The following is a 57,671-nucleotide window of genomic DNA, read 5'->3' as shown; positions in this document are numbered from 1 at the left end:
AGCGGTATTGGCCGTTTAGTTGCATATCGAGTGTGTCTTGTGGCTTTAGCTCCGCCACCCCTTTGGGCGTGCCCGTTAGCACAATGTCACCTGGGTTAAGGGTAAAGCTGCGGCTCATTTCGGCCAATAACTGCGCAAACGTCCACATCATATCGGCGGTGTTACCCCGCTGGCGCGTCACGCCATTCACCTGCAAGCTAAAATCCAGTTGCTGCAAATCACCCAGCATATCCGGCACCGCAAAGGGGCTCATGGGGCAACTGCCGTCAAAGGCTTTGGCGCGCTCCCAGGGGTGACCTTTGGCTTTAAGATCGTTTTGCAGATCACGTAAGGTAAGATCAAGCGCCAGCCCCACCCCCACAATGGCGTCCTGGGTATGCCCAGGTTCGGCATGACATAAACGCCGACCAATTAATAACGCCACTTCCAGCTCGTGGTGCACAGCCCCTAATCCTTGCGGCAGCAGTAACGGCTCATTTAAGCCTGCTAAACTACTAGCAGGTTTAATAAACAACAAAGGCTGGCTGGGAATCGGGTTGTTTAGCTCAGTGGCATGATCTTGATAGCTGCGGCCAACACACACCACCTTGCCAACCGCATAGGGCAATGGTTGGCCTTGCAAGTCTAAATGTTGATACATGAGTCGCTCCTGTTGATCACTATTCAGTTGGCTTGGCCTAAACAGCACAAAAGCGGCTACACTTGATCCGCACGAAACTGTTTTAGCAGATTTTCTGGCGGAGGCGGCAGTTGTAAATAATACCCTTGGGTAGTTAACGCCGCCTTCACCTTGGCTAAATCAGCTTGCCCAAGGTGAGTTTTAGTGGCCAGATTTATAATCATAGCCAACTTTGGCGTACCAAAGGTATTAAGTAATGCAGAAGGCACGCGAGAGAAGTCGTCGCGTCTTTCCACAAAAAGATAAGTTTGGTCCATTTTAGGACTTTTATATACTACAGATAACATGAATATTGCTATAATCCGTCGGCTTTATTGCCAGTTAGGTCGCCAAACTATAACATCAGTGCGACTAATAATAAAAAGGATTATATCCTCGGGGGGACAGCCGCTTATGGCGGAGCATGGTATTGAATTAAAAGGCAGTAGTTTTACGCTTTCTGTGGTGCATATTGCCAGTCACGACATTACAGAAGTAAAACGCCTATTAGCAGAGAAAATTGCCGTGGCCCCGGATTTTTTTCGGGCCGCACCCTTGGTGATTAATATTGAAAAATTACAACAAACACCTGATTTTATCTCATTAGCTGATGCCTTTAAAGAGCTCAACTTAGTACCTGTGGGCGTGACAGGGGCACAAAACGATGAAATTCGCGCTGCGGCACGAGCTGCAGGGCTTGCCATTGTGAGCACCGGCAAAGCCGCCGTCACCCAAGTGCAAGTTGAAGCAAAAGAGCCGCCGCCTGAGTTACTTAACTCACCCGGTACTAAAGTACACAGAGGCCAAGTACGCTCAGGTCAGCAAGTCTACGCCCCTAATGGTTCATTAGTGGTTTTAGGCGCGGTGAGTAATGGGGCAGAGGTGATTGCTGATGACAGCATTCATATCTATGGCGCTTTACGCGGCCGAGCCGTAGCAGGCGCAAAGGGCAACGAATCGGCAAGAATTTATTGCCAGCAGTTAATGGCCGAGCTGATTTCAGTGGCAGGTCACTATCAGCTTAGCGCAGGCTTACAAGGTGAACATTGGGAACAAGCCGTCACCATTTCTTTGGCAGACGAGCAATTAACGCTCGACCGCCTCTAATCTTTTACGACTTTAGGAATATAATATGGCACGAGTTATCGTCGTCACATCAGGTAAAGGTGGTGTGGGTAAAACAACCTCTAGCGCTGCTATTAGTACTGGCCTAGCAAACCTAGGTCATAAAACAGTGGTTATCGACTTTGATATTGGCTTACGTAACCTAGATTTAATTATGGGTTGCGAGCGCCGCGTAGTTTATGACTTTGTGAATGTCATTAATGGCGACGCCAATTTAAATCAGGCACTTATTCGCGATAAACGCATTGATAATCTCTATATATTGCCCGCCTCACAAACCCGTGATAAAGATGCCCTCACTCGTGATGGCGTGAAAAAGATTTTAGATGATTTAGCCGATATGGATTTTGAGTACATTATTTGTGACTCCCCCGCCGGCATTGAATCGGGTGCGCTTATCGCCTTGTATTTTGCCGATGAAGCCATTATTACCACCAACCCAGAAGTGTCTTCGGTAAGAGACTCCGATCGCGTATTAGGTATCTTGTCTTCTAAGTCTTGGCGTGCAGAGCAAAATATGGAGCCCGTTAAAGAGCACCTATTACTGACTCGCTACGCCCCTGATCGTGTGACCCGTGGCGATATGCTGGCCGTACAAGACGTACAAGAAATTCTGGCGATTCCACTATTAGGGGTCATCCCTGAATCTCAGGCCGTACTAAAAGCCTCTAACGCTGGCGAGCCAGTGATTTTAGATGGCGAGTCAGACGCTTGCTTGGCCTACGGTGATGCCGTGGCGCGTTTGCTTGGCGAAGAACGCCCTTTCCGCTTCATTGATGAAGAGAAAAAGGGATTTTTCAGCAGAATCTTTGGGGGGTAAGTCACTATGTCTTTATTGGGCTATTTTCGCTCTAAAAAAAATAAAAACAGTGCTCAGCTTGCCAAAGAGCGCTTACAAATTATTGTTGCCCACGAACGAAGCCAGCGGGATACACCTGATTATCTGCCGCAAATGCAGCAAGATATTTTAACGGTTATTCGTAAGTACGTGGATATTGATATTGATCAGATCTCAGTACAACTCGATCAAAAAGGTGACAACCTGTCGGTATTAGAGCTGAATATTATGTTTCCCGAAGGGGAAGAGAAGTAGCGTAAGGGCAGCGCCGAACTGAAAGCTGTCAGCCGTCAGCCGTCAGCTTTCAGTTTAAACCAACCCTAAACATACATGTAGAGGCCGCGCCAAGCTTAAACAAGGCGGTACGCCTCATGTTTCCGTACAGCACTTCTTTAAAGCTTGGTGCCTAGTAGCTCTTTGCGCCAGCCTGTTAATAAGGTCGGGGTCATGTGCTCACTTTCGTTAAAGCGCCACTTCCAACTTAAATATTGGTGGATCATCCGCTTAGAGGCGATCACGTCGCCGGGGATCCCTGCTTGCTCTCCTGTTGCATTAATCAAAGAGCGAATGCGAGACAGCTCGGCTTTATAATCAGGGTAATCAATCAGCCTTGTAACGGGCTGCGGCCAGCGCTCTGGATCCGCTAATGCAGCTTGTACCAGCTTCAGCAAGGTCGTGCCGTGGCGGCGTATTTCCATGGGTGCCAGCTCAAGTTTAGCCAAATCATCCATCGTCTTGGGTGCCCGCTCGGCAATGCGCAACAAATGGGCTTCTTTTACCACAAAGTTAATGGCCAAGTCGCGACGGCGCGCTTCGGTTAATCGCCACGCACACAGCGCTTGTAAAATGGCCAGCCCTTGTCTGTCTAGCGTCCACGCGTATTTCATATCTTGATAGACAAGATTGGGGTCAACCGCCTGCACTCGCTTATGAGCCACACGGGTACACTCTTGTTCAAACCACTCCGTCAGGCCTTTTTCTGCTAATTGCTCCATTAATTTTTGATAGAGCGGATATAGGTAAATGACATCATCAGCGGCATAATTGAGCTGCTCATTCGACAAAGGCCGCGCCAGCCAATCGGTACGGCTATGGGCTTTATCTAAACTCACTCCCAGTAACTTTTCTACTAAAGGGGCAAAACCCAATTGACTGCCTAAGCCTAAAAAGGCAGCCGCCAATTGCGTGTCATGCACTTGTGCTGGTATGGCGCCACTTTGCTGATGTAATAGCTCAATGTCTTCACTGCCAGAATGCAAAATGGACACCCTTTTTGGATCATGGAGTAAGCGCCATAAAGGAGATAAGTCAGACACAGCAATAGGGTCAATTAATAGCGTATTTTGGCCATCAAATAACTGGTATAAACCGGGTTTGGCATAAAAAGTGCGCGTGCGAATAAACTCGGTATCAAGCGCCAGCACGGTGGCATCGGTATGACAGGCTTCAATAAGGTGTTGATTATCGGTGATCAGTGTATAAGTCATGAGTACTCAGTGTGAGCGGTAAAATAAAAACCCCGAGCAAATAGCCCAGGATTTTAGCCGCTTGCTAACAGAGTCAGTCTACTGGGCTGAGTCTCTTAGCTCTCGGCGTAATATTTTACCGACATTCGTTTTAGGCAATTCGTCCCTAAATTCTATCACTTTAGGTACCTTATAGGCAGTAAGATATTGACGGCAATGGGCCTTAATCTCTTGCTCAGTCAGCGATTTATTGGGCTTTACCACCACCACCAACTTCACCAGCTCACCGTCATCTTGCTCAACCCCTACGGCGGCGGCTTCTAATACCGCATCATGCTGCATGGCCACGCCTTCTACTTCATTTGGGAACACATTAAAGCCCGAGACTAAAATCATGTCCTTTTTGCGATCCACTATGGTTAAAAAGCCTTGCTCATCTATGGTGGCAATATCACCGGTGCGCAACCAACCCTCATGAAAAGGACTGTCGGGGGTATCCCCTTCTGTTTCTTCATTTTGCCAATAACCACTCATCACTTGCGGGCCTTTCACTTCCATTTCGCCAGGAGTATGAGTAAGCGTTATTTCTTGGTCATTATCATCGACCAAACGCACATCGGTTGAGCACACCGGCAAGCCAATGGAGCCGTTATAACCGTCCATATCATAGGGGCAAACAGTTACCAGCGGTGAGCACTCGGTTAAGCCATAGCCTTCTAATAATCGACTGCCAGTAATGGATTGCCAGCGTTCTGCCACCACCCGTTGTACCGACATACCGCCACCTATGGTCAGCTTTAAACTTTTAAAGTCATGTTGCTGAAAATCATCGTTGTTTACCAACGCATTAAATAAGGTATTCACCCCAGTAATACAGCTAAAGTCATAACCTTTCAGCTCTTTAACAAAGCCGGGTATATCTCTGGGGTTGGTTACCAGCAAGTTTTGTGCACCAATGCGAAAAAATAGCAAACCATTAACCGTCAGTGCAAACACATGGTATAGCGGCAGTGCCGTTACCACTTTTTCTTTACCCATGCTGAGCACTGGCCCATATACACCTAAGGCTTGTTCAACGTTCGCCAACATATTGCGATGACTTAACATGGCACCTTTAGAGCGCCCAGTGGTGCCCCCGGTATATTGCAAAAATGCCAAATCATCGCCGTTAAGCTTAGGTCGGTTATAACGCAGCCCCTGCCCTTTTTTTAATACCGTTTTATAGCGAATATGTCTAGGTAGGTGGTAATCGGGCACCAGCTTTTTAACATGCTTCACCACAAAATTAAGTAAGGCGCCTTTAAGCACTCCTAAATGGTCGCCCATGCGAGTTAAAATCACATTGTTGACGGGCGTGTCTTTAAGCACTTCGGTTAAGGTACTAGCAAAGTTCTCCACTATCACTATGGTGTCAACTTTGGCATCTCTCAGTTGGTACCTAAGCTCGCGCGCCGTATACAAAGGATTAACGTTTACCACCACTAACCCGGCACGCAAGGCCCCAAATAAACACACGGGATATTGCAACAGGTTCGGCATCATTAAGGCGATGCGGTCCCCAGTTTTGAGTTTTAACGCTTGTTGCAGGTAGGCCGCAAAGTCGCGAGACAAGCTATCTAACTCACCATAGCTCAGGCTCTGGCCAAAGTTATGGTAAGCCGGCTGTTCAGAGTAGTCTTTTATTCCTTGCTCAAACATATCAAGCAAAGAGGTAAACGCATCAGTATCAATGTCGGCGGGCACATCTTTTGGATAACGCTGTAGCCAAGGCTTATCCACAAAGGGAGTCGGTGTGGGACCAGATTGGATGTTTTCCATATCAATCTCCTGAAATAAGACAAAAAGGCTTAGCATGTTCAACCGTCATTAACATGCCCTACTTATTCGCTAGCCCATACATTAAAGCTTTTACTCTAAAAATAAATACAAATCCACAGTATAATGCATTAAATTTAACATAGATCGGTGATTTTTGTACTATTTTCGGCGATGCCACAACCTTAGGTGCCGCTGATTATTACGCCTGCGTCGGCGACGATAGTGCAAACTACGGTGGTAGGGTCGCTGCATATAAAACAGCGGCTTATCGTTTTCTTGACGCCGCCTCATAGAAAATATAACCACATCGGCTCCTATTCTCGGCCCGGCAGCTTCTGCCAAGTCACTGTATCTCTTAAATATACGGGCTGAGCATCCGCGGCATCCACGCCAAGTCCTGCTTGGTATAATGCCAAGGCTTGCGGTAATAAATCTTGTGCATCAGGATATGGGTGCGCCTCACAAACAGTGTTAACGCGTGTGGCCAGTGCAGGATAGGTCACAAACCCTGATCCCACCCCATCATTCCAGTGATCTTGTTGAGTTTGTTCTAAAAATCGCTCAGGTGTTAACACTTGCTCTGGCCAATGCTCTACCATCAGCCCTTGCTTGAATGCAAAACCGCCAACGTAAATTTCCCCCATGCGCGCATCAATGGCACTTAATGCTTGTTCGGCGCCACACACTCGGTGCGCCCCTTGTGCCAGCGCCTGCAAGTTAGACACGCCTAACAAAGGTAAATTAGCGCCAAAGGCCAAGCCCTGTGCCACCCCTAGGGTAATGCGCACCCCAGTAAAGGAGCCAGGCCCTCGGCCAAAGGCTAAGCCATCCAAATCTTGTAAGCTTAATTCACTTTCGGCTAACAGCTCGGCCACCATGGGTAAGATTAAATCGGTATGTCCCCGAGGCGCCACCTGATAACGGCTTAATACAGCGCCGTCTTGCCACAATGCAGCAGAGCAGGCTTCAGTGGCAGTATCAATGGCCAGTATTCGACTCATGGGTATTACTCCAAGGTAGATAAAAATTCGGCCACCTGCTGCAAGCTACGCGTACGCGGCATAGCAGGTAGGCTACTAATAAAATCGGCGCCATAGGCGCGATTAACTAAGCGGTCGTCGGTGATCACTAATACGCCATTATCGGCTACATCTCGGATCAAACGCCCCACGCCCTGCTTTAAGGTAATAATGGCTTTGGGGAGCTGCACCTTAGCAAAACCGTCTTCGCCTTTACGGCGACAATCATCAAGGCGCGCGCTTAATAGTGGATCGTCTGGGGTACTAAAGGGCAACTTATCGATGATCACACACTGCAATGCATGCCCTCGCACATCTATACCTTCCCAAAAGCTGCTGGTGGCCACTAATACCGCCCGACCATCTTGGCTAAACCTTTCTAATAATCGTACTTTATTATCTTCGCCCTGCACTAATACGGTGCGAGCTAAACTTAGGCGCAACACCTCGGCCACCTCATTCATCACCTTATAGCTGGTGCACAAAAAGAAACTGCCTCCGGGTACGGCGGCTAAGGTATCGGTGAGCGTTTCAGCAAGCCAACGCCCCCTTTGCCGAGCATGAGTGGGCGGTAAATAGCGTGGCACGCATAAACGCGACTGGCGAGAATAATCAAAAGGGCTGTCTAATTGCAAGGTACGGGCGTGAGCGAGCCCCATGTCGGTACAAAAGTGATGAAAACTGTTGCCTACCGCTAAGGTGGCGGAGGTAAATATCCAGCTTACCGATTCTTTGGCAAGCTCAGTTGAAAAGCGCTCTGCGACTGACAAAGGCGTTTTATGAAAGCTAATATGTAAACGCGTGCTTTCAAACCAATATGAATAGCCGTCTTCTTCAACCTTGGTGACCGCCTCTAATTGCGTGCGCAAACTTACCAAGCGCTCAAAGCATTGATCAAGTTGCTCACCACGCCCAAGCGCCAGCTTCAGCACCTCATAACAAAAAGCTAAACTCTCATTTAATCGCTCAAGGGCATGTTTCACTTCGGGCTTAGCGAGCATGGGGCGTAATTGCCCTCGCTGGCTGTCGTAACCAAAGGTCAGCCTTAAGTCTTGGGCATAGCGCTCGATTTGATCGGCCACTTTACTAATTTGTGCCATGTCTTTGGCTTCAACTTTTTGCGCTACTCGCAAGTCTCGCGCCAAATCCAATAACTGACGGCTAGACTGGCTTTGCCCAAAGTATTGACCGGCAATATCTGGCAGTTGATGGGCCTCATCCAAAATATAGGCATCGGCATCGGGAATAAGCTGACCAAAGCCCGTATCCCGCACCGCCATATCGGCAAAAAACAAATGATGGTTGACCACAACCACCTGCGCCTCTAGCGCATTGGCTCGGGCTTTGACCAAGTAACAGTCTTGATAATGGCTGCATTCTCGCCCCAAACAGTTATCGTTGGTGCTGGTGACTAAGGGCAAGACTTCGCTACGCTCAGATAGCCCCGGAATATCACCAATATCGCCACTGTGCGTCATGGGCTTAAAACGGCGTACCCGCTGCAAGTCCGCCAAACCAGCTTCTGATAGAGGCGGCACACTGTCGTTTAGCAGATTTAAGCGCTCGATGCACAAATAGTTAGCTCGCCCTTTTAATAAGGCCACCGGATGATGATAGGCCATGGCGTTAACCAAGGTGGGTAAGTCACGGTGAAACAGCTGCTCTTGCAGGTTACGAGAACCAGTACTCAGCACTACCTTTTTGCCCGCCGCCAATACAGGGGCCAAATAGGCATAGGTTTTACCCGTCCCTGTGCCCGCTTCTACCACTAACGGCTGCTTGTCATGCAGCGCTTGAGTGACGGCGGCGGCCATATCCACTTGTGCTTGGCGGGGCTTAAAGCCATCAATGGCCTTTGCCAAGGGGCCTTGTTCGGTAAAAAGACTGGCCAATGGGGTGCTTGCTTGCTCAACAACGGGGGTTGATGGCAGATCAGAAAGCGTGCTGTCGTCGTCCAAGCCTATCAGCCTCATCAATAAAAAAACCTATTTTGACATTCTACCTGCGCTAAAGAAAGCATAAGACAGCGTAAGAGCTTTCAGCGATAAGCTTTCAACCGTCAGACAAACGCTGTTTATATCGTATTCCTTTTTTTACAGCCGCGTGCGACACTCTAAATAACCGTTAGTTATCGCCTTATCCCTAGGAGTGATCATGTCTGAGACCGGTGGCTTACTTCATGCCAGCGTTATATTTTTGCTGACCGCCGTACTCATGGTACCACTGGCCAAGCGCCTAAAATTAGGTGCCGTTTTAGGCTACTTATTAGGTGGCGTACTCATTGGCCCCTCAGTATTAGGCCTTATCCACGAGCCAGAAAGTATTTCTCAGCTTTCGGAGCTGGGGGTGGTGATGCTGATGTTTATTATCGGCCTTGAGCTCTCACCTCGCCGACTTTGGGTGATGCGCCGCGCAGTATTTGGCGCAGGCTTAGCCCAAGTGATGCTCACCGGGACATTACTGGCACTGGGCGCTTGGCAGCTTTTCAACCAATCGTGGCAGGCAGCACTGATTTTGGGCTTTGGCTTAGCCTTATCCTCCACCGCTATGGGGCTGCAACTGCTGGCGGAGCGCAAAGAAATGAGCAGCGCCCATGGTCGCCAAGCCTTTGCTATTTTACTGTTTCAAGATATTGCCGCCATTCCTTTAATTGCCTTAGTGCCTGCCTTAGGCAGTGCGCAAGTGAGCACTGGCGAGGGCGGATCACACCTATTACAAATTGCTGCCAGCATTGGCGTGGTCGTATTAGGTGGGCGTTACTTATTACGACCAGTGTTTCGCATTGTGGCCAAAACCGGCCTACAAGAAGTGTCAACAGCCACCGCTCTCTTAGTGGTCATGGGCACAGCCTGGTTAATGGAATGGGCGCATGTGTCTATGGCTTTGGGGGCGTTTTTAGCCGGTATGCTGTTAGCCGACTCCGAATATCGCCACGAATTAGAATCACAGTTAGAGCCCTTTAAAGGCTTACTATTGGGCTTGTTCTTTATTGGTGTAGGTATGAGTGCCGACTTAAGCCTATTGGTAGAGCACCCCATTGTTATCGTAGGCTTAGCATTGCTTTTATTGGCACTTAAATTTCCGCTGTTTTTCTTTGTCGGTCGACTTATTGGCAAATTAGACACCCTTAGCGCCCTTAAACTGGGGTTATTACTGGCCGCTGGCGGTGAGTTTGCCTTTGTATTATTTGGCTTAGCCAAAGACAACGCCCTGTTTAATGCACAGCTGCACGATATGCTGGTAATGGCCATTACCTTGTCGATGGCGCTAACGCCGCTGATTTTATTATTGTTATCACGCCATTTAACACACCCACAGGTTACGCCTAAAGTTCCACCCGAATATGAAGAGGTTGACGATCATCACCCTCGCGCCGTGATTGTGGGAATGGGCCGCATGGGACAAATTATCACTCGGGTATTACGTGCCCAGCGGGTGCCTTTTGTGGCCTTTGAAACCGAAGTCGACACCATTAGCATTACCCGCAGTCTCGACAATATTGCCATTTATTATGGTGATCCACTGCGCCCAGGCGTGCTGCGCAGTGCCGGAGCCGAGCAAGCCGAATTTTTTATTATTGCCACCGACGACCCTGATATAAACCTGCATACGGCACAAGCCATTCGTAAGCGCTACCCAAAAATGAAAGTGATAGCCCGAGCACGCAACCGTCAACATGTCCATAAACTATGGGATTTAGGCGTAAACCCGATACGCGAAACCTTTCACTCAAGCTTAGAGATGAGTCGTCAGGTGCTACAAGGCTTAGGGCTAAAAGAGACGCAGATAGAAGCACGGTTACAGCGCTTTCGTGAACATGACGAACGGGTACTTCAGCAACAACATGAATTTTACAATGACGAAACGGCACTTTTTCAAACCGCTCGCCAAGCGCGTACCGAGTTAGAAACCCTATTTGAGACCGATCACCTAGAAACCATGCCCGAGGTACTCAACCATAGAGAACAAGCCTCGGGCGTTAAGTGTAAAAATCGGTAAAGATGTAACACCAATCTAAGTAAAAATATGATCTGATTTAAAGCTGGATCATAGAGGAAACAGACTTACCTTCCACGACACGCCATAAACCCATCCATGGGGGCTCGGGAAATGCCATCCCTGGCATTTCACGGTCGCGGAAGCCAAGCTCCGTTACCTCTCTTGAAGCACCGAGCTGCCTGCTAACCCCGTTCACAGGCGGCATAGGGGAGGATAAAGGGAGCACCATTTCGCAGCTAAAGCAGCGACTACATGACTTGCGACCTTCTTATTAAACTAGCATGTGTCCGGCTACCCCGAGTACAAAACCCAGTACCGCCCCCATGGGCGGTGCCCAATGCTTGTCTAACACGGCTTGCGGCGCGATATCTTGAAATACCGAATATAAAATACCTCCCGCGGCAAACAACATAATGCCTGATACCCACAGCTGGGCATCCGCCAGCCACACATATCCCGATAGCCCTGCAACTGGGCCTAGCAACGCCATCACCGCAAAGATAATAATAATTTTGCTGCCTTTAAAGCGCCCCGACACGCCCAACTCGCGATAGGCATTAAAGCCCTCAGGCATATTCTGCAGTGCCATTAACATGGCCAGTAATAACGCATTGCCCATACCACCTAAAGCAAAAGCCGCCCCTAGCGCCAGCGATTCAGGAATAAAATCGGCCAACATGGCCGCTAGCTGACTAGCAGGCGTGTTTAGCTTATACAGCACAATATCAAGCAACATAAATGCCGCGCCTCCGGCTACAAAGCACAACACAGCACTCATTAAAGACAACTTAGCCGTGCCCTCAGACACCAACACCAAGGCCACCGCCGACAATAAAGCTCCACCCCCAAAGGCGGCCACCCCATGACGAAATTCATCCTCTAACCAGTTTGGCCACACATGGTCTTTACTGGCAACAAAAGCCCCCAAGGGCATCGCCATGCCCGCTAATAAGGTCAGCCCTAAGATCACTATGATATCCATCACCAATATTGCTCCTTATGTTTTGATTTCGCTAAAATAATACCGATAAGCCTCATTATTGCATAACGGCAAGGCGAAGCGGCTAATCGCGTTACGCGGTACGGAACAATGGTAAGGAGTGAGGTGTAAGGCGTACAAGAGCAAGCTTCTTGCTCCGCAAGACGACAGAGCTTGGTATTTGCCCTTATTGCGTCTTTGCGAGCGTAGCGCGGCAATCCATTTCAAAAGAAAGCGCTACATCTAATGCTGACCGCTTTATGTTAAAGAAAAACTGCGGTTTTGTTTATTCGTCAGGCGCTCAGCGTGAAGCGTACGGCTGCTTGTTAAATGGATTGCCGCGTCGTTGCACTCCTCGCAATGACGGCCGAAATGAAAGCTCTCAGCCGGAAGCTGTCAGCTTTCAGTTTAAAAACCAACCCTAAACATCCATGTAGAGGCCGCTTCAGCTGGCCGATGGCGCGTAGCGGCATTAAAGTTCATCAAAAAAGCACTGTGCAAAACAGGTACACCATCAACAGCGTCGTACTTAAAATTAATATGGTCGATGTATTCTTGTTTTGCTTCACAAAACCGGCCAGCTAAAGCGGCCTCTACCAGCTTACGGCTGAAAACCAACGCCTGACGTCAAAAAAATTGCGATTTGATTTTTCGTACAGCGCTCAGCGTATAACGTACAGCTGCTTGTTAGATGGCTTAAAGCTGTCTTTTAACTGGTTTACACTTGGTAAATATAAATGAGCTAGCTAGAGTAGAAGGAGACACATTTTGTTTATGGCTCATTGTTAATTAAAGGATTATCACGCTATGGCTTTAAATCTTTCTTTATCTGCTGATGATATTCGTACACTTTTTTCCGATGCCATGTCACAGATGTACCAACAAGAAGTGCCCCAATATGCCACGCTCGTGCAGCTAGTGGAGGATATTAATCAAGAGACCCTGCGTACCCAGCACGCACTAGCTCAACAACTGAGCCAAAGTAATGAACAAGCACGCCTACACCTTGAGCGCCACGGTGCCATTAGAGTGGGCAGTGCCGAAGAGCTGAATATGTTAGGCCGTGTGTTTGCTTTAATGGGCATGTACCCCGTTGGCTACTATGATTTATCCTCTGCAGGCGTGCCTGTGCACTCCACTGCATTTCGCCCCATAGACGACGCGTCTTTACAAAAAAATCCCTTTCGTATTTTCACCTCTTTGCTCAGGCTCGATCTTATTGAAGACCCCGATTTACGCCAGCAAGCCAGTACCCTTTTAGATAAGCGCGATATTTTCACGGCCAAGGCACGATTACTGCTTAGCCAAGCCGAAGCCATGGGCCGCTTAAATACCGCACAAGCACATCAGTTTGTTAGTGAAATACTCGAAACCTTTCGCTGGCAACAACACGCCAACGTGTCTTTAGAAACGTATCAAGCACTCAACAAGGTGCACCCACTTATTGCGGATGTGGTGTGCTTTAATGGGCCTCATATCAATCACTTAACGCCCAGAGCCCTAGATATAGATGCCGTACAACAAAAAATGCCCACTTATGGCATCACTTCAAAAGCTACAGTTGAAGGTCCCCCTCGCCGCCGCTGCCCTATTCTATTGCGCCAAACCAGCTTTAAAGCACTAGAAGAGCCAGTGTTATTTATAGGGGAAGATACTAAAAATGCACACACAGAAGCAGGCACTCACAGCGCACGTTTTGGTGAGGTAGAACAAAGAGGAATGGCATTAACGCCTAAGGGGAGAGCTTTGTATGATGAACTACTCAATCGTGCTCGCCACACCTTGGCCGCCACTGAACATAACAATCAACAATATCAGCAACAACTGGTCGATATTTTTTCTGAATTTCCCGATGATGAACAGAGTCTGCGTAGCCAACAGTTGGGCTATTTTCGTTATCAGGTCACTCAAGAGGGATTAGAAAAAACAGGAGCTATCAGTGTGACTGACTCGCTAGAGTCGCTGATAGAGCAAGGCTGGGTAAGTGGGATGCCGATTATTTACGAAGATTTTTTACCGGTCAGTGCCGCAGGTATTTTTCAATCCAATTTAGGGGACAGCCTGCAATCTGTGTACCACAAAAGTGCAGATCAGGCGAGCTTTGAACAAGCGCTCGGCTGCCCCGTATTAGACGAGTTTGAGCTCTATGCCAAACAACAGCAAGATTCTATTGACGAAGTTTACCGTATATTGGGGGACAATCATTAGCGTCAATGACTAAACGCTAGGCAATGGCCGCTACATTATCTATGCTACTCGTCTCTTTTTTAGGCACTTGGTTATTCTCATCAGCGAGTGCCTCTTTATTTACTTTTTTAGTCGCCTTCTTTTTCGGCCCGCTTAACAAAGCCTGATTTTGCGCTAAATACAGCGCTAAAGATTCGCGATCGGTTTCATTTAAACTAATAGGTGCCTCTGCTAACACTTCATCTAAGTGTTCGGCCAAATCAAGCAGACGATCATAAGCATCGGCTTCTTTTTTATTAGTAAATGTCATTTTCTCGATTCCATTTCTTACCACAAGGTACTGTATTGCTACGGCCATAATCACTCCTTACATGTATGTACATACAGTAATATTATCCCGTGCTGGTTGCAAGTTTGACGCAGAGTAAAAAGTGCATTTAAAAAGCATAACCTAGACACAAACTGATACGTATCGTTTATACTTATGGCTCAGTGCTTAATCAACAAAGCAGTGCTTCAATTTGCGCACAAGGATGGCGCCTTTCTCTAGAGGATCCCGTTGCGCCATGTCATCTCAACCTGCAGCCAATGCCACACTACCATTAATTATTTTACTGGGCGCAATATCTGGCTTAACTCCCCTTGCCATTGATATGTACCTGCCAGCCATGCCAGCCATTGCCGAAACGCTGGGCAGCAACTCTCACCGAGTACAAGCCACCCTAGCCGCTTACACCGGCGGTTTTGCATTAGGGCAATTATTATTTGGCCCCCTATCAGACGCCAAAGGCCGACGCCCTGTATTATTAGGGGGCATGCTGGTGTTTGCGATTGCCGCCACGCTATGTGCTATGGCCACCAGTGTAGAAAGCCTCACCTGGCTGCGCGGCGCCCAAGGCTTTGCTGGCGCGGCGTCTGCGGTAGTAGTACAAGCCCTAGTGCGAGATTTATTTAACCGAGAAGACTTTGCTCGCACCATGGCCTATATCACACTGGTGATGACACTTGCGCCATTAGTTGCCCCTATGCTGGGTGGGCATTTAGCCCATTGGTTTGGCTGGCGAGCTATTTTTTGGGTGCTCACAGGCGTCACTATTATAGTCGCAATATTTAGCAGCTTTAAACTACCCGAAACCTTACCCCTAGCTCGGCGCCAGCCTTTGCATTTAGCTTCTATTTTACGCAGTTACCTGCGCTTACTGTCCAGCCCAATCGCACTGGGTTATATGCTATGCGGGGCTTTTTCGTTTGCCGGTATGTTTGCTTTTTTAACCGGCGCTTCCTTTATTTATATCGATATTTATGGCGTATCGCCTCAACATACCGGCTATTTATTTGGCCTTAACGTCATCAGCCTAATGCTATTCACCACCCTTAATGGCAAATGGGTTCGACGGTTAGGCTCGCGCACCATGTTGCGCTTAGCCTTAAGTTTACAATTACTGGCAGGCTTACTTATGCCTTTAGGTCCTTTATTAGGTTGGGGACTTTGGTCAGTCGTTATGCCTATTATGTTGTATGTAGGGGTTATCTCGACCATTGGCAGCAATAGCATGGCAAGTTTACTCAGTAACTTACCTAATCTGGCAGGAACAGCGTCTTCACTTGCTGGCACACTACGTTTTGGCATTGCCGCCCTTGCCGCGGCTTTTGTTTCTGCACTACCCGACTCATCCCCCTTATATATGCTGTTCACCATGAGTGGATGCGCCCTACTATCCGCGTTCGCTTACTGGTTTTTGTGTGAAATAAAAGCCAAAGCGCAATAACATACATGCCTACTCTGCAAGCAAAGATTCACACTTCGCCACGGCAAACATTATGTTAAATTTAATGCCAGAAAACCTACTGTTATAGACAAACGATGCTGGCAATCTAATAACCGCTAACGCTTACCCGAGCGAACAGCGTTAGCGATTTACTCTGTCGCGTAGGGGGTTACGCGTTTTTGTGTTTCTTCACTAAAAAGCTGAAATTGCTCATCACTCAAAATACCATATTGCTTTAAAAAACCTATTTTAAACAATACATTATTACGCGTTGGGTTATTAAACATCTGTGCTATTTTTTCGTCTTCCTCTTTAATCAGGCAATATAAGTCCAAATACGATTGATGCTCTTTGCCAGCACGATCTTGGGATAGCCGCTCCACTTTTTTAAAGACTAAATCAGACGCTGTCGCAAGTAACTCTGCTTGTAACCTTCGAAATAACTTCCAATTCCGCTCTGGTACAGATCGCATATTAAGCTCTCATTGTTGATTCTCACACTGCTTTGCAGCCTAGCTTACTTCATCCAACCTTTAAACGTCCATCCAAAGATAGACATACTATTTAACCATTTCTCTATCCTGTCTTGCCTGTGCTCTAAGCTCTGGCCAGAATGATGGCCAGTTGTACATAAAAAACGCCCTTCTCACTGTACAACTTACGTAGTGATAAAGGGCGTGTATAACAAGCTAACTTGAGTGGCTTATTCGGCTACGAATTAAACTCAGACTATCTCGATGAAATATTGATATCTGTCTTACTAAAGTCGAAGTAGCTTCCAAACTCATCCAGTTTATCGATACCTCCCTCAATCGTGCCACTGCCGTCGGAAATTGACTGCTTGATACCTTTTTTTCCCAAAACATAGTCATAAATAACTTGGCTAGGGATATTGAGAGTAACTTGGGCATCATCTGGAACATACTCATAAAATGCCGCTATGCCATTACGAATATGAAACCCATACTGCTCATCTCGGTCAGTAATATTGAAACCAATTTTGAAGTCAGCATTCACAGCCTTATCAGCATCAATTTTGACCCGCAAGTTTTCGAGCAAAGTACCGATGCTTAACTGAGAAACAATAGCCGGACTTCCAAAGTCAACCGGAGGCAAATCTTTTTTGGTGTTATCCAGTTCAGCAGCACCGCTCAGCGCAAACTGTCTGAAATAGGGGTTTGATTGATCATAGCCCCACTCTCTAAGCGCATGGGCCTTTAGATCCTTCGCTGTTTGATTCTCAGGCTCCGCACGAACAAGGTGGGTAAGCACTTCTGCCGCCCAACCATAATCTTGCGCTTCAACGGCTTGATTGGCAATTGTCATGACACTACTCGCGCCACCCATGGCTTCAACGTATAGCTTAGCTTTGCGATGAAATGAAGGTGTGGCCAATTCAGTCGCATCGCCTTGAAACCAGCCCATATAATCAACGTAAATATTGCGAACTGAGTGTTCAACGCTTCCGTAAAACTCTTGCAACCAAGGATCATCAGCCAGCTGTGGAGGCAACTCGACTAGGTCAACCAGCTCTTCGCGAATCGCGCCTTTGTTCATATGACGGATGGTTTGATCATGAACATACTGAATAGCATCACGATAGTTTTGAATACGCTCAACTATAAAGTCATTACCCAGCCATGCACGTCCATGAGAATGACTATAGCTGTCAGCCTTCTGCGCAGATTCAAGTAATCTATCAATACCCTTGTACCACTTAACTGGGTCCCGAAATTTCGTTCCACGTAGAGAATAAATATTAGGAAACGATTCACCTTGAATAGTCTCAGCGCCATTAAGGTGATTGAAGTCAGGGAAAAAGACGGATATTTCGTCTTCGGCATCCCCGTAGGCTTCAAAAATCACCATATTAACGCCAGCCACTTCCACTTCTAGTTTGTCTGTGACGAGTTCCGTTGGACGATACAAGGATTGAGTACCGAATGTAAACGCAGGCCCAAGTCCACCATGCACAAAACCATCTTCGCCAACCCCTAAATAAGAAGCCGCAGCATAGGCAGAACGCTGAGTCAGGATATCACTGACCACACTGGCATCGTTCGCCAAATAATCCATAAATTCATGGTGAGCGAAGATTCGCACCTCTTCGTTATCTACCATGTCTTGGGTCACACCAACACCCGCTACACCAAAGGGATGGTCAATGTGACGGTGAGTATAAATTACCCCTTTTACTGGCGTGGTGTTACCGGTTTCATCACGAAAAGCCTTCATCAAAGCACTGGCAGCGTCATCGTTTTCACCCGGATCGATAACAATTAAGCCGTCATCGCCCACAACAATAAGTGTAGCTGTCAACTGCCATCCGCTCATTAGGAAGACTCTGTCTTTAACAGGCTCATACATGGTTTTTTCCATGTGTTTTGCAAACGCAGTCATTCGTGGGTTCACTTTCTCAGATGACTCCGTATAAGCTAGGTTTCCGAACGTTTTTCTGATTGGAGCCAGATGCTTAAGGAAATCAGGGCTTTCAAACGATTCAACCTCTCTTGGAGAATTTTGATTGAGTAATTCAGGCTTTAACAGGCTGGAATCAAATTTACTCTGTTCAGGTTCATTTGCAAAAGAAGTCATGACCACAACCATTCCACAGGGCGGGATCAAACTTTGTTAATGACAGGGCGAGAGCATACTTTGTTGGCAATTTAACCAAAAAATAATTGAGCCCGGTAATCGTCGTTCCAGCTTGCCCGTTTCAGCTTGTTGCGCTGACTCGGGGAGCCGCACTGGCTTTGCTTGAGAATGTTCATGATAAACCGCCGGAACAAGGCCATATTTTCGACAGCACCTTCCGTGGCAATCCGTGAGGCATCTTCGTTAAACACCACATCCAGAATGTAGTGTTGGCTGTTCTCGATACGCCAGTGCTGACGAATATTGTGCCCCAGCAGCTTGTGTTTAGGTGACAGTGAACTGACATAGTAAGAAGTATCCACTGTCCCTTTACCATTGATGGTACGGTGGCGTTCAACGGCGATAATACTGCGAATAGTCGGCCATTTTTCTGCCAGTCCCTCAGGAAGTTTCGCTTTTAATTGAAAGACATAGCGATCTTCCTTACGGCCATGACCGGCTTCTTTGTGCTCGACAACGATCTTCTCTTTACCAGCATCGAAGACAGCCTGGAACTGAGATTGGACCCCTTCGCGCAGCTTGCGTTGATTATGTTTTACCTGTACCACCACGTGCGCTTTCTTGTCCTGAACTTGCTCCAGTGTTTCCCGCTGACAGTGTAGAGCATCAAGCGTGACCACAGAACCTTTGAGGTTGAGGACTTCCAGCATTTCTCGGACGGTGGCGATTTCTCCCTTCTTTGAAGGCGTCGCTTTTTGGCTTAACACCAAGCCATTTTCGGTATCGTAAGCAGTCACCAGCTGCACCGCTTTAGAGGCATTTTTTCGATATGAGCCACGTAGCACTTTGCCGTCAAAAGCAATGATAGGTTTGCCATAATGGGTTCGGTGCTCATTAACCCAGCCCAGCAAGGCTTCCATCAAGGACTCAACAACGACGCACCGCATGATGCGTGCAATGGTATGCCGACGAGGAATACCGTGTGCAAATGGACGGTACTTTCGTAACCAGTCCGCTTTGGAATCACCATAGGTTTCAATATCTTGCCAACCTTCAGCACCAGCCATGATGGCGCTGACAACCAAGAACATGACATCGACTAAATCATGTTTTTGGTTAATATCTGAGCGAGTTTCTTCAACAAGGGTGAGGTGTTCAATCAAGGTCATGGCTGGGCTCCTTTATCAAGAAGCGCTAATTAGATCACAGACGATCTGGCCGTTCAAATTTCATTAACAAAGTTTGATCCCGCCCTGCAATCATAACGGCCTCTCATTATTGTTGAAAATATCGTTTTTATTACTGCATGACTCACGTTCAGCTTAACATCTTATATAGAGGTGTAAATTGTCACTTTTAGTATAAATAATGGCTGACTGCTCTAGCATAAACAGAGTACTGCACAACGCGTTTATTGTTGGGCTATAAAAAAGGCCTAGATAAAAATCTAGGCCTTTTTGAGTTTAAAGCGGTAATGTCGTTTAGCTATAAAAAGCTTCTACTGTGCCTTTTACTTTAATAAGTAACGGCTGACCACGGCGATCTAGCGCTTTAGGCGAAGAGATTTTTACCCAGCCTTCACTAATGCAATATTCATCAACGTCAAAACGCTCTTTTCCATTGAGTCGAATACCAATGTTGTGCTCAAACACCTCAGCTACATGAAAAGGGCTGCGTGGGTTAATCGACAGGCGATCGGGTAATGGGGGTAGCGATTTAGTCTCGTTCATTATTATGACCTAACGTAAATGAAAAGTGCGCCATTGTAGACAATGTCGGGCGCTCGCTCAACAAAAGTCCATTTAGAGCACTTTATATAACCACTCTGCGGTAGAGAATTTGCTGGCTACTAATGCTCTAGCGCCAGCCAACTCTTGAGGTAAATATTGCCCTGCTTGGCTGGGGTAACATTGTGCAAAGTGGCTGCTAAAGGCTTCAATAATGGTTGCTCGCGTAAGACCAGTTTGGCTACGCATAGGATCTACGCGTTTATTGGCGCTAGTAATGCCTTTGTCGGAAATTTTCTCTTTACCAGTGCGTAAAATTTGTGACATTTTACTGGCATCAATATCAAAGGCTAAGGTGGCATGGTGCACTAACACGCCATTGGCAAAACGCTTTTGTGCCGCGCCGCCAATTTTACCTTGAGCAGAGGCAATGTCGTTAAGCGGCACATAATGCGCTTTAATGCCCATGTCGTTGAGTGCGCCTAATACCCAAGCATCTAAAAACTGGTAAGACTGCTCTATGCTCATACCATCTACCAGTGAAGTGGGCACGGTGAGTGAGTAGGTAATGCAATTGCCTGGCTCCATAAACATAGCACCGCCACCGGTAACGCGGCGCACCACTTTAACTTGCGCTTGATTGGCGGCGTCTATGTCCACTTCATTTTTAACCGATTGAAATGAACCAATCACCACCACTGAGTCGTCCCAGTCCCAAAACCGCAATGTAGGGCCGCGCAAGCCTTTGGCAACAGAGTCAACGAGCACTTCATCTAATGCAGCATGCTCTATGGCCGGTAAGGTAACAGGGGGAATAATGCTAAATTGGTGATCTTGCCAACTGCTGGCCATGCCCAATGCCCGACGTACTGCGGTGGCAACGGCGGCAGCCGAGAAGCCAAACATAACCACATCGTCGTCTAATGCCGCTAAAATGGCGTTAGTAAGCGTTGAATGACTTGCCGTGCGAGGTAGGCCAATTAAGGCTTGGTTAATGTGATTTAAGGCGGTATCTGGCTCTAAGAAAAAGTCACCTGAGATACTCACTTGGCTTAAACAGTCTTGCTCTAGCGCCAGATCTGCCACCACCAGTTTGCCGCCGGGCACTTTGTATTCACCGTGCATAATTAAACCTCCAAGATGAGAGTAAGTCTCATGTTAAGAGGGGCAAGATAGCTAAGCAAGCATCAGCGTTAATTTTGCTTGTGGCATGGCTCAGCTCTGTTAACAATATCTAAAATTTCGTGCAAAGCTGGCCATTATCGTTATTGATGCTGATAATAACGAGCGCGCTCTAGTCGACTTTCTAGATAACGCCTGTCGTGTCGAACCCGTTGTAGTTCTCTGTTCATACCGCGAAGCTTTTGTCGTAAATATCGGCGTTGCGCTTTATCAGACTCGTTGCTTAAGCTGTGCTCTATCTCTTTAATATCGTTTGCAACGTCTGTTATGCGCTGTTTGGCATCATACAGCTGCTTGCCATCGGTAAAGGCGCGTAAAAAAGTCGGTGCCAAATCGGTGGGGCAAACTTGGCGATAAGCCTGCCCCTGTTGCCCTTGTAAGAAGCCATTTTCTGGCGTGCAATAATGCTTAAGCCCCTGCTCTCGTCCTTGTTTATATTGCTGCATATTGGGTGTTACGCCAACATTTGCACAGGCTTTATAGTGACTATCTAGTCGCGTGAGTCCATAGCCGGCCCGCCCATCACTGTTGCCTTTGTCTTCCCAATTTGCGGTTAGGCATTCTTGCTCTGTCATGCTGGCGCAACCACTTAGCATCACCACAGCAACCGCTAACCAAGGCATTTTTGCCTGTTGTATAACCCTATTGATTACGGAGAAAAAATAACTCCTTTTTACTAATCGCATTATTTCTCCTACCAAGCTCACACAGTCGTTGGATGAACAATCACAAAACGCGCCTGCCTCTATTAAACCAAGGGGTGGCTGACTTATGCGTTGGCAAGCCAAGGTAGCACGATTTGATTTAAAAATGTGCGACCGGTTTCGGTAAATAAAAACACAATACCGGCCACATTTAGTGCCACTGTCACTTTATAAAAAGACTGAAACTCGTGTTTACTCGATTTATGCCGTAATAAACGTTGTGCCACAAAAGCCCCTGGCCAACCACACAAAAAAGCAAACACATGTAAGGTACTTTCTTTGGTACGCCAGCGGCCACTTTCAGCGGCCGATTTATCAATACCGTAGGCCACAAACGTCACTGTGCTCATCACAATAAAGGCGCCCGCTAATATAAGAGGTAAGCTACCTATCAGTGAAAATATCAGTATAAATGCACAAAAAAGTCCAGTGAGTAGCGCTTCTAGCGTACGCTTTGAGTGTGTTTTTTGGGCATGATGATTGTTGCTAAGATAACGCTGTGGTTTAGCGGTTTGCACGTCATCCGCAAACTGAATACATTCGGCTTTATAACGATGATGGCTTTCTTGTACCAGCTCATAATGAATAACATCGCCGTTGACCGGCCTTCGTGCACGAGAGATAAAAGATTTAATGTGCACAAAGGCACGTTGGCCGCCCGTTAGGGGGTCAACAAAGCCAAACCCTTTATCATCATGCCAATTTAATATTTTACCTTGCATCCTCATGGGCATTCTCTAATGGTTTAGCCGTTTACAGCCACTATGTGGTTACATTTAATTATAGGGTGATTACGGCAAGCAAAAATGCTGCCTTTTAGCGTCATTAATGCCGGTATTATAGGTAAGTTATGGGCAGAATTGAACATTGAAAATAAGATCTTAGCAACAACTCTTAATTGCGAAAAGTGTAATAAGTTGCAAGCTATTTGATTTAGCTCACAGTACCGCTCACCATACTGACTCGCGAGCTTTACAATGGCGATAACAAAGATAAACACTTTTGGTGTCAGGTTTATCAATTTTAGCCGAAAAACCCCGTCCTTCAGGTCGGGGATGTAAGGCGTAATACTAACTAGGTCTGTTTTGCCGCTCAATATAGTTAGCAATAATTTCAAGTGAAGCGCCTTTGCAAGAGCCAGCGAAGTAGCTGGGAGACCACAGTGCACCCTTCCATAAATATTGATGAATAGCGGAATATTCCTTTCGTAAAAGTCGTGAACTAACGCCCTTTAGAGAATTAATTAGCTTGCTAATTTGAACTTTAGGAGGGTACTCAATTAATAAGTGAATATGATCTTCCTCCCCGTTAAACTCGGTCAGCTCAACCTCAAAATCGACACATACCTCTCTTAATATTGCCTCTAACCTCTCCAAAATAGCGCCATTAAACACTTTTGCTCGGTATTTTGTGACAAACACTAGGTGCGCATGTAATGCACTTACGCAGTGCCTGCCCTTTCTGACAGAAAACTCCCCATTCATGAGATTGGACCAACTATTGATTAGTAAGTTAAGGTCTGTATAGTAAAGTACAGCAAAGAGGAAGACCAAGTGAAATTAGTCGCATACAAATACAGGCTCTACCCAAACAAAGAGCAAGCTACTTTGTTAGCTCAGACCTTTGGCTGTGTTCGTTTTGCGTATAATTCTGCCCTTAGCTTTTCCAAAGAACAGTATGAGTTAGGTAATAAAACCCAGTATAACGACTGGAGCAAAAACCTCACTTTAATGAAGAAAAACCCCGATTACGTTTGGTTAAAAGACGTATCAAGTGTGCCATTGCAGCAAGCCTTAAAGCATTTAGATAAAGGATTTAAAGCCTTCTTTACGTCTGGATTTGGCTATCCTAAGTTTAAAAATAAACACGCCAGACAGTCCGCTACCTACATGAGCAACGCCTTTAAGTGGGATGCAGAGCATAAGCGCATTACGCTTGCTAAAATGAAACAGCCTTTGAAAATCAGGTGGTCGCGCGTGTTTACAGGCAAGCCCAGCTCTCTCACCATTTCAAAGAATAAAGCAGGTCAGTATTTTGTGTCTATTTTAGTGAAAGAAGACACTCAAACGCTCCCTACTGTCAGTAAAACCATTGGAGTAGATGTGGGCATTACTGACTTAGCCGTGTGCTCTGATGGCCAGCGCTTTAATAACCCCAGAATGACGAAGAAGTACGCTAAGAAGCTGGCCAAAGCGCAGCGTCAGTTAGCCAAGAAGAAAAAAGGCTCGAATAATTTTAATAAGCAAAAGCTCATTATTGCTAAAATCCACGAAAAGATAGCAAGTTCTCGTAAAGACGTTACCCATAAAATGACCAAAGCGCTGATAAACGAAAACCAAGTGATAAGCGTTGAATCGTTACGAGTAAAAAATATGGTTAAGAATCGTAAGCTGGCGAAGCATCTTCATGATGCTAATTTTGGTGAGATTTTAAGGCAATTAGAATATAAGGCCGATTGGTACGGCAGGAAAATATCTGCTGTTAATCAATGGTTCCCATCGAGCAAGATGTGCAACGTTTGTGGGGCTTTGTATTCTGGAAAATGGACATTAGCCATTAGAGCGTGGTCGTGCTCTTGCGGAGCAGAGCACGATAGAGATCATAATGCAGCTATCAATATCCACAAAGAAGGATTAAGGATAGCTGCTTAAAGAGCATGTGGCGGTAGGAAGTACCGACACATAAAACGCTTGTAAGAGGCTTCAGAAGACTAACGTGATTTAATATCACTATGCAGAAACCGATGACGACAAGAATCACCTTGCTTTAGCTGGGTGAGCTTCAACAACAAAGTAGCCGAACGTTTTGGCCCATTAAGCACACAAGAGACACAAGACTTAACCACTTGGTATCACCGTGATCCTGCTTATGCCCAACAAGGGGGCGAACTGCAACGCTGGGCACTATTAAGCTGGTCGCCCCCTGTGTAGTGCCATAAAAAAGAGCTTAAGCATCAGATAACAGGTATTCAATGGCAGCACATATGGCACTAACCTGAGCAGCATTACATTGCTCGGGGGTGGCGCTGGGGCTGTCGGGATACACCTCTGTGGTGGTTTTATAACGTGCGTTGGTTAACCCTGCACACAAGCCCAGTTTTGTCAGCGGATACTGAATAACGCCTTTCGCCACCACCGCCGAGCCAATAATCTCGCCCTTTTCATCCGCAGGCGCAATATGGGTAACTTTTTCTACCGCACGAATAATGGCAGCTTGAAACTCAGGCTGCGGTTGCTCAGTATCATCCACTAAGTAAAACCCATCCGGAATGCTGCCCGGCACAAAGGGAACGCCATCGCGTGCAGCCAGTGCTGGGCGATATTCGCTTTCATCGGTATCCGTGGTTTCGTGCAAATCAATATGCAGCATCACCTGATCACGTATGGGGGCAATCAGGCGCATCAGTGCCGCAGACTCTGCAGCAGGGCTGGGTTCAAAAAATGAGCGGTTAGGGTCAATGGCCTCGGCATTCCAACGGTGAATACGCTCATAGGCCCAGGGGCTAACACAGGGCACCACTAGCAGATTCACTTTATTAGTATAACGCTGGGCATCTTGTGCCAAAAACTGCAACGCGCCTTGTACCCCACTGGTTTCATAGCCATGCACACCGCCGGTAACTAGCACAACCGGCAACGCAGGCTGCCAAGGGCGACTGTATAGCGCCATTAAAGGCAACACCTGTTGCTCATCATTAAGCTCACCGTATTGCACCACATCAAAATCTGTTGCTAAGTGCTCAATGGCGCTTAACACTTCACTATGATAACTGCGCTGCTGTGTTTGCTGGGCACGCCACTGAGCACGCTCAGCCTCACCCCAAGGCAAGCCTGGTGTACCAATTGGATAAGTGTTCATTATATTCTCCCGTTAATAATCAATGGCTGGGCTCTAGCACTCAGTGTAAGCGAGCATTACCCTAAGTCAGATAGAGATAACTTGTATACCCCACTTAGCTAAACCTGTAACTTCCCCGAGTTCAGCTTCAACCATTCCCGACACTCTTGGTAATCGGGCATGACGCGGGCTAGCTCTCGCCAGAAGGCGGGTGAGTGGTCGTGGTGGATCAAATGGCACAGCTCATGAGCAACCACGTAATCCACCATGCGGTTGGGTGCCAGCAAAATCCGCCAATTAAATTCCAGCTTGCCATCGGCAGTGCAACTCCCCCAACGAGACTTAAAGCTTTTGATGGTGACGCTGACTGGCTCTACCCCCACTAGTGGCGCGTAACGGCGTACCTTTTGGCGGATCTTTACCCCAGCCTGATGTTTATACCAGCGTACGAGGGCATTGCGGATCATGTGCGGTTGTTGGCGGCCTTCTGGCACTTGTAGCACTAACCGGCCTTGCAGTAGCTTTACCGGTTGAAAGACGCCGGTGGTGACTTTAAGCCGATAATTACGGCCTAAGTAAGGGAGCGCCTCACCGGACACAAACTGTTTATTGCTGATAGGTGCCACTTCTCGTTGCCGAGTCAGCTTTTCGATAATCCACTCGCGCTTAGCCAGTAGCAGTTGGTCGATGCGTTCAACTGTGGTGGCTTCTGGCACCACCACTGATACTGCGCCCTCTTCTACTCGTATGTCGGCAGACTTGCGCCTCGCGGTGCGGATCACTTCAACAATAAAGCCATTGCCGTCGCGATACTCTGGTTTGGTTAAGTCGGCTTCATTAAGCTTATTTATTTTCATTTACGCATCACTGACTGTTAGCGCCAAAGCGAGTTTCGGCCAGCTCCATAAAACGGTCTTGCACCATGTTCACAATCGACTTGTCACTAAACGAACAGCCTATGATGGTGCGCTTAATGGCTTTCTTCATGCGTTTTACTTCGTCGGGCTTAGCGAAAAAATCAACAATTTGTGTGGCTTCATCAAACATACTCACTAAGCTTTGACTGCTGGCTTTAATCTCGTCGTGCACGGCTTCGCTTATCGTGTCTTCACCGCCGTCACCTTCTCCTAAATATTTCACCACTTCTGCCATTAGGATATTGTAAAAGGCGAACTCGGTATCGCTTAAGCCTAAGTCGCTGGCGGCCTGAGTGCGCTCTGTGTTGATTTGGCTACGAAAGCTCATTAACAACTGAACTTGCTCGTCCCATTTGCCGTTGGTCTTTTCAATAATGTCTTGCAGGCGCAAGCTTAACGACCGGTAGTATTCAGGGTCTTCATCTAGGTTGACGGTTAAGTGATGCTTAATGGCACTTTCAATCTCTGAGGCTTGTGACTCGGGTGATTTAATTTGCTGCAGGGTTTGGCTAAAGTTTGCAGCCATCAAATCAATGGGCTGAATTTTAGGGTCTACACCTGTGCTAAGAATATGCTCTTCGACTAAGTTGCGTACCTTGGCGCCTATCTCTTTAAGATCCATGCCGGGCTCTCGATACTTAAGCCGCGTACCGTTTTGTACCTTACCCCACAATCTCAGATCTGCGGTAAACGGCTTGGCCGCCGCATCGGGCAGTACTACATCCATTTGTTTAGCAAAGCGCTTAAAGGCCTGCTCAAACTGTTGGCGAGTAACCTCATCTTTTAAAAACAGTACATAGTCATCAACATCACAGCCCTTCAGCCCTTTGAATACTTGAGCAACGCGCGTGTGGCAGGCTTCAAGTTTAGGGATCTCATCTTTTAACGAGTGATACGTGCCCGCTACGTCTTCACTGCTGTAGTCATCAAGCGCGCTGGCTAGGTGATCCGACAAGCCGTGATAGTCCACTACAAAGCCTGCTTGCTTAGTACCGTGCTCGTTTGAGTAGGTGCGGTTTACCCGCGCAATGGCTTGCATCAGGGTGTGGCCCTTTAAACTGCGGTCGATATACATTACTTGTGCAATGGGCGCATCAAAGCCGGTTAGCAGCATGTCTTTTACAATCAAAAAAGCGGTGGGGTCTTGGTCTTTACCCACGCCCAACGGCTTAGCAAAATTACTGATCGCCTGTTTATGTTGCTTGCCGTCGGTGTAAGGCGCAAACATCGGCTCGTCGTTATGGCTGCCCGAGATAATTACCTCAGACTGGGGGGCTTCTAAGGCATCCAGTGCATCTTTAAATCGCACGGCGGCATAACGGCTGCCCACCACTATCATGGCTTTTAAGCCGTTAGGTTGTATGTGCTCTCGATAATGTTTAAGCAAGTCGATACATACCCAGCGAATGCGCATGGGGGCTTCGCGTATTGCCCGCTCTACGCCGTATTTCTTTTTTATCTCACGCTTTTCGTCGTCGCTGTAGCCTTTAAAATACTCATCAAATAGCGCATCCAGCGGCTTGCCCACCACTTCGGTTTGTACTTGGCGGCCTTCATAGATAATGCGCACCGTGGCGCCGTCTGCTACCGCTTCGTTGATCTTGTATTCATCAATATAGCCACCAAAGGCATCACTCATCTTTTGTGATTTGAGCAAGGGCGTACCGGTAAAACCAATTTTGGGCGCATTCGGTAAGGCGGCATTAATGGTGGTGGCTAAGTTACCAAACTGGGTACGGTGGGCTTCATCCGCCATGACAATGATTTTGTCACTGGGGTTCAAATTACTAAAGTCACCCTCGGCTTCTGCCTCCTGAAACTTTTGCACCATGGCGGTCACAATGTCGGAGGAGTCTCGCGCCAGCAGGGTTTTAAGCTCGGCAACAGATCCCGCGTTATATATGGTCTCGCTTTGGGCGGCGCGAAAGGTATTAGACAGCTGTGAGTCTAGCTGGGTGCGGTCGGTGATAAACACCAGCTTATATTGCTGCAACTGTGCATCTCGGCGCATCTTGCTCGCCAGCATCACCATGGTTAACGATTTCCCCGAGCCTTGGGTATGCCACACTACGCCCGATTTGGCTTTACGATCAGCTCCGGTTTTAAGACGATGGATCACTTTGTTTACGGCGCGATACTGCTGATAGCGGGCGATCTTTTTAATAAGTCGCCCTTCAACCGGTTCAAAGATTACAAAGTTGCGAATAAGGTCGAGAAAGCTCGCGCAATCAAACATGCCTGCTAACAACCGTTGCTGGGCGGTGACCTCGGTAACAGCTTGAGCTTGGTTTGCATAATGGTGCAGCGGCATTTCTGATACTTGGCGTTCAGCTTCAGTCTCGCTTTTCACCATGGCGCGGATCTCGGCATCGCTATAGAGATGGGCGTCTTTCCAGTCGCTATAATACTGAGAGCTTGAGCTAATGGTGCCCACTTTAGCTTGGTCGCGGCAGGTACTGATCATCAGCTGGTTATACCAAAACAGCTTTTGTGCACCTTCGTGAGTATCAGGGTAACGTAAATTGGCATAACGGCGTAACTGGTTAATGCCCTCACTCATGGCATCGGCAATATACGGGGACTTGCACTCAATCACCGCCAGCGGCAGACCGTTCACGAAGCAGATAATATCGGGAATGATATTCTGGTTAACGCCTTCAATTTTAAACTGGCTGGTACACAAAAAGTCGTTGTTGAGCGGGTTATCAAAGTCAATAATGTTAACGGTATGGCTTTTGCGGCCCTTGCCTAAGTCTTGCTCTACCGACAGATAGTTAACCAGCTTCTGGTAGATGTCATGGTTATACTCCATGAGTGCCGCATGGTTGGGATGGGTAATTTCACGCATTACCTTGCGTAAGTTTTCCTCGCTAATCCACGGATTCAGCTTACGCAAAGCAGCCTCAAGGCGACCCGTCAGTACCACATCGCGGTAGTAATCACGCTCAGCTTTTTGGGCGCCAGAAACAGCAGCCAACGGTGCCAGACTCGCCCCCGGCTTGTACGACCAACCAAGCTTAATTAGCTGTTCTATGGCCGGTTGCTCTACTTTATGTTCTTCATCCTGAAACATAGTTACTCCTGCAGGAAGACTAAGTTGCGCTGTCGTGCGCAACTTAGTCAGCCACCGCCTCCTGTTGAGCAGTGCTTACGTTAGCCACATTGACGCGCACCTTGCCGGTGAGCAGATCTTGCATGAGGGCTTTTTTAGCTGACTCCAATAAGGCTAATTTTTTAGTCGCCAATTGTAGCCTTTTCGTTACAGAAGAAACGGCAGATGCAATTGCTTTTTGCTCATCAATGCAGGGTTTGGGAATATTTAAACCTTTAATAATACCTATAGTCAGCTGTGGCTGTGCACTACCAAAAGCTAACAGCTCAACCTGTTCGCTCACCATTGGCGAGTTCATTAGCAGATGGAGAAATTGAGAGTCCAACGCTTCTGACTTATTTCTAATAATCGCCATGCCTGAATTTATACGAATATGGTCGAAAGGAGCCTCATCATTATAAAAAGCTATATTACCTACAGTACCTCTAGTGGTGATAACAATGTCGCCACGAGTTAGCTTTCCTTTACGAAGTAACTCATCTTTTTCTTTGGTAATAAAAGACAGAGTAGTAAAAGCAAAACCTTTCTTTGTGACATTTTTTGCTGATAAAAACAGGCAGTGCTCAAAGGGATAAAAATCCTTCTCCTTTGGATATTCCTTACCACGATCGCCGTCGAGTATATCGACTCCAAAAGAATCAATTGCACCAACTTCCCAGTTACTAGGTATCCGCCCCACTGGCGAGTCTTTGAACTCGGTATGACCGATGCCTTTGGTGAGCAGCTCTTGCATCATGCCGGTTTTAAGGTCTTTCAGCTTGTCGATCTGGGCGCGTGTTTTTTCAATCACCTCATCGGCCGATGACAGTATGCTGGCGATTTTTTGTTGCTCGGGGAGTGGTGGTATTAATAACGGTGCTGCATTTATGGCGTCTGCAGTTAAACCAAAGCGTGTCGTTCCGTTCGCAAGAAGATAAAAATAATGCTGAACACTTTGCAATTGAAACAAGTGTGATAAAAACTGCCCGTTAGCTAGATTACTGTGTGGTCGTAATAATGTTAAATGATAACCACAAACAACTCCGGTAAGGCTTTCACTAACATAAGATGGTACAGCAATATCATCAGGGGTTTCAGAGTCCTTGGTAATAATCACATCACCTTTTTCTAAAGTGAACCGATCAATCTCCCTCTGCTTCGCACTAGCTTCCATAAACTCAACTTCAGAAGTAATGCTGTTGTTGCGGTATACATCCATGTAATTACATAGACGAACAGGTATTTCTGTATCATCGGTCTTCTTGTCTACATTACTTGAGCGCACATCAGTAAGTTTTCCGAGCTGATTAATAGCCCATCCCTCTGGGATCGTATTACTCATACCCCAGCTCCGCCAAAAAGCCCTTCATCATTGCCTCAGCTTCAGCTACCTGCACATCGAGCTCTTTCAGCGACATACGGTACTTATCCCACCAACGCTCTAGTTGTTCGATAACGGCGGTGTTCTCTGCACCCACCAGTTGACGAATCTTTTCTTTACTGTCGATTTCAGCTTTAAACCCGTAATAGTCACTGTCTCTGCGTGAAAAAACCGTGCTGACATCAAAGTCTTGCAGTATTTCTTCTCGGATATATTCACTTTCGACTTCACGCACCGGAATGCCACCGTGCAGAATGGCGCGCACGTCGAAGATCTCGGGTGGCGGGCTGGTGTCGGCGTAACGGCGGATATTAAGGTTGTAATCGTTTTCGGCAATTTCCGCTATGGTCACCACTTTGGAGTAGCGCTTAACTTCTGCGTAGTCGTCGAAGGTTTGTACGATTTTGGCAATGTCTTGTGGGCGTAGTTTGTTTTGGTTTTTGCCTTCTTCGTATTCTAATTCGGCATTAATAAACAACACTTTGCGCAAGCGTGCCGCACGTTTGTTTTTATTGATGATCAGTAAGCTTGCCGGAATGCCGGTGCCGTAGAATAAACCGGCGGGTAAGCCGATTACCGCTTCTAATAAGTCATCTTGCAAGATGCCTTGGCGAATGGCCTTCTCGCTAGAACCACGGAACAGTACGCCATGGGGCATGACCACGCCCATTACGCCCTCGTCGTTCAAGCTGGCGATCATGTGTTGCACAAAGGCCAAATCACCGGAGTCTTTAGGTGGTGTGCCGTATGGGAAGCGACCGTAAGCATCGTTATCGGCTTCTTCTTTGCCCCACTTCTTTAAACTAAAGGGCGGATTGGCAATGACGCGGTCAAAGGTCATCAGCTCACCGTCTTGGGTGTGCTGCGGACTGCCTAAGGTGTCGCCCTTTTGAATATTGGCGCTGTATACCCCGTGTAAGAACATATTCATCTTACAAATGGCCCAGGTATTAAGGTTCATTTCTTGGCCAAACAGTGACAGGTTAGCCGAGTTGCCCCCATTGCTGGCAAGGTAGTTACGGGTTTGCACTAACATACCGCCCGAGCCCACGGTGGGATCGTAAATGCGCATCCCAGCTTGGGGTTTAAGCAAGCACACTAACAGCTCGACTACTTCTGACGGCGTATAAAATTCACCGCCTTTTTTGCCCGCGCTATCTGCGAACATCTTAATTAAGTATTCATACGCCGTGCCCAGCAAGTCGGGCCGTTCAAAGTCGCTATTGCGCAAGCGGTAGCGGCTAAAGTGGCTGAGTAAGTCGCGCAGCTTTTTATCGGACAGTTTATTCTTAATGTTAAAGTCGATAGACACCAACACGCCTTCTAGCGCGTCGTTGTGCTCTTCTATGGCTTCCATCGCCTTATTCAGCTCGGCACCTATGTCGTGCTTTAAGTCTTTAATGGCATGCCAGCGAGCAATGGGCGGAATGTAAAAAGTGCTATCGTATTCGTCTTCATCATCTGCCAATTCTTGCGCCTGCGCTTGGGTTTTTCCGTTACCAAGGTAATAGGCCACTACGCCTTCTTTGGCTTCATCAAAGGCGTCAGACAGTCGCTTTAAGAACAACATGCCAAAGATGTAATCTTTAAATTCAGAGGCATCCATATTGCCGCGCAAAATATCGGCAGTTTCCCATAAGAAGGATTCAAGCTGTTGCAGCGTTACGCGTTGGGTCATTGGGGTTTCCATTTAAAGTTCAGCCACAGCTGTAGCAAATAAATACTGTTGTAGCCAAAGGCAGAGCAATTTAATGAGGTGTGCTTGCTAAATATGAAATTGCAAATTCAATTGGATAAGTTTGATGTGAGTCTATCGACAAAGAGAAGCTTGAGCAATTAGCCAGAGCAGTTACCGCTAGGTAGCAAATTGTTATCATCAGAAAGAAGTTTTAATAACTTTTCTTGCTCTGCTCGCGGTTTCTTAGCAATAGCACAGAGTAGCTCAGCCAAAAGGTCATCTTCACAGTAGAAATAAGCTACAGGAACATCTAGCACTTTAGCCAATCGTTGCATAGTTTGGTAGTCGGGGGAATGCTTACCTTTTTCATACTGATTCATCCGAGCACTCGCTGTATTTTCATCCATGCCAAGGTGAACACCCAGCTGACGTTGTGTCAGCTGATTTTTTAGACGTGCTGCCTTAAGCCGCTTTGGGAGTGTTGAATACATAAGCTATCCCGTTTAGATAGATAGCTAAGATTCTCTTAGTATAGCCAAGATAAGTGTACTAAGGATTCCTTAGCTTAAGAAGTGCTAAGATTTTTTAATCAACATAGAAATTGGTACTCGCTCCCCAAATTGGGTCGGGATCAATGCATCTTCAGCATAAGAGGCGCCACTGTTATAACGGGAATAGTGTTTTACCTCTCTCGCTTGCAGTTCTTCTAACTTCTGCAAAAACGGGTTCACCTTGGTGGGTTCAAACAACGAGAAAGATTTACTAAGATGTTCGCTCGTCAGCGTCTGAGCATCAGCCAATAGCGCCTGTTTAACTGCTTCATCAAGCAAGTGCTTCAGAGTGCGCAAGCAACCGCCACAAGCAGAAAAAAGTGCAAAGACTGTATGCTGTTTTTCTAGCTTTGGAAGCTCTGTAAAAGGCATTTTTTTAGCGAGCCCCATTAGAAAGCGGATAAAGTTTTCTGGGTCTTCTGAGAGTTTGAAGTAAGGGAGTAGTCTTCGAGTCATTAACCGCGATGCCCACTGTGGATCTTCTGTAATTTTTTCAGCCCAAGGCATGCCGACCAAAACGATAGGAACTCGTGCTTTTTCACTGATCAGCTTAAGGCGATTAGCTATCTCACTACGCTTCTCACCACTTTTGAATTCTACCAACTCCTGAAATTCATCAATAATAATAAGTTCTGTTTTACAACGAACCAAGCACTTAATTAAGGCTTCAGTGAGGCTAAGATCAGAGCTTCTTCCCTTACGATAGATACTACTAGCTTGACCGAGATCTTTAAGCAGCTCGATGATAGTGGCACTCAGTGTAGGTTTGCTAGGAATACGGCTGATAAGTAAAGGCCGATACGGATATCCGCCACACATCTCCTCTACCCCTGAAAACTGCCGCTGATAGTTTTTAACTAGCAGTGACTTACCACAACCCGTGTCGCCTGTGATCAACATACATTGCTGCTCACCTCCCAAACGATGGTTGTAACGTAACCTATTAAAATCATCATAAATTTCACTCACTATGGGCTGCTCGACGAAACAACATACAAAGCGACGTAGCCGACTTTCCTGTTCCGGTGATAAGATTCGTTCAGTAACCATCAAACTCTGAGACATAATCATCCCACTCATCTATTTGGTTGATTAAATTATCTTTTTCACTCTTCGGCTTTGACAGTTCTCTAGGTAGGGGTTGCTCAATCACAGTGCCTTTTTCTCCACTGCCTACTTGTTGGTGCTTAGCCAATCGCGACATGCTTGACTGCGACTTTCTTTTTGTACCTATACTCTTTAACTCTGCCACTTCTTGTTTAATGCGTTCATGTAGCTTCATTCTAACTCTAGCCAAACTGTCTAAGTCCAATGCACTATCAATAAAGCTTTTATGCAAACGGCAGTTAATGAAGTGTTGTTGGAGACTTAACTCATGTGTGTAACCAACGCGGTCTACACAGGGGACTTGAAGGTACTTTTTTAGTTTATCTAAAAATACATAGATGGATGAAATATCATCAGGATTGATTTTAATCAGAACCTTTGGCGATTGCTTTTCATACGCATAGTTTTTACGATATGAAGATAGCTCTTCAGAGTCGTAGCGCAAATTGTAAATATGAATGCCACCACGTCTAAGTTGTCGCTGACTAGCTAAACCAATGATAACTTCTAACTTACAGAGATCTTCATCAGCAACCTGAGCCGGAGGTAAATACTCATAGCCTTTCTTCCAAGATAATGCAGGGATATAGCGCTTTCTCGAATCAGCATTCTGATGGTATAGGTCAATAACCCACTGATGAAAATGCTCAACAAAAGTTGAAAAGTGCATAATGGCGTCTTTATTAGGATGATATTCTTCCTTTTTAAGAAGATTAGAAAACGTCTTACCTGGTATATTGGTCAATAGACTACTGTTAATACTGCCAAATAGTCGCTCTATCATCGGCTTTAGCCACGGTTTTCGTACTGGATTGTATTGCACATTAATACCTAGCTCTAGACATACTAACTCCAAGCTTTGGCTCCAAAACTCAGCTCCATTATCCACAACTAGCGTTTCTGGCTTACCGCTACATAGCCAGTCATTCTCGATAGCCGGATATTTTTTATGAACATAAGCCTTTGGTTTAATAGCGTTAAGCAAAGCTTTTCGTACTGAATTAAAGCTCGGCCCCTCAAACCCGATATAAAATCCAGTAATACAATGACTGTAGCTATCTATAAGAACAGTAAGGCATGGTCTTCCTAATGGGATATCAAGTTCGTCATCAAGCAGGATCAGGTCGAGTGGAGTGTGGTCAATTTCCACTCGCTCAAGTACGCGTTTAGGAGGTATATGAGTGCCAATCATATTAAACTTTGTGTCGGCGATAAATTTTCCATGACGAGCTACCGTAACATCATAAGCCGGTAACATTTTGATTCGATTATAGAACCCACTATAAGATAACGCCTTTATTGGCCTTTCAATCAGCTCTTGGTTGGCTATTCGTATAGAATCCGCGTAAAAACGATAAACAGCAGCAACTGAAGGCCTCTCTTGTACCAAAAAGCGTTTAAGCGCTTGCTCATAAAATTTTTCTGCCCTGCTATCACTTTTTGTTATCCGATTGCCTTTATTACCATACTTAGGGATCAGTGAAGAAAGCGCAAACTCAGAGTTGGAGTATTTTGTTCGCCATCTTACTAGAGTCCTCCAGTTTGGAGGCTCAATGCCTAGCTCTATTGAGGCCTGATCTAATAAAGGTTCCAGACGCGCTTGCGTCCAACCACCGTCCAGCCGCTTTTCAACCCATGTCAAATAAGCCAGCCGCCTATTAACTTCAGCTTGTACTTCCGCAGGGTAGCTTGCTAAATCTCTAGAGACCTTTACAGGCTCAAGTGGCTGATTATCAGTAACAGATATGGCTTCATCGAGAGGATATTCATCATAGAAGAACCCCTGAGTCAAATTAACCCCTTTCATATAGCCTCCCACACTTCAGAGTCAAGGCAGAAACTCTGTTCAAGTAGGTTGGTAGCAAGTCTGTTTGTAGCAATTAGCGATAGTGTAGTACTTAGTAGCTCACCCTCTTTTATTCCCGTTGATCGTGCTAAATTCAGCAGAGAAGTCATACCATGCCTTTCAACAAATTCGAGTATACGAAGGTGTACCTCAGTGATTGATTGAAAACCTGAGTAACGGTGTAGCAGTTTCAGATTGTTTAAAATCGGATAAACACGAATTTGACGTTCAGTTACCAATAGCAAGGTAATCCCTGCATCACGTGCAGCATACTGCTTAGCTTGAAAACGTGTACGAAAATCTTCTTTTAGTACTTTAGATAGGGGTTTGACTTCAATAAACTGTTCTCCATCTTTTTGATGATGAACTTTAAAGTCAGGGGTGTACGGGCAACGCTTACCCTCAAAGCTGTAGTAAAAGCCTTCTGGCTGAGCTTCAAAGGAGGTTATTTCTGGGGAGTACTCAAGATGGAAGCAGGTATCAAACTCAAGAGCCGATTCAACCGTAAGGACAGATTGAGTCTTACCGCTTGCGAAGCGAAAGAGATTTTTTACTGGAGAATGTTTTAATCTGCGCCGATACATAAAACCACCTTTTTGTAGTTTTGTTACTACAAAGGTAGACTATGTCAGCTTATGGTGCAATTTATGTCAGGTATTACTAAAGATTTGTCAGCTTATGGTGTAAGCAACAAGATTTTGAGATTGGAGGTGACCACCGCCAGCCGCATCCCGGCACTCGAAGATTCCTGCTTTGGCTGCTCCCTTCCGGGCCTGACCTAGTAAACAAGATTCCGATGCGAGAGGACCAACGGGGCCACCATCGAAGAAACGCCAGTGTAGCAAAGATAATAATGAATGCAATCTCTGGTTAACTGTTTGGCTGTTTATTAATCGACTTGACTGCTCTGTTCCTAAAACGGGGAGGTTTGCCTCGGCGAATACCTACTACACCGGCATTAAACAAGCTTCTAAAGTCTACTTCGCGCAAAGTGCGTTTAGGCAGTTCAGACTCGTGACTGATCACCACCTCAACTAAATTAGACGCTAATAGGCGATCGGCCTGATCGCCAAATAATTGCAACCCAGAAAAGCGCTACAGTGTTTGTACCTTTTCTACTTCGCCGGTAAAAACCAAGACATCCCCCTGCTCTAGCACTTCGTCAGGAGAAACAGGGCTAAGCAATCGATCATGGCGGACAATTTCCAGTAAGAATAAGCCATTTAAATTACGTAATTGATTCTCTTCTCTGCTCTGGCCTATGAGTGGTGAATGAGCCATAACTTGCGCTTCTAGAAAATACGATTGCGCGGCATCTTTATCTAATGCCTGATGCCTAGGCAGCCAGCGCGTGCTAAATAACAAGGCTCCCATGCAGATTAACGCAACCGGCAAGCCCACTAACGTGAATGAAAACATGCCCAATGGCGTTAATCCAGCATTGATCACAAACGAATTGATCACTAAATTAGTTGAGGTGCCCACCAAGGTAGTAATGCCGCCTAAAATTGACGCATAAGATAGTGGAATAAGCAGACGTGAGGCGGGTATGTGCCGCTGGCGCGCCATGACACCTAACAAAGAGCCCACTACGGCGGTGTTATTTAAAAAAGCCGATAAAAATGACGTTACCCCCATTAACTGTAAGCTGGCCATCGACTCTCGCCCTTTTAGTAAAGTATTAGATAGATGATCTAACAAGGGGGAGCGCTCTAGCACCAGCGAGACCAGCATCAGTACAATTAAGGTTACAAGGGCAGAATTAGAAAAACTACTCAGCAAGGCTTGCTGCCCTGTTACCCTCAATAACACCAAGCCTACGGCCCAACTGGTGAATAGCACTGCTGCAGACACACGGCCTTGGATCAGCAATGCTAACAAAGCTCTATGGATGCTAATACCCAATATGCTGTCATATATAACCACTCGCTCTTTAGCAGGACTATCATTGCACGCATATATCAAATAAACTGGATATATATATTATTTAGAACATTTAGCTATTAGAGTAGTCTATAATTGAGAGTGATATCACTAATGAACTTGACACACCTGCAACGGCTTGAAGCCGAAAGTATCCACATTATGCGCGAAGTAGTAGCAGAGGCCGATAACCCGGTCATGCTCTACTCTATTGGTAAAGACAGTGCCGTAATGCTGCACTTGGCCATGAAAGCCTTTTATCCCTCTCTGCCACCGTTTCCGCTATTGCATGTAGATACTCGCTTTAAGTTTCGCGAGATGTATACCTTTCGTGATCAAATGGTAGAAAAGCTAGGCCTTAAGTTACTGGTACACACTAACCCAGACGCCATTGAACAAGACATTAGTCCCTTCACTCATGGCTCAGCGATTCATACCGATGTGACTAAAACCGAAGGTTTAAAGCAAGCGCTAGATAAATATGGTTTTGATGCCGCCTTTGGTGGTGCACGCCGCGATGAAGAAAAATCCCGTGCTAAAGAGCGTATTTTTTCGTTTCGTACCGAGCAACATCGTTGGGATCCTAAAAACCAGCGCCCAGAGCTGTGGAAGCTGTATAACGCCCGTAAGCACAAAGGCGAGTCAATGCGCGTCTTTCCGCTTTCTAACTGGACCGAGCTTGATATTTGGCAGTATATCCACCTAGAGAATATTCCAATTGTGCCTTTGTACTTAGCAGCACCTCGCCCAGTGGTTGAGCGTGATGGCACCTTAATTATGGTGGATGACGAGCGTTTGCCATTGGATGAAGGTGAAGTGCCGATGATGAAAAATGTGCGCTTTAGAACCCTAGGCTGCTACCCGCTCACCGGGGCGGTGGAGTCAGAAGCCACCACGCTGCCAGAGATTATTCAAGAAATGCTGCTCACCAAAACCTCTGAGCGCCAAGGTCGCATGATCGACCACGACTCAGCGGCGTCTATGGAGAAAAAGAAACAGGAAGGTTACTTCTGACGCTTCGCGTCAGAAGTAACCTTCAGCTTTAAGCTGTCAGCTATCAGCTTTCAGTTAAAACAGGAAAAAACAGCTGTCAGTTAAAACCAGAAAAACAGTTATCACGAAGTGAGCAGCTATGCTTGAAGTTTAAGCGTACAAAGTGGTGGCAATATGAACTTTGAAAAACTTCAAGTGTGGCAGCGTTCCATTAAGCTCTCTGCAGCCTTATATAAGCACTTTCAAGAGCTGAGAGACTTTAGCTTTCGTGACCAAGTTACTCGCTCTGGATTGTCTATTCCTAGCAATATTGCTGAGGGCATGACACGACGAACTGACAAAGACAAAGTGCATTTTCTTGTTATCTCTAGGAGTTCATGCGCCGAGCTGCGGACACAAATTTATATCGGTATGGAAATTGATTATATCGATGCCGAGCTAGGCCAGCAGTGGCTAGCAGAGACAAGAGAAATATCCAAGATGATCAGCGGGTTGATCACATCAATAAATCAAACGCCGCCAGCTAACTGTTTATCTGACAGCTGATAGCTGACGGCTTATAGCTTTAAAGAGAACAATGATGAACGAAACGACGTTACTTGAAACGAATATTGAAGAATATTTAAAGGCTCATGAACAAAAGAGTTTGTTGCGCTTTATTACTTGCGGCAGTGTGGATGACGGCAAAAGTACCCTGATTGGTCGTTTGTTGTTTGAATCTAAAATGCTGTTTGAAGATCAGCTAGCGGCCATGGAAGCCGACTCGCAAAAATGGGGCACCCAAGGTGAAGACATGGACTTCGCCTTATTGGTGGACGGCTTAGCGGCTGAGCGCGAGCAAGGCATTACCATTGATGTGGCCTATCGCTTTTTTGCCACCGAAAAACGTAAGTTTATTGTCGCCGACACCCCAGGTCACGAGCAATACACCCGTAACATGGTGACCGGTGCGTCTACTGCCGATGCAGCTATTTTAATGGTCGATGCCCGTAAAGGCATTTTGACCCAAACTCGTCGTCACAGTTATTTAATGTCGTTACTGGGCATTCGTAATATTGTGGTGGCCATTAATAAAATGGATTTGGTGGACTACTCACAAGCACGCTTTGACGACATAGTGGCAGAGTACGGGCAGTTTGCTGAGCAGCTTGGTTTAACCAATGTGACTTATCTGCCGCTATCGGCGTTTAAAGGCGACAATATTGTCACTAAAAGTGCCAATACTCCTTGGTTTTCTGCGCCTCAGTATGCAGGCACGACCTTGATGGAGTTTTTAGAAACCGTCGAAATTAATGATGCCCATATGCAAAGCGCGCCCTTTAGATTACCGGTGCAGTGGGTTAACCGCCCTAACCTGGATTTTCGGGGCTTTTCGGGCACCATTACCAGCGGCGTAGTAAAATCAGGGGATCGCATTCGCGTACAACCATCAGGTAAAGAAAGTGAAGTGGCACGCATTGTGACCTACGATGGCGATTTAGCGCAGGCCATTGCCGGCCAGTCGGTGACCTTAACACTAAAAGACGAAATTGATATTTCGCGGGGCGATGTGATCTCTATTGCACAGGCTCCGGCAGAAACTGCCGATCAGTTTGAAAGCACGCTGGTGTGGATGAATGAAGCCGCCCTGCTGCCCGGTCGCCCTTACTTACTAAAAGTAGGTACGCAAACCGTCACCGCCAGCATTACCGATATTAAATATCAGGTTAACGTTAACACCCTAGAGCACACCGCAGCTAAGCAGCTGGAGCTGAACGGTATTGGGGTGTGTAATTTAAGCCTAGACCGCGCCATTGCCTTTGATGATTATAAAACCAACAAAGACACCGGTGGCTTTATTTTAATTGACCGCTTAAGCAACACCACAGTGGCCGCAGGCATGCTGCACTTTGCGCTGCGTCGCAGTCAGAATATTCACTATCAACACGTAGATGTTAACAAGCAAGCCCGCGCACTAACCAAAGGCCAAACCCCAAGCGTGTTATGGTTTACCGGTTTATCCGGTGCGGGCAAATCAACCATTGCCAACTTGGTTGAGAAGAAACTGCACGCTTTAGGCAATCACACCTATTTGTTAGATGGCGATAACGTCCGCCATGGCTTAAATAAAGACTTGGGTTTTACCGATGCCGACCGCGTAGAAAACATTCGTCGTGTGGGTGAAGTGTCTAAGTTAATGGTGGATGCCGGTTTAATTGTGCTCACCGCCTTTATTTCGCCGTTTAAAGCCGAGCGCCGTATGGCTCGTGAGCAATTAGCTGACGGGGAGTTTATAGAGGTATTTGTTGATACGCCTCTCGCCATTGCCGAAGAGCGTGATGTAAAAGGCTTATATAAGAAAGCCCGCAGCGGAGAGTTGAAAAACTTTACCGGTATCGACTCAGCCTACGAAACTCCAGAAGCGCCCGAAATTCATTTGGACGCCGCTAACCTCAGTGCCGATGAGGCCGCAGAGTTAGTAATAACTGAATTGCGCAAGCGTGGCATTATCTTAAGTTAAGTTGGTAAGAAACAAGATCGCATAAAAGGAGCCGCAAGGCTCCTTTTTATATGTATAACCAACGACTTCTACTATCAAAAGACAAACATGTCACACAGCTTCTATAAGAGGAGTTACCAGGTCGCTGTACTTCTCGCAATAATGATTAGAGACCGGAAATTCACACTCAAGCCGTGACGCCCCGTGACTATTACTCGCTTCCAGTCCCCTTTCTCTTAGGCACGGGTTTGTTCTACTTTGGCAACCAGCTCGGTCCAAAATGATTCCACCAAGGTTTGATCTTCGCTATTGAGCTCGCCGTTTAAAATAGCTTGATTTAGGCTGTTGTTAACCCGTGCTTTTACATCGCGTACATGGGTGCGCCCCTCTATTTCACATTGCGCTACCGACAAGGTGATATGCCCGCGCAAATAGCCACCGGCAAAGAGTTGGTCGTCGGTTGCACTCGCAATATTACTGTCAATATCGGTGAGTAAGCGTCGTTCAAATTCAAAAATATCCATGATTACGCCTCAAATTCTGGGTTGATTACCCGTCATATGTTGTATTTGCGCCACAGTTTACAGTAATTATTTTTTAAAAACTGCAGATACAAACCTTTCTAATTATTCCTCAAAGCTTGCAGCCGTTAACGGCCCTTGGCCATAATGCTGTTGTAGTGCTTGCATGAGTGTTTGGGTACGGGTATTAAACCCTTGAGCGACATAGCGTAGTGCTTGCGCTTTTACCAAGGCTTTAAACTGATGACGGTCGGGTTCGACTGTGCCATTCAAATTGTCGCAACTGACATTAAAATGAAAACCGCAGCATAGTGACAATGCCCATTCAATAGCTTGAGGTTTAACTTCTACCGTTTCAAATTCGTGCTGCTGGGCACTGTCTCGGCCATCTGGGCAATACCAGTAGCCATAGTCTTCTTGCAAGCGGCGTGCCTCTCCGGCAATCAGCCAGTGGGCAATTTCATGCAAGCCGCTGGCAAAGTAACCATGAGCAAACACAATGCGATGGTAGTCACAGTGAGGATCAGCCGGCAAGTAAATGGGCTCATCTTCGCCACGCACCAAACGTGTGTTATGGCTTTGGGCAAAACAGTGGTTAAACACCGTTATCAGATCAGAATAGCAAAATGACATTACACGGCCTTTAATATTAGGGGAAGAGCAGCTGGAAGCTGGAAGTAAAAGAGCTCACCGAAGAAGCCACAACTGGCGGTTGCGGCCTCTACAAACTAGATAGTTAGTTTTGCTTAACTTCCCGCTCCCACTGAGCCTTACTTAGCGCAGTTTAGGGGTTTGGGTAAACACCTCGGCGTTTTGGCCGCGATTTAGCATTAAATGATCAAGCAACACAATGGCCAACATGGCCTCGGCAATGGGCACCGCACGAATACCCACACACGGGTCGTGACGACCACGGGTCACCAACTCTGCCGGCTCGCCTTCGGTGTCTATGGTTTGGCCTGGCACGGTAATGCTAGAGGTGGGCTTAAGTGCAATGCTGGCCACTATGTCTTGGCCGCTAGATATGCCGCCTAAAATACCGCCGGCATGGTTGCTGGCAAAGCCATTTGGTTGCATTTCGTCACGGTGCTCGGAGCCTTTTTGCTCGACTACATCGAAGCCGTCGCCAATTTCTACGCCTTTTACTGCGTTAATGCCCATTAGCGCGTGGGCAATATCGGCATCGAGGCGATCAAACACTGGCTCACCTAACCCAACCGGTACACCTTGGGCGACCACTTGAATTTTGGCACCAATGGAGTTGCCTTCTTTTTTCAAGTCGCGCATATATTGATCAAGATCGTCTAGCTTATTGGCATCGGCAAAAAAGAACGGATTAGTTTCAATCAAGCTCTTATCGAAGGCCTCAGCTTTAATGGGGCCCAGTTGCGTAAGATGCGCAAAAATAGACACGCCGTATTTGGCCAAGGCTTTTTTAGCAATGGCCCCCGCCGCCACGCGCATGGCAGTTTCGCGGGCAGAAGAGCGGCCACCACCACGGTAATCACGAATACCGTATTTTTGATGGTAGGTATAATCAGCATGCCCTGGACGAAACAAGTCTTTGATATTGGAGTAATCTTTTGAGCGTTGATCGGTATTTTCAATCAACAACCCAATAGAGGTACCTGTGGTTTTACCTTCAAATACACCACTTAATATTTTAACCACATCGCCTTCTCGACGCTGGGTAGTAAAACGCGAGGTACCAGGTTTGCGACGGTCAAGATCGTGTTGCAAATCTGCTTCGCACAGCTCAATACCTGGCGGCACGCCATCTACCACGGCACCTAGAGCAATGCCGTGGCTTTCGCCAAAGGTTGAAACACGAAAAAGGGTGCCAATACTGTTCCCTGCCATAAGTAGGTTCCTTTTTAATAATTAAAACTGTTGCTGAAATGGCGCTAAGTCGCCACGGCTGATCACACAAACACCATGGCCGCCATGCTCAAAATCAATCCAAGTTAGGGGTAAGTCTGGATACGCCTCTTGCATATGAATTTGGCTATTACCCACTTCCAACACTAACAGCCCGTCGTCAGATAAAAAGTCACAAGCCTCTGCCAGTAAGCGGCGCGTAAAGTCTAGCCCATCAAAGCCGGATGCTAATGCCAGTTCAGGCTCGTGCTGAAACTCTTCAGGCAAGTCGCTCATGTCTTCTTCATCTACATAGGGCGGATTAACCACGATAAGATCATATTTATCACCGCTTGGCAGTGCCGAGAATATGTCAGATTCAATCGGGGTAACTTGCTGCTCTAACCCGTGGTTATGAATGTTTATTTCTGCCACATCCAGTGCATCACGAGAGATATCGAGCGCATCTACTTCTGCATCAGGAAAACAATGTGCAAGTGCAATGGCAATACAGGCTGAACCTGTGCACAAGTCCATGATACGCTTAGGCTCTAGTGCTAGCCAAGGGGCAAAGCGCGCGTCAATTAACTCGGCGATGGGTGAGCGCGGAATAAGCACACGTTCATCTACATAAAACTCATAACCGGCAAACCAAGCGGTATGGGTAATATAGGGTGTAGGAATACGCTGCTCTACTCGCAGTTTAAGCGCATCAAATAATAATGCGCGCTCGTGAGTAAGCAAACGGGCATTTTGTATTTGCGGCGGACACCCTTGTGGTAGGTGCAGCAAGGGCAAGATTAATTGCACGGCTTCGTCCCATGCGTTATCGGTGCCGTGGCCATAAAACAGGCCAGCTTGTTGAAAGTGACTCACGGAATAACGCAGCCAGTCGCCTATTGTGTGCAGCTCTATGAGTGCTTCTTCATTAAAAAGCGTGTCCAAAACCCCTCCGCCTCGTTAAGATGGCTATTTTGATAATCAAATATTACGGAAAATACACTCATGACCCCCACCTCCTTCTCAGAAGATGATGATCACGCGCTCTTTAAAGCAGCGGTGCAGGGTGTCCGCAAAATAAAGCAGGATACCATAAGTCCGCCCCGTTCGCCGCTCAAGGTGAAAACGCGGCTGCAAATGGTACGCAAAGATAGGGCCGAAGCGCACCCTTTTTCTGATGTTTATGAACCTTATTTAGATCAAGAAGGGCCCACTCGCTATCGTGAGCCCCATACTTCTGCCTATGAGCTAAAAAAGTTACGCCGCGGTGATTACCCCCCTGAGTTTTTTTTAGACTTACACGGCCTAACGCAAGAGCAAGCGAAAGAAGAAATCTCTGCTTTATTATTGGCCGCTAAGCGCCAGCATGTACAGTGTGTGTCTATTATGCATGGCCACGGTAAAAATATTTTAAAGAAAAAATTACCCATGTGGCTAGTACAGCACCCACAAGTGCTGGCTTTTCATCAGGCTACGCGCGGTTGGGGCGGCGACGCCGCTTTGTTAGTGCTGTTAAAAATTGAACCTTAATCAGAGTTCGGACAGCCCCAACAAAAACACCGAGCATAAGCTCGGTGTGATTGGTATCTGCTATGTTGGCCTAGATAAGCAGTTAGCGTAGCGTTTTTAATTCCGGAACACGAGGCGGATAATGGTTTTGAATATTATGCGGCCCTTCTAACCAATCAAACACCCCTGCCCCCCCTTGGCCAAAGGACACTTTAGCCACACCTGAGGTGACAAAAATCGGCGCCATAATCGCAGGGCACAAGCTTTCAACCAGCAAGCCCACCATGGGCATGTGACTGATTACCAACACATGGCATTCGGGGGCTAAGTCACCGTAGGCTAATAGCACGCTGGCCGCTATATCGGCATCGGCGTCTGGCGTTAGCTCAGGGCAGTTTTCTACCACTGTGGCAGAAATATATTGCGATACCTGCTGCCACGTTTGGCTAGCACGTAGATACGGGCTAACTAGCACATAATCAAACTTAGAAACTTGGGCGGCTAGCCACTGCGCCATTAGGCACACTTCACTTTTACCTTGGTCGGTTAACGGGCGCAAAGCATCGGTAGATACTTTAGGCGCCGCTTGCCCATGACGCATGATAAAGATATTCATCTCCACCTCACTTTAGGCGAACCTGCCATTTTCAACGGCGGGCATCATACCCCTGCATGGCGTTGCGCTCAAGATTAAGCTTTGCTCATCAAACAATGTTTACCAGCATCTAAGTCACTTTTTCTTGTGCGCAAGCTAGATTGTCTCTTGTTATTGTATAACACAAAACAAGCCGAGAAGTATCACAGGCGCCTACCTTATTGCTCAAGCGCATAATAAAAGACGTGTGCCATTACACTGATTTCGTGAGGTACTCGATAACGAGCAAAAAAAACTGGCCATTAAGACCAGTCAAACTCATATAAACCAAAGAAGTAAAGTGATGTTAGGTGACATCCATTAGCAATAACTGACATGGCTAATGTTCACTTAGCATACGCCGGTGTAATAATAAGAAGCTTGATCTCAGTCAATAAAACTCCCCTCAACGGCGTCGCTTTCCTATCCATATTAGTAGTAAGCAAGCGCCAATCGACACCCCGATAAAGCCGAATAAAAAAAGTAACGGCATCGCAGAGTAATCCCACACTTGCCACAATAAGGTTTCTAACATGCCCATAAATAGACCGCCGAGTACACAAAGAGTTAACCGTTAAATGGCTTTAATTTCTTAACTATTGAGTCAGATTAACATAATTGTCTGCTGCGTGTTAAACCTTGTTCCTAAGCTAACTAATGGCCACTGGCAGCCAGGCTTGGACTTTTGTAAGAAAAGGCGGCTGGGCCTGTGGTGCGCGCCAAGCCACAACACACTAAGTGGCGGTTGGCACTGTGGTTATTTTTGGCACCATGCTATGTTTGTATGCTCGCTTTTATCCCTTATTAGAGATGAGCAAGGCTGCCATGGGCATTTATACGGGTGCCACCATACATGAGGTGGCACGTGGTGGCCGCAGGCGAAGCCATGGGAGTCGATGTGGCACAAACCGCTGCAAATACCGGTTAGCGGATGCAAAAGCCTTGCTGCTGTAAAAATTCCAGCATAAAAGGACGCGCTTCTTTCGCTAAGGTGTCGCCTATTTGGCCCGTCCAACTCATTTCTTTTTTACCCCCAGTACGGGTGCGATAATAATGACGCACTTGCTCATCGTATGCTTGCATGTGTGCTTCATCAAACTTGGCAGGATAGTGATTTTCACACAAGACTAAGTTTGCAGGTAAACGCGGCTTAGGCTCTGGGTCTTGAGCTGGATGGCCCATACAAAGTCCAAATAACGGGATCACCCCTTTAGGCAACTGTAATAAATCACTCAAGGCATGAGGCTGATTACGCACAGCACCTATAAATACCCCACCTAAGCCTAAAGACTCAGCGGCAGTTAAGGCATTTTGCCCCATAAGCGCGGTATCAATGGCGCCAATTAATAACTGTTCGGCAAAACCGGTTTTTGCCTCGGGCACCCATTGTAAGTGACGGTGAAAATCGGCACAAAATACCCAAAACTCAGCCGCACTGCCTACATACGCCTGATTGCCACACAAGGCCATCACCTGCTCTCTTAATTCAGCAGAGCTAATGCGGATCACTGTGGATGCTTGTAAAAAACTAGAGCTAGGAGCGGCTTGAGCCGAGGCCAAAATAGCACTGCGCTGGTCATCGGTCAGGGCTTGCTCGGTAAACTTACGAATCGATCTGTGGTGGCGCATTACGCTAATAGCGGAAGATGTAGCGGTAGACATGATTACCTCTTGCTGTGTCTATGTGTATGATTACTGTAATGGAACTCGCTGTTAAATGGGAGACACAGTGCAAGAAACTCAACACATAGCCCCCATGTCGCGCCATAACGGCTTAGCACTCATGCTGGCAGGCTTAATATTGATGCCACTAATACTGCTTATTGGCTATTGGTTAGACGGCCGTGCTCAGCTTGTGGTGATATTTTTGTTTTTAGCCTGCATGGTGATGGCGATATTAGGTGCGCTTAAACTACATGAACCGCGTTATAGTTTCTCGCTCAGTCACGAACATTTGCACTTCCATCACAAAATAGGCGGCTGGAGCCTGCATTGGAGCAATATATTTCGCATTGGGCAGCCAAACTTAACCCGCGGTATCGATCAGGTTGAGCTGCCTTATGTGGGCATTAAAGTTCGTGATATTGATGAAATTCTCTCTTTTATGACGCCCCGCTTAGCGGTGCATATATTAACTGAGCAGCGGCCTTTGTTAGCCTTAGCAAGGCGTTATGGTGTGATTGAGCGCCATCAATTTCATGACTGGTTAATAGAAGATGATCACTATCGCTCAGAAAATGGCCAGCATTACTCTGGCGCTATTGCGATGCTCGGTCATCGTATGTGTCACATGAGACAGCTATATGGTTACGACTTACTAATACATGAGTCCTCGTTAGACCGAGAAACCAGCGAGTTTGTACAGCTGCTACGCAATTATTCTATGAAAGCCCAAGCCGCCAAAGTGCCCTAGATGTCAATAACGCCAGTCACGGAATACTCAGCCACAAAAATAGCGAGCAAATATGAAAAGAGTTTATGGATAAGAGCTTAGGCTGGTATTAAGAAGGTTTATGAAAAAGTGGAATTTCAGACACAAAAAAGCCCTGCTAGCTAACAGGGCTTTTTTGATAAATATGGCGGTGAGGGAGGGATTCGAACCCTCGATACGTTTCCGTATACACGCTTTCCAGGCGTGCGCCTTCAGCCACTCGGCCACCTCACCACATTGTTTGCTTACAAGCTATTGCTTGTTCAGCGGGGCGTATAGTAGGCAAGCGAGACTAAAGGTGCAATGTTTTTTTTAATAAACAGCGCCGCTTGCACATAATTGCATCACTTTGTAGTTTTTGTCGCTAATAAACCACTGTTTCGGCGAGATAGGCGACGATGTGCTGTGAGTCTGGCATAATAGCGACCCAGTTTTTCAGGCTAATTAGGACAACAATGACGGAATCAGCAGCTTTAACTCAGCTTAACGAACGCTTTCGGGGTTATTATCCGGTGGTGATCGACGTAGAAACTGGCGGCTTTAATGCCAAAACCGATGCGTTGCTAGAAATTGCCGCGATTACGCTCAAAATGGATAGCAATGGTTGGCTGGTGCCTGATCAGACGTTTCATTTTCATGTTGAGCCGTTTGAAGGGGCAAACCTTGAGCCCGCCGCCCTCGCCTTTACCGGTATTGATCCCCACAGCGCCTTGCGCGGTGCCGTTACCGAGCGCGAAGCCTTGGATCATATTTTTAAGGGCATTCGCAAAGGTTTAAAAGCCAACAAATGCCAACGCGCCATTATGGTGGCGCACAATGCGGCCTTTGATCATGGTTTTGTTATGGCGGCAGCTGAACGCGCAGAGCTTAAGCGTAATCCTTTTCACCCTTTTGCTACCTTTGACACCGCAAGTCTTGCCGGCCTTGCTCTTGGGCAAACAGTATTGGCTAAGGCCTGTAAAGCAGCGGGCATGAAATTTGATGGCAAAGAAGCGCACAGTGCTTTGTATGATACGCAAAAGACCGCTGAGCTGTTTTGTTTGATTGTAAACCGTTGGAAAAAGCTGGGCGGTTGGCCACTGGGCCCTATCGAAACAGATCAAGCTGTTTCTTAGTCACAAGTTTGTAAAATGTCATAGTGTATGGAATAGCCAGCAGGCTTGCCTTCTCCAACTCGCTTGGTTTGATGACACTCATCGTTTCTGCCTACTGCGAACATTCACTGGACGTTCGGTCAGGCAGAAACAATTCGTCACGGCGAGACAAGCTCGCCCCATCGGCGCTCGTCAAATGCCGTCCCTGGCATTTGACGGTTGGCTACGGCAATGCCTCCTGTCTATTCTTCATATTTCGGTGTCGACTGTTTGTAGTAACGGGCAGCTTAGGTGCTAATGGAAAAAACGGCCCGACAGCAGATGTCGGGCCGTTTTATTATTAAGATATGTCAGCTAAATGACCGCTTCTTACCCATAACTGAGTATGAGGTGCGAGCTGTAAGTGAGGTCTATTGCTGGGAGCAAAACGCAACCAACTTAACCGTGGGTACGTCTTATCACCCTCGGTCACGCTGCCTGCTAGTACCAGTATTTCTAACCCATTTTTGTAGCCATCAACCGGCAATACACCCGCTTGTGTAAAATGCAGCACACAAGTGTGCACACCGTCAAAGCTATGCAAAGGCAAGCACTGGTAGCCTTGCAGGCTCCGTTGCCACTGTGATGACTCAGGCAACACCTTAACCCATTGGTTGTCTTGGGCTGAAAACTGATTCAGCTTTACAAAAATCATACAGCCATCGCGAGTAAAGGAGCGATGGCGGCTGCCCGGTGGGTTGCGCACATAACTGCCTGCGGGGTAGTCACCACTTTCATCTGAAAAAGTCCCCTCTAATACCCAAAACTCTTCCCCTAATGGGTGAAGATGCTCAGGAAAGTAAGAGTTGGCATCAAAGCGCACTAAACTTGTGACATGGCCACTTTCCGCTTGTTCACGCTCTAATGGATAACGCCACACGCCGTTGGCGGGTGAAGCTTGCCAGTTATCAGCTTGATTATGGATGGCAATAGATTGGTTAAAGTTCATATTTAACATGGGCGATGATCCAACAAATGATAAAAGTGGCGCTGCTTGCGTTTTATTAGCCTATTAAGCTGATGCTAATGTAATATCTGTTATCTGGTAGTGATAGCCATGCTCTGCTGGCACAAAAACTAAACGGTGACTAATACAAGTTGGCGCGTCTTGCTCATGGTGAGAAACAAATAATAACTGAGTGCCCCCTTCTGCCACTAATAAATCGATCCAGCGCTTCACCCAATAGCGATTAAAGCTGTCTAGCCCTTGCAGTGGCTCATCGAGGATCAAAATAGGCGGATGCTTTACCATGGCACGAGCAATCAGTAATAAGCGCTGTTGCCCATAGGATAAGTGTCGAAATGGCTCATTGGCGAGATGGCTCATGCCAAGTAAGGTTAGCCACTGATCTGCCAATGCCAGTTGGGTGCTGCCGGGTTGCTGATACACACCAATAGAGTCAAAAAAGCCGGATAAAATCACCGCTTTGGGCGTAGAAGTCACGCGGTAGTCTTGCTGCATACTGCTGCTAACATAACCAATGTGCTGTTTTATATCCCAAATACTTTCGCCACTGCCACGTTTGTGGCCAAATAGCACAAGGTGGTTGCTGTATCCTTGAGGGTGATCACCGGTGACTAAACTGAGTAAGGTTGATTTGCCTGCCCCATTAGGCCCCACGATTTGCCAGTGTTCGCCTGGGTTTACCTGCCAGTTTAAGCCATCAAGAATACGCTTATCGCCATAGCTCACTTGCATATCACGCATTACAATACGCGGTGTGTCGTTATCTAATGTACGACGTTTGGCATCAGGATCGGCAGGCGGCAGCGCTTGTGTTGCCGCTTCCACAGCAGATAAATGACTCAGCTGCGCCAGCTCTGCAGAGGCTTCAATGTCGCAACGCAAGCCCGCCATATTTAATTCACACTCGGTTAAAACGCCTAGGTGATCACTAAAGTCGGGCAGCTCTTCTAACCGATTTAAAATAAGCACTAAAGTTTGCCCCGCAGCAACCCGCTCTTGTAAAAGTTGCGTTAAATCGGCATGGGCATCCACATCTAAGCCGTCGAAGGGCTCGTCTAAGATGAGTAAGTCGGGGTCTTGTAATAAAGCACGGCACAGTAACACTTTGCGAGTTTCGCCAGTGGACAAATAACGAAAAGCACGGTCAAGCAATGCACTAATGCCAAAGCGCTCGGCTAATGCCTCAAGCTCGGTGTTATTGATAGGCTGCTCTTGTATGATTTCACGAGCAGTGTGGCCATGATCAACATGGTCTTGTAAGTCACTGTCATCTTGTTCGCGCTCACGATCGGCCAGTGTCTGTAATTGCTCAAACGACACCCACTCTATGCGCTGAAAGCGATTGTCTACGTCACCCTTTATTGTCGGCAGCTCGTTGGCTAACACGCGGGCCAGTGAGGTTTTGCCACTGCCATTGGCGCCGACAAAGCTCCAGCACTGCCCCACTTGAAGTTCAAGTTGTTGAATGCTTAAGTGATCTTGCTCACTAATGGCAAACTGGGCGTCATGGATAAAAATGGCAGTCATAGCAGTAAACATCCTTTTAAATGGGCAAATATGTATTTTTAATGATAAAAGTATTAATTGTGATCCAACACGCAACCACCATAGTAAGAACAGGCTAACGTGAAGTGGTTATTTTAATTGAGGATTCTTATATGCGCTATCATCCAGACTTACTCAACGAATTAAACTTTTTATTGCATTTCAATTTAGATACCACACAACAAGGCATTAAAGTTCATCAAGACGCTGATGCAAGCCTAATTGCAGCGGCTAAATCACTACATAGTAAAGGCCTGATCACGTTAGAAGATGGCGGTTACTTAACCGACATTGGTCGCGAAGCCAGTGAGCACGCCCAAGCTCTACTCACCTTACTGCGCGAGCCAGAAACCGCATAACTCTGTGAGTTAGCTGTCAGCCTTACGCTATAAGCGGTCAGCTATGAATAAAGCGGTGTTTACCTCAATTCCCATGCTGCGGCGTGGGATTTTTTTGGCCGTTTTGTCGATCTCATATTTTTTGACTCACCCAAAACAAAAATGCCGACAGATGCCGGCATTTTTTAATTTAGGGAAGCGATAAGCGAATTAACGCTTAACGTCACCTACGTTTTCGGTCAGATACTTAGCAACGCCTTCGGCTGATGCTTCCATACCTTTTTTACCTTTTTCCCACTGTGCAGGGCATACTTCACCGTGCTCTTCGTGGAACTGAAGTGCGTCAACCATACGCAGCATTTCGTCGATGTTACGACCTAAAGGCAGATCGTTCACTACTTGGTGGCGAACTTGGCCGTTGGCATCAATTAAGAAAGAACCACGGAAAGCAACACCGGCTTCTGGATGCTCAACGTCGTATGCTTGACAAATTTCGTGTTTAATATCAGCAACCAGTGGGTATTTAACCTGGCCAATACCGCCGTTATCAACACTGGTGTTGCGCCATGCATTGTGGCTAAACTGAGAATCGATGGACACGCCGATCACTTCTACGCCGCGCTCTTGAAAGTCAGCAAAGCGATCGTCAAATGCGATCAACTCAGAAGGACATACAAAAGTAAAGTCCAGCGGATAGAAAAACAGCACAGCTGCTTTACCTTTGGTGAACTCTTTTAGGTTGAAGTTTTCAACGATTTCGCCATTGCCCAGTACAGCTGCAGCGGTAAAGTCAGGGGCCTGACGGCCTACCAATACGCTCATGTCTATCTCCTTGGTGATTACACTATATAGGTTTACAAGAAACCATACGCTCATTTACTAGTATATGGGCGAGCAAGCTGAAACCCAAGGGGAGCCAAGTGCAATCTTTGCTTATCTGCTTAAAATACCAGCAAAGATGGCATTACTTGTGCTAATACGCTTATTATTGCGTTGGGTAAGCTCACAAATAAGATAACCTAGTTAATATTGGCAAAAAAGCTCGACATTCAGCGCTAAACTCGCAAAATACTCACTTTCATCCCTATAAAATCACAAAACCGTAAGGATACACAATGAATCCTGTTGTTATTGCCGTCTGCTTGATGCTGGTGCTGAGTTTACTGCGCATTAACGTTGTTATTGCCATTACACTGAGCGCCATTGTAGGTGGCATGGTAGGAGGCCTATCACTGACAGATGCCGCCAACACTTTTGCTGGTGGCTTGGGGGGCGGTGCAACCATTGCCCTTAGTTATGCCATGCTAGGCGCCTTTGCGGTGGCTATTGCCCGCTCTGGCATTACCGACTTATTGGCTTTTAATATTATTAAAGCCTTGGGCAAAAACGCCAGCGCTGGCCGCATGCTGTGGATTAAGACGTTATTATTGGTCAGCATTCTATTGGTTGCGGTTTCATCGCAAAACTTAGTGCCGGTTCATATCGCCTTTATTCCTATTTTAATTCCGCCGCTGCTGCATGTAATGGCCTCTCTTAAGCTCGACCGCCGTGCCGTTGCCTGCTTATTAACCTTTGGTCTAACAGCTACTTATATGATGTTACCCGTCGGCTTTGGCGGTATTTTCCTGCATACCGTATTACTGGCCAATATGGTTGAAAATGGCGTAGAGGTCACTCGCTCTATGCTACCCATAGCCATGGGCATACCCGTATTTGGCATGTTTTTAGGCCTACTGGTTGCGTTATTTTTTACCTATCGCAAGCCTCGCCTTTATGACGAAAGTAAAATTGTGGCCGTAGAGCCCGAGCACATACAAATTAATGTGCCGCATTTGCTGATCGCCATGGTGGCTATTTTATGCGCCTTAAGTCTGCAGCTATATAGTAACTCAATTGTATTGGGTGCCATGGTGGGCTTTATGATTTTCACCTTTGGTGGTGTCATTAAGTTTAAAGAAAGCCAAGATGCCTTTACCCAAGGGGTAAAAATGATGTCTATGATTGGCTTTATTATGATTGCCGCTGCAGGTTTTGCCGCTGTGATTAAAGCCACTGATGGCATTGGTACCTTGGTGCAAGCGGTTGAATTAAGCATGGGCGACAATAAGCCTTTGGCGGCGTTAGTAATGCTGGTGGTGGGTTTATTGATTACCATGGGTATTGGCTCGTCATTTTCGACTATTCCCATTATTGCCCCTATTTATGCCCCATTATGCTTAGCGCTAGGCTTTTCACCGCTAGCGGCCTTGGCCATTATTGGCACAGCGGGTGCCCTAGGTGATGCCGGCTCGCCCGCATCAGACTCAACCCTGGGCCCTACCTCTGGCTTAAATGCTGATGGTCAGCACGACCATATTTGGGACTCAGTGGTACCGACCTTTATTCACTATAATATTCCGCTTATCGGTTTTGGCTGGTTAGCCGCCATGGTGCTTTAACTCCATCGGAGAGCCCTACTTTTACACAAAAAATAAATAGCCGCCTCCCACTTTGGGTTGGTGGTTTTTTTTGGCATAAATCGCAATATCTAATTGCGTGATTTTACGCTTAGAGGCAAACTGCGCTCTCTATTTTTGAGTTGCTAGAATACGAACGGCTTGGCTCGTGGGTAACATGGTTTTGTCTACTAAAGACTCACATCATCATGCCTTTCAAGTTCCTTTACGACTCACAATCACTTATTACGTTGAGGAATTGAACATGACCATGGTTAGTGTCGCCGCCACTCAAATGGCGTGCAGCTGGAATAGAGATGAAAATATTCAACGCGCAGAAAAGCTGGTGCGTGATGCCGCCGCCCAAGGCGCGCAAATTATCTTGATCCAAGAGCTATTTGAAACACCCTATTTTTGTATCGATCAAAGCCCTGAGCATTTTTCGTTAGCCCAAGAAGCTCATAACAGCTCCTTGATTCACCATTTTCAAGCACTTGCCAAAGCGCTTGCTGTGGTACTCCCCATTAGTTTTTTTGAGCGTGCAGGAAATGCTTTTTATAACTCGCTGGCAGTGATTGATGCCGATGGCAGCGTATTGGATATATATCGTAAAACGCACATTCCAAACGGCCCAGGCTATCAAGAAAAACAATTTTTTACGCCCGGAGACACCGGCTTTAAAGTATGGCAAACACGTTATGCCAAAATTGGTGTGGCCATTTGTTGGGATCAATGGTTCCCAGAAACGGCACGCAGTTTGGCATTAATGGGAGCTGAGCTGATGTTTTTTCCTACCGCGATTGGTAGTGAGCCCCAAGATGCGAGTATTAACAGTCAACCACATTGGACGCGAACCCAACAAGGACACGCTGCCGCCAACTTGGTGCCGGTGATTGCGTCTAATCGTATTGGTGTCGAAAAAAGCAAATATATAGACGGGCTAGAAACTACTTTTTATGGGAGTTCATTTATTACTGATGAGTTTGGCGAGCTCGTACAGCAACTCGATAAAACCACGGAGGGCGTATTAGTGCACCGCTTTAACTTAGCCAGCATTGCTAAAAACCGTGCCAGTTGGGGGCTATTTCGTGATCGTCGGCCAGGTATGTATTCCACTCTACAAACCTCAGATGGCCAACATAAGGGAAGCCGCTGATGAACGCGCTTAATGAGTTTTATATGCCTGGTGAATGGGCACCACAAGAAGCCGTGTGGATGATTTGGCCTCACCGTCCCGATAATTGGCGTGAATTAGGTCAGCCAGCACAACGCACCTTTGCCCATATTGCTGAGACCATTGCTGTGGCCACCCCTGTCTATATGGCGGTGCCGAAACAAGATATGGCGCTGGCTAACGCCATTATGCCGCCCTCAGTAAATTTGGTTGCCATTGACAGTGACGATGCTTGGGCACGGGATACCGGCCCAACTATTATTATCAATAACAAAGGCGAGCAGGCTGGTATTAGTTGGATCTTTAATGCTTGGGGCGGACACGAAGAAGGTTTGTATTACTCATGGGAAAAAGATCAAGCCATGGCCGGTGCCATACTGAAGCATCACCACTTGCCCATGTTTAAGGCGCCAATTGTGTTAGAAGGCGGGTCTATTCATGTGGACGGTGAAGGCACATTATTAACCACAACCGAGTGCTTACTTAACAAAAACCGCAACCCTGATTATACCCAACAAGAGATAGAGCAGCAGCTTAAAGACTATTTAGGTGTTACCCACTTTATTTGGCTGCCGCTGGGCGTGTACTTAGATGAAACCGATGGCCACATTGATAACATGGCCTGTTTTGCGCGCCCAGGCGAGGTGATATTACATTGGACTGACGATAAAGAAGATCCACAATATGCGCGCTCTCAGGCCGCTTATCAGGTGTTACGCCAAGCCCGTGATGCAAAAGGCCGCCAGCTTAAAATTTGGAAGTTACCTCAGCCTAATCCCTTGTATATTAGCCAACAAGAAGCCGCCGGTATTAGGCCTGGTTCAAGCATTCCGCGCCGAGCCGGTGATCGTATGGCGGCTTCTTACGTTAATTTTTTGATAACTAACAATCGGCTTATTTTTCCGTTGCTTGACCCGCACACCGACGATCAGGCACAACAGATATTAGAAACCATATTTCCAGAGTTAGAGGTAGTTGGCGTTGCCACCCGCGAAGTTTTGTTGGGGGGCGGCAATATTCACTGTATTACTCAGCAAATACCTGCAATACAGCCGTAAGCGGTAGGCTATTATACCAATCTAAGTAAAGATATGGTCTAATTGTTCCCACCCAGCCTTACTTGATGATTACTCTATGGATGACTTCAAAAATACGGACTTCACAGCGCTTGCTCGTAAGCAAAAGTCTATACAAATGAAGATGCGTTTACTGGCACTGGCGCATTTTCAAGATGGAAAGTCTCGCACTCAAATTGCGC

General features: G+C 46.7%; 56 protein-coding genes, 1 tRNA gene and 1 other RNA gene (1 of these 58 running past the window's edge). 19 read left to right on the top strand and 39 right to left on the bottom strand.

The features are described 5' to 3' along the window. On the bottom strand, positions 1-640 hold the 5' portion of the coding sequence (locus J3U76_RS07250) for a fumarylacetoacetate hydrolase family protein (protein ID WP_208005302.1). The gene continues 23 nt to the left of window position 1, outside the view; only the first 640 of its 663 coding nucleotides appear in the window; the start codon lies at positions 638-640; its stop codon lies off the left edge, out of view. Positions 641-696: 56 nt separating this feature from the next. Next, positions 697-966, bottom strand: a complete 270-nt coding sequence (locus J3U76_RS07245; RefSeq protein WP_208005301.1) for a YcgL domain-containing protein — start codon at positions 964-966, stop codon at positions 697-699. Between the two features lie 106 nt (positions 967-1,072). Between J3U76_RS07245 and minC the strand changes: the two genes are divergently transcribed. From minC to minE, 3 genes are read left to right on the top strand one after another with little or no spacing between them, the layout of a single operon-like run. After that, positions 1,073-1,765 carry a septum site-determining protein MinC gene (gene minC / locus J3U76_RS07240; protein ID WP_208005300.1) on the top strand — a complete coding sequence of 231 codons (693 nt, stop codon included), beginning with the start codon at positions 1,073-1,075 and terminating at the stop codon, positions 1,763-1,765. A 25-nt stretch (positions 1,766-1,790) separates the two neighbouring features. Beyond that, positions 1,791-2,603, top strand: coding sequence for a septum site-determining protein MinD (gene minD / locus J3U76_RS07235; protein ID WP_208005299.1), 813 nt, complete (start codon positions 1,791-1,793; stop codon positions 2,601-2,603). Positions 2,604-2,609: 6 nt separating this feature from the next. Next, positions 2,610-2,876, top strand: a complete 267-nt coding sequence (gene minE / locus J3U76_RS07230) for a cell division topological specificity factor MinE (RefSeq protein WP_208005298.1) — start codon at positions 2,610-2,612, stop codon at positions 2,874-2,876. Positions 2,877-3,013: 137 nt separating this feature from the next. Here the strand turns inward: minE and rnd are convergent, their stop codons facing one another. The 4 genes from rnd to yoaA all read right to left on the bottom strand — a co-directional run bounded on the left by rnd (position 3,014) and on the right by yoaA (position 8,897). Continuing rightward, positions 3,014-4,108, bottom strand: coding sequence for a ribonuclease D (gene rnd, locus J3U76_RS07225; RefSeq protein ID WP_208005297.1), 1,095 nt, complete (start codon positions 4,106-4,108; stop codon positions 3,014-3,016). Between the two features lie 78 nt (positions 4,109-4,186). Next, positions 4,187-5,905 carry a long-chain-fatty-acid--CoA ligase FadD gene (fadD, locus tag J3U76_RS07220; RefSeq protein WP_208005296.1) on the bottom strand — a complete coding sequence of 573 codons (1,719 nt, stop codon included), beginning with the start codon at positions 5,903-5,905 and terminating at the stop codon, positions 4,187-4,189. Positions 5,906-6,219: 314 nt separating this feature from the next. Beyond that, entirely contained in the window at positions 6,220-6,906 is a 687-nt protein-coding gene (gene tsaB / locus J3U76_RS07215) for a tRNA (adenosine(37)-N6)-threonylcarbamoyltransferase complex dimerization subunit type 1 TsaB (RefSeq protein WP_243454124.1), read from the bottom strand. Between the two features lie 5 nt (positions 6,907-6,911). Then, positions 6,912-8,897 carry a DNA repair helicase YoaA gene (gene yoaA, locus J3U76_RS07210; protein ID WP_208005428.1) on the bottom strand — a complete coding sequence of 662 codons (1,986 nt, stop codon included), beginning with the start codon at positions 8,895-8,897 and terminating at the stop codon, positions 6,912-6,914. A 181-nt stretch (positions 8,898-9,078) separates the two neighbouring features. On the opposite strand from yoaA, the gene J3U76_RS07205 reads away from it, so the two are divergent. After that, positions 9,079-10,923, top strand: coding sequence for a monovalent cation:proton antiporter-2 (CPA2) family protein (locus J3U76_RS07205; RefSeq protein WP_208005295.1), 1,845 nt, complete (start codon positions 9,079-9,081; stop codon positions 10,921-10,923). Between the two features lie 271 nt (positions 10,924-11,194). Here the strand turns inward: J3U76_RS07205 and J3U76_RS07200 are convergent, their stop codons facing one another. Continuing rightward, positions 11,195-11,905, bottom strand: a complete 711-nt coding sequence (locus J3U76_RS07200) for a ZIP family metal transporter (RefSeq protein WP_243454134.1) — start codon at positions 11,903-11,905, stop codon at positions 11,195-11,197. 804 nt (positions 11,906-12,709) lie between these two features. Between J3U76_RS07200 and hglS the strand changes: the two genes are divergently transcribed. Next, positions 12,710-14,110 carry a 2-oxoadipate dioxygenase/decarboxylase HglS gene (hglS, locus tag J3U76_RS07195; RefSeq protein ID WP_208005293.1) on the top strand — a complete coding sequence of 467 codons (1,401 nt, stop codon included), beginning with the start codon at positions 12,710-12,712 and terminating at the stop codon, positions 14,108-14,110. 16 nt (positions 14,111-14,126) lie between these two features. Here hglS and J3U76_RS07190 read toward each other — a convergent pair whose 3' ends face one another. Then, complete coding sequence (locus J3U76_RS07190) at positions 14,127-14,447, bottom strand: YebG family protein (protein ID WP_208005292.1); 321 nt, start codon at positions 14,445-14,447, stop codon at positions 14,127-14,129. Positions 14,448-14,655: 208 nt separating this feature from the next. On the opposite strand from J3U76_RS07190, the gene J3U76_RS07185 reads away from it, so the two are divergent. Beyond that, on the top strand, positions 14,656-15,858 hold the full coding sequence (locus J3U76_RS07185; protein ID WP_208005291.1) for a Bcr/CflA family multidrug efflux MFS transporter: 1,203 nt from the start codon (positions 14,656-14,658) through the stop codon (positions 15,856-15,858). A 149-nt stretch (positions 15,859-16,007) separates the two neighbouring features. On the opposite strand, the gene J3U76_RS07180 is transcribed toward J3U76_RS07185, so the two are convergent. From J3U76_RS07180 to tnpA, 8 genes are all read right to left on the bottom strand, one after another. Next, on the bottom strand, positions 16,008-16,331 hold the full coding sequence (locus J3U76_RS07180; protein WP_208005289.1) for a hypothetical protein: 324 nt from the start codon (positions 16,329-16,331) through the stop codon (positions 16,008-16,010). Positions 16,332-16,587: 256 nt separating this feature from the next. Continuing rightward, entirely contained in the window at positions 16,588-18,453 is a 1,866-nt protein-coding gene (locus tag J3U76_RS07175) for an alkyl sulfatase dimerization domain-containing protein (protein WP_208005288.1), read from the bottom strand. A gap of 71 nt (positions 18,454-18,524) precedes the next feature. Then, a complete protein-coding gene (locus J3U76_RS07170) occupies positions 18,525-19,622 on the bottom strand; it encodes an ISAs1 family transposase (RefSeq protein ID WP_208005286.1) in 1,098 nt (365 codons plus the stop codon). Positions 19,623-19,934: 312 nt separating this feature from the next. Continuing rightward, positions 19,935-20,183: a DUF3297 family protein gene (locus J3U76_RS07165; protein ID WP_208005285.1), complete on the bottom strand. Its 249-nt coding sequence runs from the start codon at positions 20,181-20,183 to the stop codon at positions 19,935-19,937. A gap of 72 nt (positions 20,184-20,255) precedes the next feature. After that, entirely contained in the window at positions 20,256-21,305 is a 1,050-nt protein-coding gene (lplB, locus tag J3U76_RS07160) for a lipoate-protein ligase small subunit (protein WP_208005284.1), read from the bottom strand. 140 nt (positions 21,306-21,445) lie between these two features. Further along, positions 21,446-22,048: a DUF2799 domain-containing protein gene (locus J3U76_RS07155; protein WP_208005283.1), complete on the bottom strand. Its 603-nt coding sequence runs from the start codon at positions 22,046-22,048 to the stop codon at positions 21,446-21,448. An 83-nt stretch (positions 22,049-22,131) separates the two neighbouring features. Next, complete coding sequence (locus J3U76_RS07150) at positions 22,132-22,794, bottom strand: DUF1294 domain-containing protein (protein WP_208005282.1); 663 nt, start codon at positions 22,792-22,794, stop codon at positions 22,132-22,134. 342 nt (positions 22,795-23,136) lie between these two features. Beyond that, on the bottom strand, positions 23,137-23,550 hold the full coding sequence (gene tnpA, locus J3U76_RS07145; RefSeq protein ID WP_208005280.1) for an IS200/IS605 family transposase: 414 nt from the start codon (positions 23,548-23,550) through the stop codon (positions 23,137-23,139). A 69-nt stretch (positions 23,551-23,619) separates the two neighbouring features. Here tnpA and J3U76_RS07140 point away from each other — a divergent pair, with 69 nt between their 5' ends. Both J3U76_RS07140 and J3U76_RS07135 read left to right on the top strand, forming a co-directional pair. Further along, on the top strand, positions 23,620-24,717 hold the full coding sequence (locus tag J3U76_RS07140) for an RNA-guided endonuclease TnpB family protein (RefSeq protein WP_208005278.1): 1,098 nt from the start codon (positions 23,620-23,622) through the stop codon (positions 24,715-24,717). A gap of 123 nt (positions 24,718-24,840) precedes the next feature. After that, positions 24,841-24,996: a hypothetical protein gene (locus tag J3U76_RS07135; RefSeq protein ID WP_208005277.1), complete on the top strand. Its 156-nt coding sequence runs from the start codon at positions 24,841-24,843 to the stop codon at positions 24,994-24,996. Positions 24,997-25,012: 16 nt separating this feature from the next. Here the strand turns inward: J3U76_RS07135 and J3U76_RS07130 are convergent, their stop codons facing one another. From J3U76_RS07130 to J3U76_RS07080, 12 genes are all read right to left on the bottom strand, one after another. Continuing rightward, positions 25,013-25,924, bottom strand: coding sequence for a M14 family metallopeptidase (locus J3U76_RS07130; RefSeq protein ID WP_208005276.1), 912 nt, complete (start codon positions 25,922-25,924; stop codon positions 25,013-25,015). A gap of 98 nt (positions 25,925-26,022) precedes the next feature. Beyond that, the gene (locus J3U76_RS07125) at positions 26,023-26,760 is read right to left on the bottom strand and encodes a M48 family metallopeptidase (protein ID WP_208005275.1); all 738 of its coding nucleotides are present in this window, start codon (positions 26,758-26,760) and stop codon (positions 26,023-26,025) included. Positions 26,761-26,767: 7 nt separating this feature from the next. Continuing rightward, a complete protein-coding gene (locus tag J3U76_RS07120) occupies positions 26,768-29,893 on the bottom strand; it encodes a type I restriction endonuclease subunit R (RefSeq protein ID WP_208005274.1) in 3,126 nt (1,041 codons plus the stop codon). Between the two features lie 43 nt (positions 29,894-29,936). After that, on the bottom strand, positions 29,937-31,253 hold the full coding sequence (locus J3U76_RS07115) for a restriction endonuclease subunit S (protein ID WP_208005273.1): 1,317 nt from the start codon (positions 31,251-31,253) through the stop codon (positions 29,937-29,939). Beyond that, positions 31,246-32,970, bottom strand: a complete 1,725-nt coding sequence (locus tag J3U76_RS07110) for a type I restriction-modification system subunit M (protein WP_208005272.1) — start codon at positions 32,968-32,970, stop codon at positions 31,246-31,248. Before J3U76_RS07110 ends, J3U76_RS07115 begins: the two co-directional genes overlap by 8 nt. A gap of 158 nt (positions 32,971-33,128) precedes the next feature. Continuing rightward, positions 33,129-33,461: a helix-turn-helix domain-containing protein gene (locus tag J3U76_RS07105; RefSeq protein ID WP_208005271.1), complete on the bottom strand. Its 333-nt coding sequence runs from the start codon at positions 33,459-33,461 to the stop codon at positions 33,129-33,131. Between the two features lie 84 nt (positions 33,462-33,545). Next, entirely contained in the window at positions 33,546-34,490 is a 945-nt protein-coding gene (locus tag J3U76_RS07100) for a TniB family NTP-binding protein (protein ID WP_208005269.1), read from the bottom strand. A 70-nt stretch (positions 34,491-34,560) separates the two neighbouring features. Further along, on the bottom strand, positions 34,561-36,435 hold the full coding sequence (locus J3U76_RS07095; protein WP_208005266.1) for a Mu transposase C-terminal domain-containing protein: 1,875 nt from the start codon (positions 36,433-36,435) through the stop codon (positions 34,561-34,563). Next, positions 36,432-37,058, bottom strand: a complete 627-nt coding sequence (locus J3U76_RS07090) for a TnsA endonuclease N-terminal domain-containing protein (RefSeq protein WP_208005264.1) — start codon at positions 37,056-37,058, stop codon at positions 36,432-36,434. The genes J3U76_RS07095 and J3U76_RS07090 overlap by 4 nt, the downstream gene beginning before the upstream one ends. Before the next feature lie 131 nt (positions 37,059-37,189). Beyond that, positions 37,190-37,287: signal recognition particle sRNA small type (gene ffs / locus J3U76_RS07085), an RNA gene on the bottom strand. Between the two features lie 57 nt (positions 37,288-37,344). After that, positions 37,345-37,557: a TrkA C-terminal domain-containing protein gene (locus J3U76_RS14455; protein ID WP_243454123.1), complete on the bottom strand. Its 213-nt coding sequence runs from the start codon at positions 37,555-37,557 to the stop codon at positions 37,345-37,347. 12 nt (positions 37,558-37,569) lie between these two features. Further along, complete coding sequence (locus J3U76_RS07080) at positions 37,570-38,400, bottom strand: SLC13 family permease (protein WP_341534319.1); 831 nt, start codon at positions 38,398-38,400, stop codon at positions 37,570-37,572. A gap of 111 nt (positions 38,401-38,511) precedes the next feature. Here J3U76_RS07080 and cysD point away from each other — a divergent pair, with 111 nt between their 5' ends. From cysD to cysN, 3 genes are all read left to right on the top strand, one after another. Further along, on the top strand, positions 38,512-39,411 hold the full coding sequence (gene cysD, locus J3U76_RS07075) for a sulfate adenylyltransferase subunit CysD (RefSeq protein WP_208005262.1): 900 nt from the start codon (positions 38,512-38,514) through the stop codon (positions 39,409-39,411). A gap of 153 nt (positions 39,412-39,564) precedes the next feature. Then, positions 39,565-39,936, top strand: coding sequence for a four helix bundle protein (locus tag J3U76_RS07070; RefSeq protein ID WP_208005259.1), 372 nt, complete (start codon positions 39,565-39,567; stop codon positions 39,934-39,936). A 31-nt stretch (positions 39,937-39,967) separates the two neighbouring features. Further along, a complete protein-coding gene (gene cysN / locus J3U76_RS07065) occupies positions 39,968-41,890 on the top strand; it encodes a sulfate adenylyltransferase subunit CysN (RefSeq protein WP_341534318.1) in 1,923 nt (640 codons plus the stop codon). Positions 41,891-42,105: 215 nt separating this feature from the next. Here cysN and J3U76_RS07060 read toward each other — a convergent pair whose 3' ends face one another. From J3U76_RS07060 to prmB, 4 genes are all read right to left on the bottom strand, one after another. Beyond that, the gene (locus J3U76_RS07060) at positions 42,106-42,393 is read right to left on the bottom strand and encodes a YfcL family protein (protein WP_208005258.1); all 288 of its coding nucleotides are present in this window, start codon (positions 42,391-42,393) and stop codon (positions 42,106-42,108) included. A 102-nt stretch (positions 42,394-42,495) separates the two neighbouring features. Further along, entirely contained in the window at positions 42,496-43,023 is a 528-nt protein-coding gene (locus tag J3U76_RS07055) for an elongation factor P hydroxylase (protein ID WP_208005257.1), read from the bottom strand. A 141-nt stretch (positions 43,024-43,164) separates the two neighbouring features. Beyond that, a complete protein-coding gene (gene aroC / locus J3U76_RS07050; RefSeq protein WP_208005256.1) occupies positions 43,165-44,250 on the bottom strand; it encodes a chorismate synthase in 1,086 nt (361 codons plus the stop codon). Positions 44,251-44,271: 21 nt separating this feature from the next. Further along, positions 44,272-45,192 (bottom strand): 50S ribosomal protein L3 N(5)-glutamine methyltransferase, encoded by a 921-nt coding sequence (prmB, locus tag J3U76_RS07045; RefSeq protein WP_208005253.1) that lies wholly within the window; start codon positions 45,190-45,192, stop codon positions 44,272-44,274. Between the two features lie 60 nt (positions 45,193-45,252). Here prmB and smrB point away from each other — a divergent pair, with 60 nt between their 5' ends. Next, a complete protein-coding gene (smrB, locus tag J3U76_RS07040; RefSeq protein WP_208005249.1) occupies positions 45,253-45,777 on the top strand; it encodes an endonuclease SmrB in 525 nt (174 codons plus the stop codon). 82 nt (positions 45,778-45,859) lie between these two features. Here smrB and sixA read toward each other — a convergent pair whose 3' ends face one another. Further along, positions 45,860-46,372: a phosphohistidine phosphatase SixA gene (sixA, locus tag J3U76_RS07035; RefSeq protein WP_208005247.1), complete on the bottom strand. Its 513-nt coding sequence runs from the start codon at positions 46,370-46,372 to the stop codon at positions 45,860-45,862. 424 nt (positions 46,373-46,796) lie between these two features. Continuing rightward, complete coding sequence (locus tag J3U76_RS14450; protein ID WP_279382279.1) at positions 46,797-46,925, bottom strand: TIGR02808 family protein; 129 nt, start codon at positions 46,923-46,925, stop codon at positions 46,797-46,799. 203 nt (positions 46,926-47,128) lie between these two features. On the opposite strand from J3U76_RS14450, the gene J3U76_RS14715 reads away from it, so the two are divergent. Then, complete coding sequence (locus tag J3U76_RS14715; RefSeq protein ID WP_208005245.1) at positions 47,129-47,344, top strand: putative sulfate exporter family transporter; 216 nt, start codon at positions 47,129-47,131, stop codon at positions 47,342-47,344. Here the strand turns inward: J3U76_RS14715 and nfsA are convergent. Beyond that, on the bottom strand, positions 47,315-48,052 hold the full coding sequence (nfsA, locus tag J3U76_RS07020) for an oxygen-insensitive NADPH nitroreductase (RefSeq protein ID WP_208005244.1): 738 nt from the start codon (positions 48,050-48,052) through the stop codon (positions 47,315-47,317). The genes J3U76_RS14715 and nfsA overlap by 30 nt on opposite strands. Positions 48,053-48,119: 67 nt before the next feature. Between nfsA and J3U76_RS07015 the strand changes: the two genes are divergently transcribed. After that, a complete protein-coding gene (locus J3U76_RS07015; protein ID WP_341534317.1) occupies positions 48,120-48,803 on the top strand; it encodes a DUF2982 domain-containing protein in 684 nt (227 codons plus the stop codon). Between the two features lie 164 nt (positions 48,804-48,967). On the opposite strand, the gene J3U76_RS07010 is transcribed toward J3U76_RS07015, so the two are convergent. Continuing rightward, positions 48,968-49,055, bottom strand: a tRNA-Ser gene (locus tag J3U76_RS07010). Positions 49,056-49,276: 221 nt separating this feature from the next. Here J3U76_RS07010 and rnt point away from each other — a divergent pair. After that, on the top strand, positions 49,277-49,936 hold the full coding sequence (gene rnt, locus J3U76_RS07005) for a ribonuclease T (protein ID WP_208005242.1): 660 nt from the start codon (positions 49,277-49,279) through the stop codon (positions 49,934-49,936). Positions 49,937-50,255: 319 nt separating this feature from the next. Here rnt and J3U76_RS07000 read toward each other — a convergent pair whose 3' ends face one another. After that, the gene (locus J3U76_RS07000; protein ID WP_208005240.1) at positions 50,256-50,912 is read right to left on the bottom strand and encodes a cupin domain-containing protein; all 657 of its coding nucleotides are present in this window, start codon (positions 50,910-50,912) and stop codon (positions 50,256-50,258) included. Positions 50,913-50,966: 54 nt separating this feature from the next. After that, complete coding sequence (modF, locus tag J3U76_RS06995) at positions 50,967-52,448, bottom strand: molybdate ABC transporter ATP-binding protein ModF (RefSeq protein ID WP_208005238.1); 1,482 nt, start codon at positions 52,446-52,448, stop codon at positions 50,967-50,969. A 131-nt stretch (positions 52,449-52,579) separates the two neighbouring features. Here modF and J3U76_RS06990 point away from each other — a divergent pair, with 131 nt between their 5' ends. Continuing rightward, a complete protein-coding gene (locus tag J3U76_RS06990; protein WP_208005235.1) occupies positions 52,580-52,825 on the top strand; it encodes a TIGR02647 family protein in 246 nt (81 codons plus the stop codon). Positions 52,826-53,014: 189 nt separating this feature from the next. Here J3U76_RS06990 and J3U76_RS06985 read toward each other — a convergent pair whose 3' ends face one another. Continuing rightward, the gene (locus J3U76_RS06985) at positions 53,015-53,626 is read right to left on the bottom strand and encodes a peroxiredoxin C (protein ID WP_208005233.1); all 612 of its coding nucleotides are present in this window, start codon (positions 53,624-53,626) and stop codon (positions 53,015-53,017) included. Positions 53,627-53,919: 293 nt separating this feature from the next. On the opposite strand from J3U76_RS06985, the gene J3U76_RS06980 reads away from it, so the two are divergent. The 3 genes from J3U76_RS06980 to aguA all read left to right on the top strand — a co-directional run bounded on the left by J3U76_RS06980 (position 53,920) and on the right by aguA (position 57,471). Continuing rightward, positions 53,920-55,242, top strand: a complete 1,323-nt coding sequence (locus J3U76_RS06980) for a Na+/H+ antiporter family protein (protein ID WP_208005231.1) — start codon at positions 53,920-53,922, stop codon at positions 55,240-55,242. Between the two features lie 262 nt (positions 55,243-55,504). After that, positions 55,505-56,395 (top strand): N-carbamoylputrescine amidase, encoded by an 891-nt coding sequence (gene aguB, locus J3U76_RS06975; RefSeq protein ID WP_243454122.1) that lies wholly within the window; start codon positions 55,505-55,507, stop codon positions 56,393-56,395. Next, complete coding sequence (gene aguA / locus J3U76_RS06970; protein WP_208005229.1) at positions 56,395-57,471, top strand: agmatine deiminase; 1,077 nt, start codon at positions 56,395-56,397, stop codon at positions 57,469-57,471. The genes aguB and aguA overlap by 1 nt, the downstream gene beginning before the upstream one ends. Positions 57,472-57,671 lie beyond the last annotated feature (200 nt).

Source organism: Oceanisphaera pacifica, from assembly GCF_017498065.1.
Classification (GTDB): Bacteria; Pseudomonadota; Gammaproteobacteria; order Enterobacterales; family Aeromonadaceae; genus Oceanimonas; species Oceanimonas pacifica.
This window is presented reverse-complemented; position numbering and strand designations above follow the sequence as displayed.

Bases quoted from the DNA above. Each gene is read 5' to 3' on its own strand.
- J3U76_RS07120 (WP_208005274.1), bottom strand. From the start codon at position 29,893: ATGTTTCAGGATGAAGAACATAAAGTAGAGCAACCGGCCATAGAACAG.
- J3U76_RS07090 (WP_208005264.1), bottom strand. From the start codon at position 37,058: ATGTATCGGCGCAGATTAAAACATTCTCCAGTAAAAAATCTCTTTCGC.
- J3U76_RS07185 (WP_208005291.1), top strand. From the start codon at position 14,656: ATGTCATCTCAACCTGCAGCCAATGCCACACTACCATTAATTATTTTA.
- nfsA (WP_208005244.1), bottom strand. From the start codon at position 48,052: ATGTCTACCGCTACATCTTCCGCTATTAGCGTAATGCGCCACCACAGA.
- J3U76_RS07205 (WP_208005295.1), top strand. From the start codon at position 9,079: ATGTCTGAGACCGGTGGCTTACTTCATGCCAGCGTTATATTTTTGCTG.
- J3U76_RS07110 (WP_208005272.1), bottom strand. From the start codon at position 32,970: ATGACCCAACGCGTAACGCTGCAACAGCTTGAATCCTTCTTATGGGAA.
- tsaB (WP_243454124.1), bottom strand. From the start codon at position 6,906: ATGAGTCGAATACTGGCCATTGATACTGCCACTGAAGCCTGCTCTGCT.
- rnt (WP_208005242.1), top strand. From the start codon at position 49,277: ATGACGGAATCAGCAGCTTTAACTCAGCTTAACGAACGCTTTCGGGGT.
- J3U76_RS07170 (WP_208005286.1), bottom strand. From the start codon at position 19,622: ATGACCTTGATTGAACACCTCACCCTTGTTGAAGAAACTCGCTCAGAT.
- J3U76_RS07150 (WP_208005282.1), bottom strand. From the start codon at position 22,794: ATGAGGATGCAAGGTAAAATATTAAATTGGCATGATGATAAAGGGTTT.
- rnd (WP_208005297.1), bottom strand. From the start codon at position 4,108: ATGACTTATACACTGATCACCGATAATCAACACCTTATTGAAGCCTGT.
- J3U76_RS07190 (WP_208005292.1), bottom strand. From the start codon at position 14,447: ATGGCCGTAGCAATACAGTACCTTGTGGTAAGAAATGGAATCGAGAAA.
- hglS (WP_208005293.1), top strand. From the start codon at position 12,710: ATGGCTTTAAATCTTTCTTTATCTGCTGATGATATTCGTACACTTTTT.
- modF (WP_208005238.1), bottom strand. From the start codon at position 52,448: ATGACTGCCATTTTTATCCATGACGCCCAGTTTGCCATTAGTGAGCAA.
- J3U76_RS06990 (WP_208005235.1), top strand. From the start codon at position 52,580: ATGCGCTATCATCCAGACTTACTCAACGAATTAAACTTTTTATTGCAT.
- J3U76_RS07155 (WP_208005283.1), bottom strand. From the start codon at position 22,048: ATGCGATTAGTAAAAAGGAGTTATTTTTTCTCCGTAATCAATAGGGTT.
- J3U76_RS14450 (WP_279382279.1), bottom strand. From the start codon at position 46,925: ATGTTAGAAACCTTATTGTGGCAAGTGTGGGATTACTCTGCGATGCCG.
- J3U76_RS07095 (WP_208005266.1), bottom strand. From the start codon at position 36,435: ATGAAAGGGGTTAATTTGACTCAGGGGTTCTTCTATGATGAATATCCT.
- fadD (WP_208005296.1), bottom strand. From the start codon at position 5,905: ATGGAAAACATCCAATCTGGTCCCACACCGACTCCCTTTGTGGATAAG.
- J3U76_RS07060 (WP_208005258.1), bottom strand. From the start codon at position 42,393: ATGGATATTTTTGAATTTGAACGACGCTTACTCACCGATATTGACAGT.
- J3U76_RS07200 (WP_243454134.1), bottom strand. From the start codon at position 11,905: ATGGATATCATAGTGATCTTAGGGCTGACCTTATTAGCGGGCATGGCG.
- minE (WP_208005298.1), top strand. From the start codon at position 2,610: ATGTCTTTATTGGGCTATTTTCGCTCTAAAAAAAATAAAAACAGTGCT.
- minD (WP_208005299.1), top strand. From the start codon at position 1,791: ATGGCACGAGTTATCGTCGTCACATCAGGTAAAGGTGGTGTGGGTAAA.
- lplB (WP_208005284.1), bottom strand. From the start codon at position 21,305: ATGCACGGTGAATACAAAGTGCCCGGCGGCAAACTGGTGGTGGCAGAT.
- J3U76_RS07115 (WP_208005273.1), bottom strand. From the start codon at position 31,253: ATGAGTAATACGATCCCAGAGGGATGGGCTATTAATCAGCTCGGAAAA.
- J3U76_RS07165 (WP_208005285.1), bottom strand. From the start codon at position 20,183: ATGAACGAGACTAAATCGCTACCCCCATTACCCGATCGCCTGTCGATT.
- J3U76_RS07125 (WP_208005275.1), bottom strand. From the start codon at position 26,760: ATGAAAATAAATAAGCTTAATGAAGCCGACTTAACCAAACCAGAGTAT.
- aguA (WP_208005229.1), top strand. From the start codon at position 56,395: ATGAACGCGCTTAATGAGTTTTATATGCCTGGTGAATGGGCACCACAA.
- tnpA (WP_208005280.1), bottom strand. From the start codon at position 23,550: ATGAATGGGGAGTTTTCTGTCAGAAAGGGCAGGCACTGCGTAAGTGCA.
- J3U76_RS07175 (WP_208005288.1), bottom strand. From the start codon at position 18,453: ATGACTTCTTTTGCAAATGAACCTGAACAGAGTAAATTTGATTCCAGC.
- minC (WP_208005300.1), top strand. From the start codon at position 1,073: ATGGCGGAGCATGGTATTGAATTAAAAGGCAGTAGTTTTACGCTTTCT.
- J3U76_RS07000 (WP_208005240.1), bottom strand. From the start codon at position 50,912: ATGTTAAATATGAACTTTAACCAATCTATTGCCATCCATAATCAAGCT.
- J3U76_RS06980 (WP_208005231.1), top strand. From the start codon at position 53,920: ATGAATCCTGTTGTTATTGCCGTCTGCTTGATGCTGGTGCTGAGTTTA.
- J3U76_RS07245 (WP_208005301.1), bottom strand. From the start codon at position 966: ATGTTATCTGTAGTATATAAAAGTCCTAAAATGGACCAAACTTATCTT.
- cysD (WP_208005262.1), top strand. From the start codon at position 38,512: ATGAACTTGACACACCTGCAACGGCTTGAAGCCGAAAGTATCCACATT.
- J3U76_RS07055 (WP_208005257.1), bottom strand. From the start codon at position 43,023: ATGTCATTTTGCTATTCTGATCTGATAACGGTGTTTAACCACTGTTTT.
- yoaA (WP_208005428.1), bottom strand. From the start codon at position 8,897: ATGAGGCTGATAGGCTTGGACGACGACAGCACGCTTTCTGATCTGCCA.
- aroC (WP_208005256.1), bottom strand. From the start codon at position 44,250: ATGGCAGGGAACAGTATTGGCACCCTTTTTCGTGTTTCAACCTTTGGC.
- J3U76_RS07070 (WP_208005259.1), top strand. From the start codon at position 39,565: ATGAACTTTGAAAAACTTCAAGTGTGGCAGCGTTCCATTAAGCTCTCT.
- sixA (WP_208005247.1), bottom strand. From the start codon at position 46,372: ATGAATATCTTTATCATGCGTCATGGGCAAGCGGCGCCTAAAGTATCT.
- J3U76_RS06985 (WP_208005233.1), bottom strand. From the start codon at position 53,626: ATGAGCGTATTGGTAGGCCGTCAGGCCCCTGACTTTACCGCTGCAGCT.
- J3U76_RS07130 (WP_208005276.1), bottom strand. From the start codon at position 25,924: ATGAACACTTATCCAATTGGTACACCAGGCTTGCCTTGGGGTGAGGCT.
- J3U76_RS07105 (WP_208005271.1), bottom strand. From the start codon at position 33,461: ATGTATTCAACACTCCCAAAGCGGCTTAAGGCAGCACGTCTAAAAAAT.
- J3U76_RS07180 (WP_208005289.1), bottom strand. From the start codon at position 16,331: ATGCGATCTGTACCAGAGCGGAATTGGAAGTTATTTCGAAGGTTACAA.
- aguB (WP_243454122.1), top strand. From the start codon at position 55,505: ATGACCATGGTTAGTGTCGCCGCCACTCAAATGGCGTGCAGCTGGAAT.
- cysN (WP_341534318.1), top strand. From the start codon at position 39,968: ATGATGAACGAAACGACGTTACTTGAAACGAATATTGAAGAATATTTA.
- smrB (WP_208005249.1), top strand. From the start codon at position 45,253: ATGACCCCCACCTCCTTCTCAGAAGATGATGATCACGCGCTCTTTAAA.